Source organism: Mesorhizobium sp. AD1-1 (assembly GCF_020164655.1).
Taxonomy (GTDB): Bacteria; Pseudomonadota; Alphaproteobacteria; order Rhizobiales; family Rhizobiaceae; genus Mesorhizobium; species Mesorhizobium ciceri.
Window position 1 is genome coordinate 112,249 of the sequence record NZ_JAIUGP010000011.1, and the last position, 57,174, is coordinate 169,422.

Consider the following 57,174-nt stretch of genomic DNA (forward strand, 5'->3'; position numbering starts at 1 on the left):
CGGGAAAGATGATCACCGCCGCCGGCATTTCGGCGGTTTGCTTTGCTCTGGTGTTTGGTGCCGTACGCGGCACGAAAGACAGTACCATGCCCATGGTTCGCGCATTCCTCTCGGTTTCCCCGGAGCACAACGCAACGCCTCCAAATGTCATTAAGGCCGGCAGAGGGTTAACGGAACGCTAACGGATCGTCGCTAACTTGATCTTTGTTCTTGGCGTTCGCGAAACCGACATAGTCCCGGTGGAGCGCGCCAAGCTTGTGTCGAGTACGGGCGTATCCTTCGTGTCATCTTCGGACTTCAGGCAAATCGCGGTACGAAAAGACTCGGGAAAGGCCGAAAGGCTGTTCCGCGCCGCGGTGTCGGCGTTCTGCTCGCTCACCCGCCCTTCACGCCGCGAGATCGGCCAGCTCGAAGACCTGACGCTGCCGCTGTTCAATGACGTGTCCGTCGAATCCCGCCGTTACGTGGCAGCCGCCCTTTCCGAATGCGAATACGCACCCGCCGCCCTGGTGCGCCGTCTTTGCGAGGAACCGGTCGACATTGCCGCGCCGTTGCTCATCCGCTCACGCGCCGTCAGCGACATCGATCTCATCGCCCTGATCGGGCGACATGGCCTGCCGCATGCGCGTGCCATTGCGCGCCGCAAGGGCTTGAACCCGACCATTGCTGACCTGATCAGGGCCCTCGAGAGGCCAACCCTGGTGCGCGCGCCGGACCCGGATGCGAACGCCGCTGGGGCAGACAAGATCGCGCCAGCGAGCGCGGATACCGCCTCCGGCGAGCCAGCCCGGGAACAGACACTCGGCATCGCGGCCGAGAATGCACGGCGCAGGCTGCGCTCGATGATGCGCACCGGCGACGAGAAGACAGCGACCGCCGAGCCTTTCAAGGGCGCCGACACCTATATGAAATTGCGCGAGACAGCGCTGACGGGAAACGCCGCGTTCTTCCAGACCGCGCTCGCCGATGCGCTCGACATCGATTTCGAGATCGCGCGATCGCTCACCGCCAACCAGAATTATGCCTCGCTGCTTGTCGCCTTGCGCTCGCTCGACCTCAGCGAAGACAGGGCCTTCCTGGTCACGGTTGCCGTCTATCCCAGCCAGTTCCCGCACCCGCAGGCTATCCGGACTTTCCTCGACCGCTACCGGCTGCTGCATCGCGAGGCGGCCCAGGACAAGATGCGGTCGTGGAGAGCGGAAATCCTTTCAAGGGTGGTTCGCGGCGCAGCACCTGCCAACAGCGATACACGCACCGCTTCGAACAGCGACGATGCGGCGGCTTCTTCCGGCCTCAGGGCGTCTTCACGGAAATAAGCTCCTCGACGGGCACGGCACCGGCCTCGATTTCGACCACCCAGATGTCGGGATCGAATTTTTTCTCCCGTTCCAGCCTGGCTTCGAGCACCGCGGGATCGTCACCAGCTCCGAGCAGAGTGAAAAACCGGTCGTCGGGCTTGGCCGAATCATAGCTTGTCTGCGGCGCCGGCCCGAACAGGGCAACCTCACCCAGCCTGCCCCGCGCCAGCACGAACACAGCGCCGGCCTCGGTCGCGCCACGCTTGACCACGGCGGCAAATCCACCGGCGCCGAAAATCCGGCGCAACAGGGCCGAAACCCACAGATCCGATGTGACGCGCATGAGAGAGCTCCCGAAACTGCCGGTTCTCTATCGATATTTCCGCCGCTCGGCGAGCCGTCGTTTCGGCCGTCAGTTGGTCAGGCCGATCTCGCGCATCTTGACGTAGACGATCTCATCGGGCTCGCCGGTCTGCGGCAGCCCGAACAGCGACTGGAATTCCTTGATCGCCGCCTTCGTGCGCGCGCCGACGACACCATCCAGCTGCATGTCGTCATTGCCGAACGCCTTGAGCCCGGCCTGGATCTTGACGATGCGGGCATCGGGCGCTTGCGTCGCGGCATCCGCCTGCCCGGAATTTGTCTGTCCCGAACCTGTCTGCAAAGACACCGGAACGGCGGCCGGCATATCCGGGCGCGGCTGCGGTCTGGGCACGACGGAAGCTGTCTTCGGCGTCGCGCCCAGTTGATCGAGCAGAAGCGCGTCGATCTCGCCGGACGTATTGAGCCCGACCTTCTGCTGATAGTCCTGGATGGCCTTGCGGGTGTTGGGTCCGGAAATGCCGTCGACCGTCCCGGAATAGAAATCGAGATCCTTCAATATGCCTTGCACCTGCTCGACAACCGGATCGCCCTTGATCGGTGCCGGCGCGCCGGATGGCCGCACGATGTTGAATGTCGTCTCCGGTTCGTCGGGCGTCGCGTGCGGAAAGCCCGCAATGCTGCGGGTCGCAAAAAATGCGCCGGCATGCGGGAAAGGTTGGTACCACAAGGCATTTGCGGAGACATAGAACAGCGTCACCAGGAACGCCGTCGAGCCGCCCACCAGGACAGGATTGCGCGAGATCATGCCGCCGACGGCGACAGCGCCGTCCTGAAAGGCATTGCTGCGGCGCTTGACCGCCTTAGCCGGTTTTGCGGAGCGAGCCATCTCTGTCCCCTTTCGCCATCGCCACAGGCATGGTCAGCACGCCGGTCTTCTCCGCCTGATGTCCCTTCGGTCCGTTCACCGGCAGGCTGATGGTCACCGTGGTGCCCTCGCCTGGCATGCTTTCGATGGACATCGTGCCCTCGTGCAGCGCCACCAGGCCCTTGACCAGTGAAAGGCCAAGACCAGTCCCCTCGAAACGGCGCGTATAGTCGTTCTGGATCTGCATGAAGGGCTTGCCGAGATTGGCGAAATCCTCCTCGGCGATGCCGATGCCGGTGTCCCTGACCCAGAAATGCAGGCGCGAACCGATCCGCTTGGCGCCGACGACGACGTCGCCGCCGTCGGGAGTGAACTTGATCGCGTTGGAGACCAGGTTGATGAGCATCTGCTGCACGGCGCGCTGATCGGCATTGATGTCGCCGGCGTCCGGCGCGATCTGCGCCTGCAGATCGATGTTCTTGGCGTGCGCCTGCAGTTGCATCATCGACTGGCACATGTCGACCGCTTCCGCGAACCGGAACGGCTCGGGTTCGGTCGCATAGACGCCCGATTCAATCCTGGACACGTCGAGTATCGAGGTTACGACGGCGAGCAGATGCTGGCCCGAATCCCGTACCAAGCCGACATATTCTTTCTGGCGCGGATCCTTGAAGGCGCCGAACATCTCATGCAGCAGCATATCCGAGAAGCCGATAATGGCATTTAACGGCGTGCGCAGTTCGTGGCTGACCACCGCCAAGAAGCGTCCCTTCGCCACCTCGGCGGACGCGGCCGCCTCATTGGCTGCCGCCAGATCCTCGCGCAACCGGGCGATCTCGTCATTCTGCCTCAGGACGAACGTAAAGACATCACCCTGTTCCTCACCACGCACGAGATCAAGCGAGAACGGCCGGTAATTGTCGGCCGTCAGGCCATTGCCATTCTGAGGCAGCCGGATGCGCAATTCGAGCCGGCGCGACAGTGCGCCGTCGCGCATGTCGGCCATTGCGCTGAGATAGGAAACGCGATCCGACAGATGGACGCGATCGAAGAGGCCGTTTCCGGACAGCAGTTCGGGCGGCAGTTTCAAAAGCGTGCGCGCTTTTGGCGACGCGTCCAGGACCTCGCCATGACGGGCGACGCGCAAGACCACCGCATCGATGATGTCTTCGAGCCGGTCGGCAGTGTCGAGCACATCAGCCGCATCGGCCGTGTTTTGAAATGCCGATGCGCGCGGGATCAGTGTGAGCGTCCAGGCCAACGGCACCAACCAGTGCCACGCCGCGATCTGCGCTCCTGCGAACGGGAATACGGTTCCAGCCAAAGGCTGAGCCAAGATGGCTACAGCGGCCGACACGGCTCCCCACAGTGCCGCGCGCCGCGAAGCGCCGATCCACCAGGCTTCAAAAGGCAGCGCCACGACAAGCATGGCGACAGGCGAACTCAGCCCGCCCGCGGCGGCAATGAGACTGCCGAGAGAAATGCCGGCCAGCACCAGGGCGACCCAACTCGCTATCGCCATCTTGCCGGTCGCCGCTACCAGCAAGGCGACGAACCAGCACAGGCCAAAGGCGGCGAAGATGGCGGCCATGGTGACGGCGACGCCCATGCCTGAAGTAACCAGCGTGACCGCGGCACCGGCGACAAAGAAAGGAGCGGCGAGCATGACGCCGATAAAGCGGCGCTGGCGCTCGCGGTCGCTCCGCCCAAGGATGGACGGATGGACCATACGTTCGCAACCGGCCGAAATCGCGCCAGGCAATTCAACGTATCTGGCCTTGATTGAACTCAACTCAACGCACTCGCACTTGTCGTGGACAGCTCTGCTTTGCAGATGGTTCTGGTTGGCTTTGAAACTCGCATCCAGCGTTTAAGGAATGGATAAGGCAGGGCCGACCAGGGCCCGGCCTGCGGCAAATATCGGGATGCCGGCGGCCGAAAGCACGGACAAATGCAGCCATAGTAAACGGAGAGTTATCCGCCGACTGCACCCATCGGCCGGGCGCACTCGGCACCTGGACTTCCCTATTTCAAGAAAAACACAGGGAAATCATGGGGATATATGGTTATTTGTTGTTAAGGAAAATTGCTCGGATTTGAGACAAGTCGATTGCAGAACGGTTCGTTTCGAATTTGCCTAAAATTTGAGGAAAATTCTCTCTTTGCCCGCAAGCCGTCCTTTGCGCCTGTGTGCCAAAATCCTGCCTACAAAAGAGGTCATGCCATATGGATGCATGATCCGGTCACGACGAGAGGGCAAGGGCATGGTCTTCCTCATAAGAATGGCTTTCTGGTTTTCGCTGGTGCTGCTGGCGCTGCCATTGAGTGTCGGCCCCGATGAAGCGGGGCATGAAAGCGTCGGACCGATCCAGGCCTTGTTTGCGGCACGCGAAGCGGTTGGCGATATCGCCGGCATTTGCGAACGCAAACCCGATGTCTGCGAGACCGGCAAGTCGGCGATGCACACCATTACCGCCCGCGCCAAGGAGACCGCCAAGATCGCGGCAGCGATGATGGACGACAAGTCCGCCGCCGGCCCCGACACGTCGACGATGACCGGCAGCCTGCCCGAAGGAATCGTCTTGCCCGAGACCGTCAACCTGCCGCCTCAGAATTAAGCCGTTTCGACGGCGCACCGCGGACTGTCTGCCCTCTCGACGCCCGCGGTGTCCTTGTTTTTTCCGTGACGCGGAGCCGCCGCGTGACTATATCCCAGACATGACCACCACGATCCAGACGATCCGCGACGACTTCTCGTTCCTCGAGGAATGGGAAGACCGCTATCGCTATGTCATCGAACTCGGCGAGGCGTTGCCGCCGTTTCCGGACGAGCAGCGCAGCCCCGCCAACAAGGTGCCGGGATGCGTCAGCCAGGTCTGGCTGACCACTGAACGCGGAGCTGGAGCCGATCCTGTCATCACCTTCACCGGCGATTCGGACGCTCATATCGTGCGTGGGCTGGTCGCGATCATGCTGGCGCTGTTTTCCGGCAGGACCGCCAGCGAAATCCAGAAGACCGATGCGGAAGCGACATTGAAAGAACTCGGCCTCGACGAACATCTGTCGCCGCAGCGCGCCAACGGCCTTCGCTCGATGGTCAAGCGCATCAAGCGCGACGCCGAGGCAGCGCTGAAGCAGACCGCCTGACGCTTCCCGACCCGATCCGCGCGTCGCGGCTCGCAAAAATCAAACGGCGCCTGAAGGCGCCGTTGATGTCGATCCGATCTGGCTGGCAGCGATTACCGCGCTTTGCGCTTGCGGCCGAGACCCATCTTCTTGGCGAGCTGGGACCGGGCAGCTGCATAGTTGGGTGCAACCATCGGATAGGTCGGGTCGAGGTTCCACTTTTCGCGATACTGGTCCGGCGTCAGGTCATAGTGGGTCATCAGGTGGCGCTTCAGCGACTTGAACTTCTTGCCGTCTTCAAGGCAGACGATGTAGTCGTCATGAACCGACCGCTTCGGGTTGACCGCCGGCTTCTGCTTGTCGGCAGGCGGCTGTTCGGCGGTTCCGCCCACACGCCCGAGTGCGGCATGGACATCGGATATCAGGTTCGGCAGTTCGCCGACCGGCACGGGATTGTTGCTGACATAGGCGGCCACCACATCGGCGGTCAATTCGATCAGCGCATCGCTGTTTCTGGAAGGTGTTTCGACAATATCCATGGTCTTCGGTCCCCAACAAGAGTTACATCGATCTGCGCCCTTTTTTACAAGCAGGGCATCGCACGAATTTTGTGCAGGTAGAGTTTCTACGATTCGTGTCGCGGGCACATCAATGAGCGTGCAGACCAAGTAAGTCAATTCACCCCTCGCGCTATATTGAACGATATTGATCAAATGTTCCGCGATCAGCTTCAATCTTTCGTGCATTGTGTAATTTATCGATATTTCGCGTTCCCGTCGGCGGCAGCTGACGCAACGTCAGATCGCCGTTACATTCGTGGCAACTCACGAAACGGGTTTTAATGTTTGATCTTGCTTGGCTATCGCTCGAGAAATATTGGTTGTTCGCATTTGCCCACAAAACCACAGGTTGCCGTGGTCATACACAAGCAATCAGGCGACATGCCAGTCATCCGACCGATCGGCTGATTGCTGCCGCGTCAATCAATGCGGGATGATGTATTTGCCATAGGCCCAGCCGGTGACGAAATTGCCGTTCTGGACCGGATCATGCCAGACTTCGCACCAGCGATAGCGAATCTTTTGTGCCTGCTTCCATGCCGGCTGGTTGGCGATGTCGAGCAGGTTTATTCCGCCGGTGCATCGCCCGGTCATCTGCAGAACGGTACCGTTCGGATATCCCGCCTGCTTTTGGGATGTGCCCGAAGGGTATTTGCGTACATTGAGCGTGTCGCCGAACGGGACATTGGCCACTTGCCAAGCCGCGAATACGGTCGCATGAGACTGGCCGGCAAAGCCCAGAGTTAGCGAAGCAACGGCGAAAGCCGCAGCAGTCCGAGACCAAATAGTCATCATCTCTCCTCCCGGCTCATCTCCTGGAGCCGACACAACCCATACGCTCCGGCTCTTGAACCTGCCCTGATCGGCGTGTTCATTTGCCATTCAAGATATTTCTCCATTCGAGATGGCCCTTCAAGATACTGGCCCATTGAAGATACTGGCCCATTGAAGATACTGGCAAAGCGAGACGCAATGACAAAGACATCCATATTTCCGATCGTCAGCCCGCCAACGCCCGAGAAGCGGCCGGTTTCCGACACGCATCACGGCATCACGCGAACCGACGACTATGCCTGGCTGCGGGCCGATAACTGGCAGGAGATGTTCCGCGACCCGTCATTGCTCGATGCGGGGATCCGCGCAGAACTCGAGGCGGAGAATGCCTACCAGTCGAAGCTGATGGCCGATACGGTCGAACTGCAAAAGCAGCTTTTCAAGGAGATGAAGGGCCGTATCAAGGAAGACGATTCTTCCGTGCCGATGAAGGATGGGCCCTATGCCTACGGCTCGTCCTTTAAACTTGGTGGCGAGCAGCCGCGCTATTTCCGCATGTCGCGCGACGGCGGCGCCGAGCATATCCTGCTCGATGGCGATGCGGAGGCCGCGGGCAAGGCCTATTTCCGTCTTGGCGGTGTGGACCATTCGGCCGACCACGCCAAGCTGCTATGGGCATTCGACGACAAGGGCTCCGAATTCTACACGCTTCGCGTGCGTGACCTTGCCGATGGCAAAGAGCTTGCCGACCAGATCCCCGACACCGGCGGTTCAGGCGTCTGGAACGCAGGCAATGACGGCTTCTTCTACACGCGTCTCGATCCCAACCATCGCCCGTCCAAGGTACTGTTCCATGCGCTGGGCGACAGCCCGGACAGCGACCGGCTGATCTATGAGGAAACCGATCCCGGCTTCTTCATGAATGTCGACGGCACCCGCAACAACGAATGGATCATGATCGGCATCAACGATCACGAGACTTCGGAATACCGCCTGATGCGCGCCGACGATCCGTCTGCCGAACCGAAACTGGTGTCGCCGCGCGAGGTTGGCCTTCAATACGAGCTGGAAGAAGGCGGCGATATCTTCTTCATCCTGACCAATGCCGACGGCGCCAAGGACTTCAAGATCATGACGGCGCCGGCGAGCGATCCCGTGCGCGCCAACTGGCAGGAACTGGTGCCGCACGAGCCCGGCCGGCTGATCCTGTCGGTGATCGGCTTCAGGGACCACATGGTCCGGCTCGAACGCAAGGAAGGCCTGCCGCGCATTGTGGTGCGCGACCGTATCAGCGGCGAGGAGCATCTTCTGTCCCTCGATGAGGAGGCCTTCTCGCTCGGCCTGTCGGGTTCCTATGAGTACGACACCGAGATCATGCGCTTTTCCTACTCGTCGATGACGACGCCCGCGCAGGTGTTCGACTATAACATGCGCACCCGCGAGCGGGTGCTGCTGAAGGCCCAGGAAGTGCCGTCCGGCCATGATGCGGACCATTATGTCACGCGGCGGCTGATGGCGCCGGCCAGCGATGGCGAACTGGTGCCGATCTCGCTTTTGCATCATCGCGACACGCCGCTGGACGGATCCGCACCTTGCCTGCTTTACGGCTACGGCTCCTATGGCATCACCGTGCCGGCCGCCTTCAACACCAACTGGTTCTCGCTGGTCGACCGCGGCTTTGTCTTCGCCATTGCTCACGTTCGCGGCGGCAAGGACAAGGGCTATGGCTGGTACGATGACGGCAAGCGGGAGAACAAGATGAACACGTTCACCGATTTCATCGCCGTCGCGCGCCATCTGGTCACGGAGCGTTACACGGCGCATGACCGTATCGTCGCGCAAGGCGGTTCGGCCGGCGGCATGCTGATGGGTGCCGTCGCCAACATGGCGCCGGATTGTTTTGGCGGCGTCGTCGCCGAGGTTCCTTTCGTCGATGTGCTCACCACCATGCTCGATGCGACCCTGCCACTGACGCCGCCGGAATGGCCCGAATGGGGCAACCCGATCGCGTCCGCCGACGACTATCGGACGATCGCTGCCTATTCGCCCTATGACAATGTCTCTGATCACGACTATCCGCCGATCCTGGCGCTGGCCGGTCTCACCGATCCGCGCGTCACCTATTGGGAACCGGCCAAATGGGTGGCCCGGCTGCGCGACCGCAAGAGCGGCGACAATCCGGTTCTGTTCAAGATCAACATGGATTCCGGCCATGCCGGCGCTTCCGGCCGGTTTTCGCGGCTGGAAGAGATCGCCTACACCTATTCCTTCGCGCTGAAAGTGATGGGCAAGGCGCAGCTTACGGGAGCAACCAACCAATGATCGACCTGACCACCCTGATCGCCTACATCGCGGTCGTGCTCGGCTTCGTCTTCATTCCAGGCCCCGCCACCCTGCTGACGATCGCCCGGGCAACGAGTTCCGGAACCAAGGTCGGCATCGCGACGGGCGCCGGGATCGCTGCCGGCGACGTCTTTCATACCGTCATGGCCATGATCGGCATCTCGGCGATCATCGCCGCGTCGGCGACGCTGTTCAGCGTCATCAAGTACATCGGCGCGGCCTACCTGGTTTATCTCGGCATTCGCGCGATCATCGAGAAAACACCGGCCAACCCGGCGGCCGGTGCGCTCGCGATCTCCGCCGGCAAGGCGTTTCGACAGGCTGTCCTGACCGAAGTGCTCAACCCCAAGACCGCTCTGTTCTTCCTCGCTTTTCTGCCTCAGTTCGTGCGGCCTGAAAACGGATCGGTGATGCTTCAGATGACCGTGTTGGGGGTCATCTTCGTCATACTGGGCCTTTTCAGCACGGTCGTCTTTGCCGTGAGCGCTGGCCGGCTCGGCACGTTCCTGCGCCGAAATCCGTCGGTGTTGCGATTGCAGGGCAAAGTTGTCGGCGGCATCTACTGCGCTTTGGGCGTCCGTCTGGCGCTGCAGCAACGCTGACTCTGGACGATAATCGACGCACCCTTTCCAGAGGGCTGGGTGTCAGGACTTTTTGAAGCTCCCGTCGCTCATTTTCACTCGCAATTGCGACGACCGCGCGCTACCCAGTGCGCGGCTTTTCCGGCCTGACAGCCTCCAATCGCGTAAAGGTTCATTATGCTGCTCGTCGACGTCTATCTCGACAAATCACCCATCCAGGGAATCGGCGTCTTTGCCAAGAACCACATTCCTCGCGGTACTCTGATCTGGAAGTTAGACCCAAGGTTCGATCGGCTCATCGAGGTCGAGACTTATGAGCGGGCGGCCGGCCCGGTGAAGAGCTATCTCGACCGCTACTCCTATCCTGACCGCCGCGATCCGAACTACATCGTCTTCGAAGCCGACGACGCGCGCTACATGAACCATGCCGACGAGCCTAATTGCGACGTCTCCTCACCCGAGGAGAGTTTTGCGCTGCGCGACATCGCGCCTGGCGAAGAGTTGACCTGCAACTACAACCATTTCTTCGAAACGGGCTTCGATTTTCTCGGTGACCGCCACCTGTCATCCGCAGACTCGGTCTAGACTAGTTCGCCCTCTTGCGGGCCGGATAGCCGTTTGGATGCGCGGGTATCGCCTTGAGATAGGCGGCGATGGCAGCACGGTCCTGCGGCGCCAGCTCGGCCATGTTTCGCTGCACGTCGACCATGGCGCCGCCGACGGAATCAAAATCGGGCGTGAAGCCGGTTTCGAGGTAGTTGACGATGTCGGCTTCCGACCAATCGCCTATACCGCCCTCGCCCGATGTGATGTTCGGCACGACGCCGCTGCCTTCGGCAGCCACCGCACCGGCCAGCCACACGTTCTTTTTCGTACCACCTGCGAGGTCGCGCGGCGTGTGGCATTCGCCGCAATGGCCCGGCCCCTCGACCAGATAGCGGCCGGCCATGACCGGATCGGGCGTGCCAGCGGGAAATGGAACGACCGGCTGGTCGCTAAGATAGAGCAATTTCCACAGGCCGATGCCGCGACGAATGTTGAAGGGAAAACCGAGCGAATTTGCAGGCGCCTTGCCGGCGACGGCCGGCAGCGTCTTGAGGAAGGCATAGAGATCGCCAATATCGGCCGGATTCATGCGCGCGTAGGACGCATAGGGAAACGCCGGATAGAAGTGTCGGCCCGAAGGCGACACGCCCTTCAGCATGGCATTGGCGAGGTCCTCGACCGACCATGCGCCGATGCCGTCCTTGGCGTCTTGCGAAATGTTGGGCGGCACGAAGGTTCCGAACGGCGTCTTGAGCTCGAGACCGCCCACGAGTTGAAGCCGCGCATCGCCCTGTGAGCCCGGCTTTGCATGGCAGGATGTACAACCGCCGGCATAAAAAATGCGCTTGCCCCTGGCTGCGTCGCCAGGACCGAGCTTGGCCAGGGTCTCCCTGTCGAGCCTCACCGGCGCCGACCCGACCCACCCGGCAACCGCGCCGACGCCGCCGAGGATGACGATGGCGCCGACGAGTTTCTTTAGCCAGGACATCGCCCGCTATCAGCCTTTTTTCACCCGGTAGGTCTGGTGGCAGGTGCCACAATCGGAGCCGATGGCGCCGAATTGCGCCTTCAACGCATCAACGTCGGCAGGAGCGGCAGCGGCCGCGGCCTTGACGTCGGCGACATATTTGGCGTTGGTGGCCTTGAAGCCGGCCATGTCTTCCCAGATCTTCGGCGACGCAGTGGTATCGCCGCCCGTGTCGCTGCCCGCCGGAAACAGCGCGTCTACGTCGACTTTCTCGGCATTCGCATGCAGCGCCTGCAGCGCCGTCAGCACCGCGGCGGCATCAAACGGCTCCTCGCCCTTGACCACTTTCGACAGGCCGCCGACGATCTTTCCACGTTCCTTCATCAGTGCCTGCCGGTCGAGGATCGGGTCGGCAAAGGCCGCCGAAGCCGCGAGTGCGAGCACAGAGATGGCGATAACAAGCTTTCTCATTCAATTGGCTCCATGATGAAGGCATTTCGGGACAGGACGTCAACGGATGCTACAGAGGGAAAATTCCCTTCCCCCTGATGATTTTTGCCGGACCTTTGCTCTTGCGGGACGCAGAAAAGAAAAGCCCCGGGTGATACCGGGGCTTCTGGAAATCGATCACTTCGCCTTTTCGTACAATTCCAGGACATGGTCCCAGTTGATCAGGCTGTCGACGAACGCCTCGAGATATTTCGGCCGGGCGTTGCGGTAGTCGATGTAGTAGGAGTGCTCCCAGACATCGACGCCGAGGATCGGCGACGCGCCATGGACGAGCGGGTTTTCGCCGTTCGGTGTCTTGGAGATCGCCAGCTTGCCATCCTTGACCGAGACCCAGGCCCAGCCGGAGCCGAACTGTGTCGTGCCAGCGGCAATGAAGTCGGCCTTGAACTTGTCGTAGCCGCCGAGATCGCTATCGACTGCCTTCTGCAAGGCGCCCGGCAGCTTGTTGCCGCCGCCGCCTTTCTTCATCCACTTCCAGAAATGGATGTGGTTGTAATGCTGGGCGGCATTGTTGAAGAGGCCGGCATTCTTGCCGAACGACTGCTTGACCACCTCTTCGACCGACAGATCGCCCAAGCCGGCCTCGGCGGCGAGTTTGTTGCCGTTATCGACATACGCCTTGTGGTGCTTGTCGTGGTGATATTCCAGCGTCTCTTTCGACATGTAAGGCTGCAAGGCCTCATAGTCGTAAGGCAGAGCGGGCAATTCAAAGGCCATGGATAGTACTCCCTCGTGGAAAAATCCGGTGTCGATACCGGAGTAAGATAGGTCTGGAATGGGTTGGGACAACTCCGGATGAAGCGTCGATCGCCTTTTTATCCGCTCAAACAGCAGAAGTCGAATGCGCCCAATCCCAATAGAGTTCGCGCGCTTTTTTGGCCACCGGCCCGGGTTGCAGATTGCGATCCTCGATGCGCGTGATCGGCACCACCTTGGAATGGTTCCCGGTCGAAAAAATTTCGTCTGCTTCGAGGAAATCGCGCACCGACAGCGTCTTTTCCGTGGTCCTGAAGCCATATTCGCCGAGCAGCGCTATCGTGCGCGAGCGGGTGATGCCGGACAGGAAGGTGCCGTTCGGCGCAGGCGTAAAGACGTGGCCGTCCTTGACCAGGAAGATGTTCGAGGTTCCGGTCTCGGCGACGTTGCCCAGCATATCGAGCACCATTGCGTTGTCGAATCCGCGCATCTTGGCTTCGAGAATGGCCCTACCGTTGTTGGGGTAAAGGCAGCCGGCCTTGGCGTTGGTCGGCATGGTTTCAATGGTCGGACGCCGGAACGGCGACACGGTCACCGAAAAGCCAGTCGCCGGAATCATCGGTGATTCATAGAGGCAAAGGCAAAAGCGCGTCGAGGCGGGATCGGCCGGCACGCCCATATAGCCGCCATGCTCGGCCCAGTACATCGGCCTGATATAGACCGCCGTCTTGCCGTCGAACTTCTTCAACCCATCCCATGTCAGCCCGACGATCTTGTCGGCGCTCATGTTCGGCTTCAAGCCGAGCGCAATCGCCGAGGAATTCACCCTGGCTGCGTGGAAGTCGAGATCCGGCGCCACGCCTTCGAACCAGCGGCCGCCGTCAAAGACGCTGGTGCCGAGCCACATGGCGTGGCTGCGCGGCCCCAGAATGGCGACGTTGCCTTCGTGCCAATCACCGTCGACGAAAGTCCATGTCGTGGATTGCGCCGCAGCCGCCAGTGTCATCATCTCGTCCCGTCTCAATCGGTCTCGTGTGACAGCCATTGGAAGATGCTTTGGCGGGCGCCGTCAACCGGCATCATGGAGTTTTGTTGAGGCCAGTGCCGGGGCGCAATGCAATCAAAGCTTGCACCTTGTCGCGCCTGCCCTCAAAACTGCTGTCATGCAATACGCCGCCTATGTCTTCGACGCCTATGGCACGCTGTTCGACGTGCATGCCGCCGTACGCCGTCATGCCGACCGGATCGGGCCGGACGGCCAATTGCTGTCCGAGATCTGGCGCGCCAAACAGCTCGAATATTCCTGGGTGCGCACGCTGATGGGCGCCTATGCCGATTTCTGGCAACTGACCGAACAGGCGCTCGATTTCGCCTTGCGCAAGGTTCCCTCGGCCGACGCCGGTCTCAAGGCGATATTGCTGGATGCCTATTGGCGGCTCGATTGCTATCCGGAAGTGCCGGCCGTGCTCAAGGCGCTCAAGGCTTCGGGAGCGAGGCTGGCGATCCTGTCCAACGGCTCGCCCGAAATGCTGCAGGCGGCGGTCAAATCCGCCGCGCTTGACCAGGTTCTGGACGATATCTATTCCGTCGATACGGTGCGGCGCTTCAAGACCGATCCGGCGGTCTACGACATGGTCGCCACCGGCTGGCGCCTCTACCCCGGCGCGGTTTCCTTCCAGTCGTCCAATCGCTGGGACATTGCAGGCGCCACCAAATTCGGCTTTCGCACGGTGTGGATCAACCGCTCCAACCAGCCCGAAGAATACCGGGACTTCCCACCGGCCCTGATCCTGCCGTCGCTCGAAGCCCTTGTGCCCGGCAGCTAAGAGACCTGTGTCTCTGGCGCCACAGTAGCAGCCTGGTCACAGCTTCGCCTTTCTTTGCCCACGTTCGGGCCAGAATCGGAACCGCCTATCGCCCCAGGTGTTGTCAGGCACCCGCGTAACTGTCGGCGAATTCACGCTTTGTTGCGATTTGAGACTTAAAGAAGGCAACCATGTCCATAACCGAAATCGAATCTTTTCGCCTGAGCCGTCGCGGCTTTCTCAATGCCGCAGCCCTGGGCGCCGCTTCGATCGCGGTTTCCGCATGCGCCACCACCGGGCCGGGTCCGGTCGAGCCGCCGCCACCAACCTATGTCGAGCCGCCTCTGGCGGACTATGTGACGATGTATGCAGCAGTCAGCGACGGCGGCTTCGATTTGCCGGCCATCCCAGTCGACAAGATCGATCCGCAATTCCTGCGTCAGATCGTTCCCGACCCGACGGGACAGAAGCCGGGAACCATAGTCGTCGATACGACCGGCCACTTCCTTTATCTGGTTCGTCCAGGCGGTCAGGCGATACGCTACGGTGTCGGCCTTGGCCGCGCCGGCTTCGAATGGTCCGGCGACGCCGTCGTTCAGTGGAAGCAGAAATGGCCAAAATGGACGCCGCCGGACGAAATGATAGCCCGCCAGCCGGAACTGAAACCCTACAGCGCCGACAATGGCGGCATGCCCGGCGGCCTGAAGAACCCGCTCGGTGCACGCGCGCTCTATCTGTTCCAGGGCAATGTCGACACGCTCTACCGTCTGCACGGCTCGCCGGAGTGGCGCTCGATCGGCAAGTCGGTGTCGTCAGGCTGCGTGCGTCTGATGAACCAGGACATTATCGACCTCTATGATCGCGTGCCCTCGAAGACGCCGGTCATCGTGACCAGCGACGCCAGCCAACCCATGGTGGCGACGGCCAACCGACAGGCGATCCCGATCGATGCCGGCGTGCCGGACGGTTCGGTGCTGCTTGGACCGGTCAAGGCGATCACGAATTCGATTTTCTGAGCTGACTAGGCAGCGGCGCCCGCTGCCTCCAGTCACCGCCCGCGCGACAAGCTCCCCAGAATGCCGCGCACGATTGCCCGACCGACCGAGGAGCCGACCGAGCGCACCACCGACTTGATCGCCGCCTCTGCGACCGTCTGGCGGTTGGACGGGCGCGGTGCAGATGTGCGCCTGCCACCGGATTGCGGCGCGGGATCGTCATTGCCGAAGCCCGGAATGGTCCAGCGCGAGCCGCCGCTGCCGGCCTGCTGGGCCTGCTCTTCGGCATCCTGCGCGTCCTTGGCCTTTTTCTGCAGCATTTCGAAAGCCGATTCGCGATCGACGGCCTGATCGTACTGGCCGGCGACCGGGCTTTCTTGGATCAGCTTTTGCCGCTCAGCGGCCGTTATGGGCCCAAGCCGCGAGGATGGCGGGCGGATCAGTGTCCGCTGCACCATGGACGGAACACCCTTGGCTTCCAACGTCGAGACCAGCGCCTCGCCAGTGGCAAGCTGTGTAATGGCGGTCATGCAGTCGAAATCGGGATTTGGCCGGAACGTTTCGGCCGCCGTCCGGACTGCCTGCTGCTCGCGCGGTGTATAGGCGCGCAGCGCGTGCTGGACGCGATTGCCGAGCTGGGCCAGGACTTTTTCAGGGATATCCAAAGGGTTCTGGGTGACGAAATAGACGCCGACGCCTTTCGAGCGGATCAGTCGGACGACCTGTTCGACGCGATCGATGAGCACCTTGGGTGCTTCGTCGAACAGAAGATGGGCCTCGTCGAAGAAGAACACCAGCTTCGGCTTGTCGGGGTCGCCGACTTCCGGCAGCACCTCGAACAGCTCCGACATCAGCCATAGCAGGAAGGTCGCGTAGAGCCGCGGATTCATCATCAGCTTGTCGGCGGCAAGCACGCTGATGGCGCCGCGTCCATCGCGGGTGGTGCGCATGATATCGGCGATACGCAGTGCCGGTTCGCCGAAGAAGTTTGCGGCCCCCTGCTGTTCGAGGACCAGCAGCGTGCGCTGGATAGCCCCGACCGATGGCTTCGTCACGTTGCCATAGCGCGAGCCGATCTCGTCGGCGCGCTCGGCGATGTTGGCGAGCAGCGCCTGCAGGTCCTTCATGTCGAGCAGCAGCAGACCTTCCTCGTCCGCCAGGCGGAAGGCGATGTTCATGATGCCTTCCTGCGCCTCGGTCAGGTTCATCAGGCGCGACAGCAACAACGGCCCCATTTCCGAGACCGTGGCGCGGATCGGATGACCCTGCTCGCCGAACAAGTCCCAGAAGATAACGGGAAATTCCTGGAAGTCATACGGATCGAGCTTGACCTGTTCGGCCCGCTTGACGAGGAAATCCTGTGCCGTGCCCATCATCGCGATGCCCGACAGATCACCCTTGATGTCGGCGCAGAACACCGGCACGCCGGCGTTGGAAAATCCTTCGGCCAGGATCTGCAAGGTGACGGTCTTGCCGGTGCCGGTGGCGCCGGTCACCAGGCCGTGACGATTCCCATATCGCAGCAACAACTGCTCGGCACGCTGATAGCTGTCGTCGGGCTTGCGGCTGGCGCCGATGAAAATACTGGTCTCGTCAGCCATATGTCCGGTCTCCGCAAACTGATGTGTCTAAAGCCAGTGGCCTTGCCGCAGGTATAGTGAGGCCATTGCACAGCGACAATGCCATTCGTCCAAATCCGGGCCATTCGCCCAAATCGGCCCCATTCGTTCAGATCGGGTTTTTGGAGCTTGCGGATTTTGCCGCTGTTTGGCAATCGTCGTCCACGCGGACTGACCTATATCTGATGGATCGAGTCCGGTCTCTGAAAGCGCATTGCATTGCGATATCGGACCGGGGACCGTAGACTGAACCGCTCCCGGCTGGTGCGGCCGCATGAAACGAGGAGGACGGATGGGCGCCGGAGCCTTGATCCAGGATGTGGAACCCGAGAACGCCGAGCGTCAGCGATGGCTCGCCTTGGCGGAAAAGGCATTGGCAGGCGCTTCCTTCGAGGAAAAGCTGGTCTCGCACAGCGATGACAACATCCGTATCGAACCGCTCTACGACCGCAGCACCGCGGCGGAACCGATCGTGCGTACAAACCCGAAATCGCCATGGATCGTCAGCCAGCGCATCGACGATCCGGACATCGACCGTGCCAGAAGCCAAGCGCTGGAGGATGTTGCACAGGGTGCCACGGGATTGTCGCTGGTCTTCGAAGGGGCACCCAACGCGTTCGGCTACGGCTTGCCGAGAACGGCGGAGGCGCTGGAGGCAGTGCTGGACGGCATACCGCTCAACCGCATCCAGGTTCGCATCGACGCCCATCCCTGGAGCCGCGCCGTGGCCGACTGGTTGGTCGCGTTCCTGAGCAAGCGGCGATCGGACCCGGCAAAGCTCAACCTCTCCTTCGGCATCGATCCAGCGGCGATCTTCGCGGGAACCGGTCGGCTGCGCATGTCGATCGAGGCGCTGCAGGCCTCTATGCCACAGTCGCTGGCGCACTTCTTCGCGATGGGCGTTCCGGGCGTGCTGCTGGAAGCTGACGGGCGCGTGTTCCACAATGCCGGCGCCACGGAAGCGCAGGAACTTGGCATCATGCTGGCTTCGGCTGTCTCCTATCTCAGAATGTTCGAGACGGCGCGGCAGCCGCTTGTCTATGCCGCACCCCATATCGGTTTTGCGCTCAGCGTCGACCAGGACCAGTTGCTGTCGACGGCCAAGATGCGAGCACTGCGCAGGCTATGGGCGCGGGTGCAGGAGGCTTGTTCGATCCCGACATCCACCGCCAATATCCATGCCGAGACGTCGTTTCGCATGATGACGGCGATGGATCCGGAGACCAACATCCTGCGCACCACCATTGCATGCTTTGCCGCGGCGTGCGGCGGCGCCGATTCGATCTCCATCCTGCCGCACACGATCGCGCATGGTCTGCCGGCGGGTTTTGCCCGTCGTGTTGCCCGCAACACGCAGCTGATCATGGCCAATGAAAGCCATATCGATCATGTCACCGATCCCGCCTATGGTTCCGGCGCCGTCGAGGCGTTGACCGCTGAGTTGTGCGAGTTGGCCTGGGCGGAATTGCAGACGATCGAAGCCGAGGGCGGTGTCCTGTCCAGCCTTCAGGACGGACGCATCCAGAAGCGCGTCCACGCAGCTGCGGAGCAGCGCAATGCAGCCTACCGCACAGGCCAACGGGCCATCATCGGCACCACGCTCTATCCATCGAAAGACGAACGTCCGGTCGAGACGCTGGCGGCGGAACGGCGGCCGGCCTTCACCGAAGGCGTTGCCGTCTGCGAGGCGCTGTTTCCAGTCCGCATCGACCAATCGATCGGAGCCGGCTCTTGATCCCGGACTTCGGCCAAATCGGCTGGGTCCCGCCACGCCGCGCTCCCGTCGAGGTCAAAGGCCAGCGGACCACGCCGGAAGGGCTCGTCGCCAAGCATCTGTACAATCAAAGCGACCTCAAGGGGTTGCCGCATCTCGACACCTATCCCGGCCTGCCGCCCTTCGTGCGCGGCCCCTACCCGACCATGTATGTCCAGCAGCCCTGGACGATCCGGCAATATGCCGGCTTCTCGACCGCCGAAGAATCCAACGCATTTTACCGACGCAACCTTGCCGCTGGTCAAAAGGGCCTGTCGGTCGCCTTCGATCTCGCCACGCATCGCGGCTATGACAGCGATCATCCGCGCGTTGCCGGCGATGTCGGCATGGCTGGCGTCGCCATCGATTCCATTCTCGACATGCGGCAGCTCTTCGACGGCATTCCGCTCGGCGAGATGACGGTATCGATGACGATGAACGGCGCGGTGCTGCCGATCATGGCGCTCTATATTGTAGCGGCGGAAGAACAGGGCGTTGCGCAGAAAGATCTCGCCGGCACCATTCAGAACGACATTCTAAAGGAGTTCATGGTCCGCAACACCTACATCTATCCGCCAAAGCCCTCGATGCGGATCGTGTCGGACATCTTCTCGTACACATCGAAGAACATGCCGAAGTTCAATTCGATATCGATCTCCGGCTATCACATGCAGGAGGCCGGCGCGACGGCCGACCTTGAACTCGCCTATACGATCGCCGATGGCATCGAGTATGCCCGCGCCGGCGTCGCGGCCGGCCTCGACATCGACCGCTTCGCGCCGCGCCTGTCCTTCTTCTGGGCCATCGGCATGAATTTCTTCATGGAAGTCGCCAAGCTGCGGGCCGCGCGCCTGTTGTGGGCGACCCTGATGCAGAAGAATTTTTCGCCCAAGGACGAGCGCTCGTTGTCGCTGCGCACCCATTGCCAGACTTCTGGCTGGTCGCTGACGGCGCAGGATCCCTACAACAACATTGTCCGCACCATGATCGAGGCAATGGCTGCAACGCAGGGCCACACCCAATCGCTGCACACCAATTCATTCGACGAGGCGATGGCGCTGCCGACCGACCATTCGGCGCGGATCGCCCGCAACACCCAGCTCATCCTGCAAAAGGAATCCGGCACCACGCGCATCATCGACCCGTGGGGCGGTTCGGCCTATCTTGAACGGCTGACGCATGATCTGGCGGCGCGCGCTCTTGCCCATATCGAGGAGGTCGAGGCGCTCGGCGGCATGGCGGCGGCGACCGAACAGGGCATTCCCAAGCTGCGCATCGAGGAAGCTGCCGCGCGCACGCAGGCGCGGATCGATTCCGGCGAGCAGATGCTGGTCGGCGTCAACGCCCATCGGCCCGAGACCGACATCGAGGTCGACGTGCTGAAGATCGACAATGCCGAGGTCAGGGCCCGGCAATTGTCGAAGCTGCAACGGCTGAAGGGCACGCGCGACGTCGCCGCCGTCGAAAACGCACTCGATGCGCTGACCCGTGCCGCGCAAGGCAATGAAAACCTGCTGGAATTCGCCCTCCGAGCCGCGCGCGCCAATGCCACGGTCGGCGAGATTTCATTCGCGTTGGAAAGAGCCTTTGGGCGCCACGTCGCTACGGTGCAGACCATTTCCGGCATCTATCGCAAGGCGCTCGGCGATCATCCCGTGGTCGACGGGCTGCAGGACAAGCTTGACGCCTTCGAGAAGAAGACCGGCGGCAAGCCGCGCATTCTCGTCGCCAAGATGGGCCAGGACGGCCACGACCGTGGCCAGAAGGTCATCGCTACGGCCTTCGCCGATCTCGGCTTCGACGTCACCGTCGGCGCGATGTTCCAGACACCGGATGAGATCGCCAGGCTGGCGGTCGCACAGGACGTCCACATCGTCGGCGCCTCGTCGCTGGCGGCGGGACATCTGACGCTGATCCCCGAACTGCGCGACGCGCTTAAAAAGCTCGGCCGCGGCGACATGCTGATCGTCGCCGGCGGCGTCATCCCACCGCAGGACTATGACGCGGTGCGGCAAGCCGGCGCTGCCGAGATCTTCCCGCCGGGCACAGTCATTCCAGAGGCAGCGGATCGCCTGCTGGACCGCCTCCTGGCCACGGACTAGGACTGCTGTATCTCTGAAAAGGTTGTGCTAGACTGACACTGCAACCAAGGTGCGGTAACCGTGAAGACGACCATCCACAAGCTCGACGACGGATCAGATGCCCTGATCTTGCCACGGGAAATGCTGGACAGCTTGAATCTGCAATCGGGCGATCAGCTCCAGATCATCGAAACTGATCACGGCATCATTTAAGACGGTGGCCGACAGGTTCGAACGGCAGATGAAGGCCGCGCGCGAGGTCATGGACAAATATCAGGTCGGGCTTCAGAAACTCGCCAAATGACCCGCCAATCAGTGCGGCGGATTTGAGACGTCCTAGCTCTCGGAGAGCTTGACGATTTCCCATTCCTTGCCGTTGACGCTGGCCACGTCGCCGATCTTCTTGCCGAACAGGGCGACAGCCATTGGCGAAACATGCGAAATGCTGCCCTTGGTGGGATCAGCCTCGTCCTCGCCGACGATCTTCCAATGCACCTTCTTGCCATCATCGCTCTCGATCGTGACGCCCATGCCGAAGCGCACAACGTCACTGCCCGGCTCCGGCACCGAGAGTTCGGCGCTTTCGCGCCGGGCGGTCCAGTATCGCAGATCGCGCGACACGACCGCTATGCGCTCGCGGTCGGCTTTGCGTTCGGCCTTCGCCAGTATGTCGCGCAGATCGGCCAGATTTTCCTCGATCTGCGCCAGGCCGCGTTCCGTCACCAGATTGCGATGCTGGCTGACCGGCCGCTCACCGACACCGGCGATGGCATTTTCGCTGTCTTCCTCGCGGGTGAAAGCTCTGCTCATTTCCTGAACTTAGGCCCGCAGAGGCTGCTCGACAAGCCATTGTCGTTTCCGTCCAGAGGAGAGGCAAACCGTCTGGCACGATTCCTGCGACGCCAAGGTTGAACGCTGGGATTCTGTGCCGATGTTGAACAGACGAACGCTGCTGACTGGAACCGCCGGCTTTGCCGTCATGGGCCTTGCGCTCGGCAAGGCGGTAGCCGCAAGCTTGAGCGGCATCGAGAAAGCCTCGATGCGCGGCTCGATCAATGCCACCGAACTCGGCGTGCAGCCCGGCACATCAGACGATCAGAGCAAGGCCTTCGCCAAACTGCTGCGTGACGCAAACAGCCGCGACATGCCGGTGTTCCTGCCGCCCGGCACCTATGTCGTCTCCAATCTTTCGCTGCCCGGCCGCGTGCGTCTTTCCGGCGTGCCGGGCGCGACGCGCATCGTTTACGGCGGTGACGGCCACCTGTTCATGGCCGAACAGGCCGACCATATCGAACTGAGCGGGCTGGTCTTCGATGGTGCGAACCGCGCGATGGGCGATTACACGCAAGGGCTGCTCGATCTGCGCCGTGTCGCGCACCTCGCCATCGACAATTGCCAGATCACCGGCAGCGGCAAGAACGGGCTGGCGCTGGAACACGCGATCGGCCGGATCGAGCGCTGTGAGATATCGGGCGCCGCCGATGCCGGCATCTATTCGGTCGAAGCCGGCGGGCTGGCCATCACGGGCAACACCGTTTCCGACTGCGCCAATGGCGGCATCCTCGTACACCGCTGGCAGGTGGCCGAAGACGGCACCATGGTCACCGGCAACCGCGTCCAAGGGATCCAGGCACGCAGCGGCGGAACCGGGCAGAACGGCAACGGCATCAATGCCTTTCGCGCCGGCAATGTCGTCATCTCGGGCAACATCGTCTCGGACTGCGCCTTCTCGGCCATCCGCGCCAACAGCGCCAGCAACCTGCAGATATCGGGCAACACCTGCTCGCGCTCTGGCGAAACGGCGATCTATTCCGAGTTCTCGTTCGAAGGCGCCATCATCAGCAACAACATCGTCGACGGCGCCGCCAACGGCATCTCGATCGTCAATTTCAACGAAGGCGGCCGCATGGGCGTCTGTTCCGGCAACATCGTGCGCAATCTGTCGACCAGCGGCCCCTACCCCGCCGACTCGCCGGGATTTGGCGTCGGCATCGGCGTTGAGGCCGACACCACCGTTTCCAACAATGTCGTCGAGAACGCGCCACTCTATGGCATGCAGATCGGCTGGGGCCCGTACCTGCGCAATGTCGTCGCCACCGGCAACATCATCCGCAAGGCAGGAACCGGGATCGTCGTATCCGTGGTCGAGGGCGCCGGTACGGCCGTCATTTCAGACAATGTCATCGACGGCGCCCTGAACGGTGCGGTTGTCGGCCAGCGCTGGGCGGAGCCCGCGACAGGCGATCTCGCCTCGTCAAACGGTAGCGGCTACGCGCATCTGACCGTCGAGCGCAATCACGTCACTTGAGAGTTGCCGTCGGCCTCAGCGCTCCGACTTTGGCACCGTTGCGATTTTCGATGGGCGTGTTTGCCAATTCGAGCAGCTTCGCCGCCAAGGCCTCGTCGGCACGCAACAGTTTGGCAAGGACGGCGGCAACCATGGCTTCGCCGGCGCGGCCGGCGCCATCATCGCATTTGAGTGCGATGCCGAGGCCGAGTTCCGGAATTGCGGCACAATGGACGCCTTCGGCGCCGCCCTTCGTGAAAATCCGCCCTGGTGCGGCCTCCATCAACGCGACGTCTTCGCGGCCGCTGCCGGAAACGAAGAAGGGTTCGGCCATGCAGGCGGAAAGCAGCCGCTTTGCAGCCTTGGCTCGCTCTGGGCCAAAACCTGATGTCGTGGCCATGCGGGCAAAGCCGAGCGCGAAGCTCCTGAGCGGCACCGCGTAGGTCGGGATCGAACAGCCGTCGATGGCACGCTGGTCCTCATCATGGACAGCGCCCGTCACCGACTGCATGGCGTCGCGCACCATGTCCTGCAGGCCGTGTCCCGGCTTGACATAGCCGCGATGCGCAATGCCGGCGTGGACGCAGGTGCAGAGGAAGCCGGAATGTTTGCCGGAACAATTGTTGTGCAAGGCGTTCGGCGAGCCGCCGGCGCGGGCGAGCGCAATCTCGGCGTCATGATTGGACGGCCAATGCGTGCCGCATTCGAGCGCCGATCCGTCCAGCCCAGCCTTGGCCAGCATGGATCGCGCAAGGTCGACATGTGCCGGCTCGCCCGAGTGGGAGGCGCAGGCGAGCGCCAGTTCGCGGTTGCCGAAACCATAGGCATCCGCCGCCCCGCTTTCGACCAACGGCAAGGCCTGGATCGCCTTGACCGCCGAGCGCGGAAACACCGGCTTGGCCGTATCGCCGATCTCCCACACGGGCTTGCCGTCGCCATCGAAGACCGCGACTGAGCCGCGATGCGCGCTCTCGACGATCGCGCCGCGCAAGACTTCGATCAGAACCGGATTTGTCATGTCACCTCCCGCAAATGCGGGCGGTTTATCTGATCCGGTCGAGAATGGAAACGTAGTTGGCGACCGCCGCACCGCCCATATTGAAGATGCCGCCCAGTTTTGCGCCCGGCACCTGGATGCCGCCGGCCTCACCGACAAGCTGCATGGCGGTCAAGACATGCATGGACACGCCAGTGGCGCCGATCGGATGGCCCTTGGCCTTCAGCCCGCCGGATGGATTGACCGGCAGGCGACCATCCTTGGCCGTTGTGCCCTCCAACGCCAGCTTCGCCCCCTCTCCCGGCTTGGCAAGGCCCATCGCCTCGTACTCGATCAGTTCGGCAATGGTGAAGCAGTCATGCGTTTCGACGAAGGACAGATCGTCGAGCGTCACGCCGGCCGATTTCAGCGCCCGGTTCCAGGCCTGCTCGCAGCCTTCGAAGGTCAGAATGTCGCGCTTCGACATCGGCAGGAAATCCTGCACATGTTCGTTGGCGCGGAAGGCAACGGCACGGCGCATCTTCAGTGCCGTGGCGGTGTCGGCAAGGATAAGGGCGGCGGCGCCGTCGGAGACCAGCGAGCAGTCGGTGCGCTTCAGAGGACCGGCAACGAAGGGGTTCTTCTCGCTCTCCTGGCGGCAGAACTCATAGCCGAAATCCTTGCGCATCTGCGCATAGGGATTGTCGACGCCGTTCTTGTGGTTCTTGGCGGCAATCATGGCCAGCGCATCCGACTGATCGCCATAACGCTGGAAATAGGCCTGCGCGATCTTGCCGAAGACGCCGGCGAAACCCGCGGGTGTCTCGCCGTCCTCGGGCAGATAGGACGCCTTGAGCAGGTTTTTGCCGATCTCCGGCCCCGGCGTCGTCGTCATCTGCTCCGCGCCGACCACCAGCACGATGCGAGCGGCATTCGCGTCGATGGCGCGGATGCCCTGGCGGACCGCCGCCGATCCGGTGGCGCAAGCGTTCTCGACACGCGTCACCGGCTTGAAGCGCAGCCGGTCGTCGGCCTGAAGCACCAGACTGGCGGTGAAATCCTGCGCCGAAAAACCGGCGTTGAAGTGGCCGAGCACGATCTCGTCGACCTCGTCGGGACCGATGCCGGCATGGTCGAGCGCGTCCGTTGCCACCTTGACGATGAGGTTTTCGAGCGTTTCGCCCTCAAGCTTGCCGAAGCGCGAATGCGCCCATCCGACGATGCATGCGGTCATGGCGGTCTCCATCCTTGGCGCCGGCCTGGCATGTCGGCTCACGGCGCATTTCGCATCTATTGTTCAAAGATAAACAATCGTGCCGGTTTCGTGAAGGGCTGGAGGCGTACAATCGCTTGGTACAGCCGAGATCGCGGCCGATTTTTTTGTTGATTGACGCGTCAATAAAAAATAATCCTGTTCTCTCAAAGGATCATGGCGAGATGCCGAAAATCGGAATGGAACCGCTGCGCCGCAAGGCGCTGATCGACGCGACGATCTCGGCGATCGGCGAGCGCGGTTCGCTCGACGTGACCATGTCCGAGATCGCCGGACGCGCCGGCGTGTCGTCAGCCCTTGCCCATCATTATTTTGGCGCCAAGGACGAGCTGCTCTTGGCGACGATGCGGCACATACTGGCGGAGCTTACAGCCGATACGTTGCGCGCCCTTGGCTCGGCCAATAGCGCGCGCGAAAGGGTCTCGGCGGTGGTCGCTGTCAACTTCTCCGACATCCAGTTCCAGCCGGAAACCATCGCCGCCTGGCTCGCCTTCTATGTCGAGGCGCAGAAATCATCGGCCTTGCGCCGGCTGCTCAAGGTCTACGCGCGGCGGCTGCACTCGAACCTGATGAGCGGGCTGACCGGGATCTTGCCCAGAGCCGAAGCCGACCGCGCCGCCGAAGCGACCGCGGCGATGATCGACGGGCTCTACATCAGGCGGGCGCTGAAAGACGGCGTGCCCGATGCCGCGACCGCGATCGCGCTGGTCGAGGACTATCTCGAAACCAAACTTGGCGAGCGGCGCAAACAGTGACAATGAAGCGAACCAATTTCCTGATCGTCATGGTCGACCAGCTCAACGGAACCCTGTTTCCGGACGGACCGGCGGAGTTTCTGCATACACCGCATCTGAAAGCGTTGGCCGCGCGTTCGGCGCGCTTTGCCAACAACTACACGGCCTCGCCGCTCTGCGCGCCGGGCCGTGCCTCGTTCATGAGCGGGCAATTGCCGTCGCGCACCGGCGTCTATGACAATGCCGCCGAATTCGCCTCGTCGATCCCGACCTTTGCCCATCATTTGCGCGCCGCCGGCTACTACACCTGCCTGTCGGGCAAGATGCATTTCGTTGGGCCGGACCAGTTGCATGGTTTCGAGGAGCGGCTGACGACCGACATTTATCCAGCCGATTTCGGCTGGACGCCGGATTACCGCAAGCCCGGCGAGCGTATCGACTGGTGGTATCACAATCTGGGCTCGGTGACCGGTGCAGGCGTCGCCGAGATCACCAACCAGATGGAGTATGACGACGAGGTCGTGTTCCTGGCCACGCAGAAGCTCTATCAGCTTTCGCGCGAACAGGACGATGCGAACCATCGGCCTTGGTGCCTCACTGTCTCGCTGTCGCATCCGCACGATCCCTATGTCGCGCGCAAGCAGTATTGGGATCTCTATGAGCATTGCCAGGCGCTGGACCCGGAAACCGGGTTCATCGCGTATGACCAGCAGGATACGCATTCCCGGCGGCTGTACCACGCCAGTGACTACCCCTCTTTCGAGATCACACCGGAGCAGGTGCGTCGTTCGCGGCAGGGCTATTTCGCCAACATCTCCTATGTCGACGACAAGCTTGGCGAGATCCTGGACGTTCTCAAGCGCACACGCATGGCCGACGACACAATCATCCTGTTCTGCTCGGATCACGGCGACATGCTCGGCGAGCGCGGCCTGTGGTTCAAGATGAGCTTCTTCGAGGGTTCGGCGCGGGTACCGCTGATGATTGCCGGCAAGGGCGTTCGCGCCGGGCTGATCGAGACGCCGGTCTCCAATCTCGACGTGGCGCCGACGCTTTGCGATCTCGCCGGCATCGACATCGCTGCGATCGCGCCGTGGACCGACGGCCAGTCGCTGCTGCCGCTCACCGAGGGCATCGAGCGCACCGCGCCGGTGTTGATGGAGTATGCGGCCGAAGGGTCCAATGCGCCTTTGGTGGCGATCCGCGACGGCAGATACAAATTCGTCCATTGCGAGCTCGATCCGCCGCAACTGTTCGATCTCGAAGCCGATCCGCTCGAACGGGACAATCTGGCCGACGACGCGGCCAATGCGGGCCTGGTGGCGGCATTCATGGACAAGGTCCAGACACGCTGGGACATGGCCGGCTTCGACGCCGCTGTCCGCGAAAGCCAGGCGCGCCGCTGGGTCGTCTATCCGGCGCTGCGCAACGGCGCCTATTACCCCTGGGATTTCCAACCCCTGCAAAAGGCGTCCGAGCGTTACATGCGCAATCACATGAACCTCGACAATCTCGAAGAGAGCAAACGGTATCCGCGAGGCGAATGATGTCAGACCTTCTCGTCCCCTCCCTTGACCATCTCAAGCAGGCCTATGCCGTCACCTCCAGGGCGACGCAGATCACGCCGCTGCTGGAATCGACGGCACTAGCCCGCGAGACCGGCGCCGCCCGCGTCTTCATCAAGCCGGAATCGCTGCAATGGGCCGGCTCATTCAAGGTGCGCGGCGCCTATTGGCGCCTGAAGCAGCTTTCAGTTGACGAAGCGAAGAAGGGCGTCGTCGCCTACTCCTCCGGCAATTTCGCGCAAGGGCTGGCGGCTGCCGGCCAGGCGCTTGGCATTCCCGTCACCATCGTCATGCCGATCGACGCACCGGCCGCCAAGCGTGATGCCACGGCGGGCTATGGCGCCCGCGTCGTGCTGACCGACCATGGCGAGCGCGCGCGAGAGGAAGTCGCCGCCGCCAAGGCGCGCGAGATCGCCGAGACAGAGGGCCTGGCGCTGCTGCATCCATTCGACGATCCGGAGATCGTCGCCGGCCAGGCGGGCGCCGGCCTCGAAGCGCTTGACCAACTCGAAGCCAAAGGTGCCAGGGCCGACCTCTTGTTCTGCTCGGTCGGTGGCGGCGGGTTGATCGGCGGCGTTTCGCTTGCCTTCCATTATCTGTCGCCAGCGACAGAGATCATCGGCGTCGAGCCGGAAGGTTTCAATGGCATGGGCTCGTCGCTGGCGCATGGCGCTATCGAGACGATGCCGATCGGGCCGAAATCGATCTGCGACGGTTTGATGTCGCGACGGCCGGGCGATGCTCCGTTTGCCGCGGTCAAGACGGCGGGTGTTCACGGCATCACCGTCGACGACCAATCGGTGCGGCGCGCGATGCGGATCGCCTTCGAGCGCATGAAGCTGGTGCTCGAACCGTCGGGGGCGGCGTCGATCGCGGCATTGCTCGGCGGCAAGGTGGATGTGAAGGACAAGACCGTCCTTGTTGTGGCTACCGGCGGCAATGTCTCGCTCGCCGATTTCATGGCGCATATGAACCATGCTTGAAGCGGATTTCGTCATCATCGGCTCCGGCTCGGCCGGCTCGGCCATGGCCTATCGCCTGTCGGAAGACGGCAAGCATTCGGTCATCGTCATCGAATTCGGCGGCGGCGATATCGGGCCGCTGATCCAGATGCCGTCGGCGCTGTCGATCCCTCTCAACATGAGCCTCTACGACTGGGGCTTTGCCAGCGAGCCGGAGCCGCATCTCGGCGGCCGTGTGCTGGCGACACCGCGCGGCAAGGTTATCGGCGGCTCGTCCTCGATCAACGGCATGGTCTATGTGCGCGGCCACGCCCGCGACTTCGACCATTGGGCCGAAGAGGGTGCGGCCGGCTGGGGCTTCGCCGACGTGCTCCCCTATTTCAAGCGCATGGAGGATTCGGATGGCGGCGAAGATGGCTGGCGCGGGCACGGCGGCCCGCTGCATGTGCAGCGCGGCTCGCGTAAAAATCCGCTCTATGGTGCCTTTGTCGAGGCTGGCCGCCAGGCCGGGTTCGAACTGACGGAGGACTATAACGGTTCCAAGCAGGAAGGTTTTGGGCCGATGGAGCAGACCATCAGCGGCGGCCGCCGCTGGTCGGCGGCATCGGCCTATCTGAAGCCGGCGCTGAAGCGCAAAAACGTCAGTCTGGTCAAGGGCTTTGCGCGGCGGGTGATCATCGAGAATCAGCGCGCCATCGGCGTCGAGATCGAAGCTCACAAACAGATTCAGGTCGTTAAGGCGCGACGTGAGGTAATCGTCGCCGCATCGTCGATCAATTCGCCCAAGATCCTGATGCTGTCCGGCATCGGTCCGGCCGAGCATCTGCGCGAAAACGGCATTCCGGTGGTGGCCGACAGGCCCGGCGTCGGCCGCAACCTGCAGGACCATATGGAGCTCTACATCCAGCAGGAATCATTGCTGCCGATCACGCTCAATTCGGTGCTGAATCCGTTCTCGAAAGCGCTCATCGGGGCGCAGTGGCTGTTCCTCAAGAACGGGCTAGGCGCCACCAACCATTTCGAAGCGGCGGCCTTCGTGCGATCGCGTGCCGGCGTCGACTACCCCGACATCCAGTACCATTTCATCCCCGCGGCAGTCCGCTATGACGGCAAGGCGGCGGCCAAGTCGCACGGCTTCCAGGCGCATGTCGGACCGATGCGCTCGAAGTCGCGGGGGTCGGTGACGCTGCGCTCGCCGGACCCGAAATCGAAACCGATGATCCACTTCAACTACATGTCGCATCCAGACGACTGGGCGGAGTTCCGCCACTGCATCCGGCTGACGCGCGAGATCTTCGGCCAGTCGGCGTTCGATCCCTATCGGGGCAAGGAGATATCGCCGGGCAGCCACGTGCAGTCGGACGACGATCTCGACATCTTCATCCGGGATCACGCCGAGAGCGCCTACCATCCTTGCGGCACCTGCAAGATGGGCCGCGCCGACGACGTGATGAGTGTCGTCGATCCGGAGTGCCGGGTCATCGGCGTCGAAGGATTGCGGGTCGCCGATTCCTCGATCTTCCCGCGCGTCACCAACGGCAATCTCAATGCGCCGTCGATCATGACCGGCGAGAAGGCATCCGATCACATCCTTGGCCGCACGCCGCTGGCGCCGTCCAACCAGGAACCATGGATCAATCCGCGCTGGCAGGCGTCGGACAGATAGAGCATGATCGTGTGACTGCACGATCCGCATGCCGCGAAAGACAATCTGGAGACTTCCATGCGCGCTCAGCCCACGGCATCGCACTATGTCAACGGACGCTACATCGAGGACGAAGGCGGCGCCCCGCTGCCGGTCATCTATCCGGCAACCGGCGAGACCATCGCCATGCTACGTTCGGCAACGCCGAACGTGCTGGAACTCGCCGTCGAGGCAGCACGAGCGGCGCAGCCCGCCTGGGCGCGGCTGAAGCCGGTCGAGCGCGGGCGCATCCTGCGCCGCGCCGCCGACATATTGCGCGCCCGCAACGCCGACCTCGCTCGCATCGAGACGCTGGACACCGGCAAGGCGATCCAGGAAACGTTGGTGGCGGATGCGCCCTCGGCTGCGGACTGCCTTGAATATTTCGGCGGTGCCGTTGCCGCCTACAACGGCGAGTCGGTCGATCTCGGCGGACCCTTCGCCTACACAAGGCGCGAAGCGCTCGGCGTCTGTGTCGGCATCGGCGCATGGAACTACCCGATCCAGATCGCCGGCTGGAAATCGGCACCGGCGCTCGCCATGGGCAATGCCATGGTGTTCAAGCCGTCGGAAAACACGCCGCTGTCGGCGCTGGCACTGGCCGAGATCTACAGCGAAGCGGGGCTACCCGACGGCTTGTTCAACGTTGTGCAGGGCTATGGCGATGTCGGCGCCGGGCTTGTCGGCCACGATGTCGTCGCCAAGGTCTCGGTGACCGGTTCGGTGCCGACCGGCCGCAAGGTGCTGTCGCTTGCCGGCTCGAAGATGAAGCACGCGACGATGGAACTCGGGGGCAAGTCGCCGCTGATCGTGTTCGACGATGCCGACATCGAGAACGCCATTGGCGGCGCCATGCTCGGCAATTTCTATTCGACCGGACAGATCTGCTCCAACGGCACGCGCGTCTTCGTGCAGAGCGGCATCCACGACCGCTTTGTCGACCGTCTGATAGAGCGGACCAAGAAAATCCGCATCGGCGACCCGCTCGATCCCGAAACCCAGATGGGACCGCTGGTCTCCAAGGCGCAGCACGACAAGGTGGCCGGCTATATCGAGATCGGCAAGCAGGATGGAGCGACGCTTGCTTGCGGCGGCAATGTGCCTTCGCTGCAGGGCTTTCAGGGCGGCTTCTTCGTCGAGCCGACGGTGTTCACCGGCGTGACCGATGGCATGCGCATCGCCCGTGAAGAAATTTTCGGACCAGTGATGAGCGTGTTGAAATTCGACGGTGAGGACGAGGTGATCGACCGCGCCAACGACACCGAATTCGGCCTCGCTGCCGGCGTCTTCACGCGCGACCTGCCGCGCGCCCACCGCGTCATCGCCGAACTGCAGGCCGGCACCTGCTGGATCAACGCGTATAATCTGACGCCGGTGGAAATCCCGTTCGGCGGCTTCAAACAGTCAGGCATCGGGCGTGAGAATTCACTGGCCGCACTGGCGCTCTATTCGCAGCTGAAGTCGATCTATGTCGAGACGGGTGACGTGGCGAGCCCGTACTGATCCAGCCCTCTACGCCTTCAGGTCGGCCGTGCTGTCCAGATATTGCGTCAGCGCACAGACCAGATGATAGAAGATGCTGGCTGGCACATCGGTCGCCAGCGAGCGGCCGCGTTCGTCGATGCGGTCGATCCACAGTCCGAGCGGCGCCGGGTCGATGTGCCAGCGGAACAACCGGCCGACGCGCGCTTCGATCTCGGGCTTGAGATCGGGCCCGCCCGAACCATCCAGCGCGATCGCCGCCTTCACCGCTTCGGCCTGCGGCCAGCTGCGCGATATCAGGTCGAGCGGCAGGCCCTGTCGCGAGACGGCGCCATAGGCAAGGCCGGTGGCGCGGTTGAGGCCATTGGCGATGGCCGAGGCGTAGAGTTTCCTGGCAAAGCCGCTCAACTCGGCCTGGCCGCTGCGCCCAGCGAAATCGACCAGCAAAGAGGCCCATTCGAAATGGTGGCCAGGCTCGGTCCACGAGCCTTTCTCGCCGGCGGATGGTTTCCATTCGGCATCGAAATACTCGCCAAGCGTCCAGCTTTCCGGATCGAAGAAATGACTGCGGAAGAGGTCGATGATGCGCGCTGCGCGGCGCAGATGGGCGCGCTCGCCGGTTGCCTGGTGCCAGGCGAGGAAGGCCTCGAGCAGGTGCATATGCGGGTTGGAGCGGCGCTCGCCTTTGCCGTCCGATGTCTCAAGGAAGCCGGTCATGCGGCTGTCTTCGAGATGCGCATCGAGAAAGGCGAAGGTTTCCTCGCCGAGGCGCAAGGCGTCGGGATTGCCAGACATATGCGCATGCGCCAGTGCCAGGAGCACGCAGGAATGATCGTAGGCATCCTCGGTGGCGTCGGCGACCGAACCGTCGACATTCAGCGTCCGAACCCAGCCGCCCTTGTCGGTGCGGCCCTTGCCGGCCATGAAGGCGATGCCGTGGCTGATCAGCCGGTCGGCCGGACCGTCCCAGCCGCGCGCCCGGGCGACGGCGAAGGCATAGACCTGCCTTGCCATGGTGCGCATGCGCTTGGACTTCATCAACGGCGAAGCGTCCAGGCCAAGCGCTTCGTGAAAGCCACCATGGCGTTCGTCGACGCCCGATGTCGACCACAGCGGCAAGGTCTCCTGAAACAGCCAGTGATGCACGCGCCGCCGCCAGGCGCCGCTTTCGATGACGCGGTCATGCGCCGGCGTGAACCTGGTTTCCAGGCGACCCGATTTTTCGAGCTGCTCGACGATCTTCTTGACGTGTTGGCTGTGGCTGACCGGAGCGACGAAGGTGGCATCCGATGTCGAAACGATGGCGATGTCCTTCATGCCGATCGCCGACAGCAGGCGGCCGTCACTGCGAATGTAGGAATTCTCGCAATCGATGGCGACGACGTCGCCGATGATGACATTGCCCCGGTCGTCGGCGGGGCCGACATCGAGCAGCGACTGCCATGAGCCGAGATCGTTCCAGCGGAAGCCGGCCGGCACCATCGCGATGTCTTTTGCCCGCTCCATGATGGCGTAGTCGATCGAGTTCGACGGAATGGCGGCGTAGAGTTCTAGCGGCATGTAAAGGCCGGACAAATCCGATGTCGCTGCCTTGTAGGCTGCTTCGGTGGCCTGCCAGATATCCGGCTGGAACGCTATGAAGGCATCACGCATGGCGCTGGCGCGAAAAAGGAAGATACCGGTGTTCCAGTAGAAATTTCCGGCCTTGAGATAGCTTTGCGCAGTCGCAAGATCCGGCTTTTCGACGAAGCGCGACACGTCGAAGATGCCGCCGCTTTCGGCCGCAACCTCGATATAGCCGTAGCCGGTCTCGGGCTGTATCGGCCTGATGCCGAACACCACCAGCCGGCCGCTACGCGCTGCTTCGGTGCCGGCTTCGACGCTCTGCCAGAACTGGCGCGGGGTCGATATCTCATGGTCCGACGGCACCACCAGCACCAGGCTGTCGCTGAACTCGGACAGTGTGCGCAGCGTCGCCAGTGCGACGGCGGCGGCTGTGTTGCGCCCGGTCGGCTCGAACAGCGGCCCGCCGCCGGCGAGGTCGAGGCCGGCAAGATCGGCGTGAACGCGGTCGGCATGGCGCTCCGCGGCAATCAGGAAGATCGGCGTTTCGCCTTCCGGCCGGGCCGTCAGCCGGCGCAAGGTCTTGGCCAGCATCGAGCCGTCGCCGGACAAATCGTGGAACTGCTTGGGATTGTCCTCGCGCGACAGCGGCCACAACCGCGAGCCGACGCCGCCGCTCATGACAAAACTGACAATCCGCTCGGTCATTCAACCACCATTCAAAAGGTCTGGTTGTAGGCGCCCACCTCGGGGCTGCGGCGCAGCACGGTGTCGACAGCCTCGAACATCTCCCGTCGACGCTGCGACGACACCGGGCTTTCGACGACCACGACCAGTTCCGGCTTGTTCGACGAGGCGCGCACCAGTCCCCAGGTGCCGTCTTCGGCGACAACGCGCGCACCGTTGACGGTGATGAGGTCGGCGATCTTCTGGCCCGCAAAAACCGTTCCATCCCGCTTCATGGCCTGAAAGTCGGCAACCACCCGCTCGACAACGCCATACTTCACATCGTCCGCGCAGTGCGACGACATGGTCGGCGTGCCGAAGGTCAGCGGCAGCGCGCGGTAGAGATCGGCTATCGAACTGCCGGGGCTGCGGTCCAGCATCTGGCAGATGGCGATGGCGGTGACCAGCCCATCGTCATAACCCCGCCCGACTGGCGGGTTGAAGAAGAAATGGCCCGACTTTTCGAAACCGGCGACGGCGCCAAGCTCGGCGACGCGGCGCTTGATGTAGGAGTGGCCGGTCTTCCAGTAGTCAGTGACGGCGCTGTTGGCGCGCAGCACGCTGTCTGTGTTGAACAGGCCGGTCGACTTGACGTCGACGACGAAGGTCGAGCCCGGATGCTGGCTGGAGATATCGCGCGCCAGCATCACACCGACCTTGTCGGCAAAAATCTCATTGCCCTCATTGTCGACGACGCCGCAGCGGTCTCCGTCACCGTCGAAGCCAAGGCCGACATCGGCTCCAGTCTCAAGCACCTTGTCCCTGATGGCATGCAGCATCTGCATATCCTCGGGATTGGGATTGTAGCGCGGAAAGGTGTGGTCGAGTTCGACATCGAGCGGGATGACCTCGCAGCCGATGCGATGCAGCGCCTGCGGCGCGAAGGCGCCGGCGGTGCCGTTGCCGCAGGCGGCGACCACTTTCAGCTTTCGGGTGATGCGCTTGTCCTTGGTCAGATCGTCGAGATAAGTAGCGCGAAAATCGCGAACGAAATCGTAGGAGCCGCCGCCGACGAGATCGAAATCGCCGACCAGTACAATCTGCTTCAGCGCGCTCATCTCTTCCGGCCCGAAAGTCAGCGGCCGCGCCGCACCCATCTTGACGCCGGTCCAGCCATTCTCGTTATGCGAGGCGGTGACCATAGCGACCGAAGGCACGTCCAGTGCGAACTGGGCGAAATAGGCCATCGGCGACAACGCCAGTCCGATGTCCCTCACCCGAGCGCCTGCAGCCATCAAACCGGACACCAGCGCCAGCTTGATGCCAAGCGAATAGGAGCGGAAATCGTGCCCGGTGACGATATCGGGACCGGCACCGACACGGCGGATCAGCGTGCCAAGCCCCATTCCGAGCGCCTGGACGCCAATCAGATTGAGCTCCGGCAGTTGCGCGGAGCCGGGATGGCCAAACCACCAGCGCGCATCATATTCTCGAAAGCCGGATGGCTTGATCAGCGCTTCGGTTTCGAACTCGAAACTGTTGGGCCGGGCGTCGCCAACGATGCTGAAGGACAAGACTGGAAAACTCCGAGTGGCGGAAATTACGAGTTGTCGAGGACTGCGGCTTAGCACAGAAGGCTTTAAGCCACGTTTATCCCAGGAGGGAATCCGAGCCTTTCGGGCTATGCTCGACGAAAGCCGATGAAATGCGACAGAAGTGCTGCCATGCCGCTTGCAGGAACGAAGTGTGGCGGCTATAAGCCCGCGGTCTGGTCACGGAGTGTAGCGCAGCCTGGTAGCGCACCTCGTTCGGGACGAGGGGGTCGCAGGTTCAAATCCTGCCACTCCGACCAGAAAAAACAAAGAGTTAGCGCATCCCGACTTCGGCGCTCCACCTGCCCCTCAAGCGAGATTACTCGCGTCTCCCCGCCGGCCGACAGCGATGCCTGTTGCACTGGACAGCAACCAGACGGTCTCAACCGGCCGCCTGATGCCTTCGTGCGTGCGCTCGCGGACAGATTCCGGAAAACATCTCAACTGGTACGCGCGTCCGGCTAGCGGAGGCCAAAAAAGCTCAAGATCGCTATCACGATGACCACAGCTCCAACGAGCCAAATGATATTGTTCATGATCTCTCTCCTGTTGCCTGGGGGGAAGCCCGCGCCTCTTGCGGAGAACGCGGGCCGACCAGTCTTTGCCGACTGATCCGCAGCAGACACCAAATCGTGATCCCGGCTGCGAGAAATAAAACCATCAGGCACGTCTAATGTTCCGTCGTTGACGAGATCCCGCGGTGACAGTGAACGTTCGGGCCGATGCCGGACCACCGGAACCAAAGCGATCAGGGGCAGTTAATCCAATGAAGGGCTAATTAAGAAAACGGAGGAATTGCAATGAAAACAATGATCATGTGCGCGTTGGCGCTTTCCATTGGACTGCCCGTCGTGGCTTCGGCAGCCGAAGCCGATGTGGTTGTTAGAACCCATCATCGACATCACGGCAGCGTCAAGATCATCAACGAAGACGGTCAGCGCTTGCACCACCGCCGCCATGGTACTGTGGCGTTCTACGACCATGGGCGCCGGCATCATCACCGCGATACCGTTGTCGTGACAGGTTCCGTCTCCACCCATCGCCACCACCATCGGCACCATCCCGTGGTGATCGAGAACGACGGGTACTGACCACAGATCTCCGGCCCGATTCTTGAAGGAATCGGGCCACGAGAGGCCCTTTGATCATGCTTTTGGCAGCATCGTCGGCAAGACAATTGCCCCTAGCCAGACTTAGGTCTGACCCCTGCCCGACCGAAGTCCAGGTTGGAAACGCATGCGCTTGCCCCAAATTCGGGGGGGCGGGCAAAAATGATCGATGAAACCAAGAGCAGCAGCATGTCGAACCGGGAGACCAAACGATCCGATGCCCTGAGCACGCGAGTAACAGAGATCAAGGCCAGGATGCAGCAAGCCCAGATTACCGAAGACGAGATAAAGATCTTCCAGAAGGTCGCGGCCATCATGGAGGGCGGCGAGGGCCGAATCGAGGTTGACGACCTGATTGCCGCGTCATTCCTCACCGACACGCTGCTGAACAGCCCGAAGCGTTAAGCGACCATGCCGACGATTAGCAGACTTTTTGATTCCCACGCCGATGCGACGAGGGTCGCTAGCGACTTGGTGGCGGCCGGAATTCCTCGCGTACAGATCGCGATCATCGGGCCTTACAATGACGAGACAGGATCTGTTTGGGTTTCCGCTTTGGGGTCGGTACTGGGCGCTGCCGCCGGCGGGTTGGCATGTCTGAGCGCCGTTGCGGCAGTTGGCATCAATCCTGTTGCTGCGAGCGTATTGCCAACAGCGGTGGCTGGCGCGGTCTGTGGCGGCGTTGCCGGCGGTCTGTTTGGAACATTCGCCCTGCGCGCCATGAAGGCGGATGATCAGGACGTGGCCGAGGGCGTCGTCCTGGTGACGGCGCATGTCGATGAAAATGACGCTGAGATCGCTCAGACAGTGCTCGGCGGTCCCCCGTCGACGTTGGTGGCCGAAGCAGCTTAGGAAAGCCGCCTCGACGTCGCCGGAACCGGCACTCTCCGTTTGCCAGCGATTGAACTCCACACCCGGCAAATAGCAATTCAGACTGGGGAGGTTCCTGCTGTCGACCGCATGGCCGAGCCCTGTGGCAGGTTCCTTCGCGGCCGCATATTTTGACGAAAAGGCCCGTCGGCTCTAGGGTCGATTAACCTGATGGAATGAGTGAAACGGCGGGCCGAGTGCGACATGAATTTGAATTCAACCACAGCCCCGCCCTTGATTCTTGTGATGACGCTGGTTCTCGTCGCTGGCTGTTCATCGCTCGGCAGAACCGTCGATCCAGCGAAATACGATTCAATGACGTGCACCGACCTCAACAGTGCGATGGGAGACGTCGCCCGTGACATCTCGCAAACGGCAATCACGCGCGGCAAGGTCGCCAACACCAATGTTCCACGCTGGCTGCTCGGCGGCTCACGCGTGAAGACCGCGGTAGCCAACCGTGAAACAGCCAGGATCGACCGGCTTAAGCAGCAACAGGATGCCATTGCCGCCGTGCGAGCGCGCAAGTGCCAGAGGTCCGCGAATTGAGCGGACAGCCAACGCCTCGGTGCAGAGCCCGGTTCAGGCGCTCAGGCGAAATCGCGTCACGTCGATCGCGGCGGCCATCAGCGTCTGTGTGTAGGCGTGCTGCGGATTGCTGAAGATCGCCTCGGTCGGCCCTTCCTCGACGATCTTGCCCTGTTTCATGACGATGATGTAGTCGGCCATGGCGCGCACGATCGACAGATCGTGGCTGATGAAGAGATAGGACAATTCGTGGTCCGCCTGCAGCTTGCGCAGCAGTTCGACGATCTGTTTCTGCACAGAGCGATCGAGCGCCGAAGTCGGCTCATCCAATACCACCAGCCTGGGCTTCAGGATCATGGCGCGGGCAATGGCGATGCGCTGCCGCTGACCGCCGGAGAATTCGTGCGGGTAGCGGTTGCGGGCGTTGGGGTCGAGGCCGACCTCGCGCAATGCCTCGACCGCGCGTTGATCACGCTGCTTGCCCGAAAGGTCAGGCTCATGCACCAGAAGTCCTTCGGTGATGACCTGGCCGACAGTCATGCGCGGCGACAACGAGCCGAACGGGTCCTGGAAGACGAGCTGCATCTGGCGCCGCAGCGGCCGCATCGCCTGCCGGTCGGCTTGGGAAATGTCGCGATCGCCGAAACGGATGAGCCCGTCACTCGGCAACAGCCGCAGCAAGGCGCGGCCAAGAGTCGATTTGCCCGAGCCGGATTCACCAACGATGCCGATGGTCTGGTTGCGCTGCAGCCGGATCGAGATGTGATCGACTGCACGCAGCATCAGCGGTTCGCCAGCAAGAAACCCGCCGCCGATCCTGAACGTCACTTCGACATTCCTGCCTTCGAGCAGCACTGGGGCGTTGGCGAGCGGCGGCGCCTTGCTGCCGGTCGGCTCGGCCGCCAGCAGCATTTTCGTGTAGGCATGCTGTGGGTTGACGAAGATGGCCTCCGCCTCCCCCTCCTCGACAACCTCGCCCTGGCGCATGACATAGACCCGATCGGCAAAGCGGCGGACGATGCCAAGATCGTGGGTGATGAAGACGATCGCCATGCCGAGCTTGCGCTGCAATTCGGCCAGAAGCATCAGGATCTGCGCCTGTATGGTCACGTCGAGCGCCGTCGTCGGCTCGTCGGCGATCAATATGTCAGGGTCGTTGGCGAGCGCCATCGCGATCATCACACGCTGGCGCTGGCCACCCGACATTTCGTGCGGATAGGATTTCATCCGCCGCTCGGGATCGGGAATATGCACCAGCCGCAGCAGTTTGAGCGCTTCTTCACGCGCCTCCGCGACATTCAGGCCCCGATGCCGGCGGATCGGTTCGATCAACTGGTTGCCGATTGAATAGAGCGGATCGAGCGAAGTCATCGGCTCCTGGAAGATCATGCTGATCTTGCGGCCACGGACCTTGTTGAGCTCGGATTTGCTGAGTGTTAGAAGATTGCGGCCACGATAGTCGACGCTGCCTGTCGCTTCGCCATTCGACGCCAGCAGGCTCATCGCCGCCATCATCGTCTGGCTTTTGCCGGAGCCGGATTCGCCGACCACGGCAACGGTCTCGCCCGATTTGACATGGATGTTTATGCCCTTGACCGCCTCGACGGCGCCGTCGAGCGTGCGGAAGCGGACACGCAAATCCTTGACGCTGAGGATCGTTTCGGAAGCAGCCATCTCAGCGGTCCCCCTCTTTATCGATCCGCATCTTAGCGATCCCCATCTTAGCGATCCCTCGGGTCGAGTGCGTCGCGCAGGCCGTCGCCGACGAAGTTCAGCGCAAACAGCGTCGAGACGAGGAAGAAGGCGGGGAACAGGAGCAGCCAGTTGGCGGTGCCGATGTTCTTGGCGCCGACCGAGATCAGAACGCCCCAGCTGGTCATCGGCTCCTGCACGCCGAGGCCGAGAAACGATAGGAAGCTTTCCAGGATGATCACCTGCGGCACCAGCAGCGTCATGTAGATGACCACCGGGCCGAGCAGGTTGGGGATGACGTGGCGCAGCAGGATGCCGCGCTGGCCGACGCCCATGGCTTCCGCCGCCTGGACATATTCCTGGCGGCGGATCGACAGTGCCTGGCCACGCACGATGCGCGCCATGTCGAGCCACAGCACGGCGCCGACGGCCAGGAACATCAGCACGAAGTTGCGGCCGAAGAACACCACCAGCATGATGACGAAGAAGATGAAGGGCAAGGAATAGAGCACGTCGACGATGCGCATCATCACCTCGTCGACCTTGCCTCCGGCAAAACCGGCAGCGGCCCCGTAGACCACGCCGATGACCACCGCCACGACGCCCGCGAGCAGGCCGATGGCCAGCGATATACGCCCGGCCATCAGCGTGCGCGACAACAGGTCCCGTCCGGTGTTGTCGGTGCCGAACAGGAAATATTGCTGCTTGATCGAGGCGCTCATCGTCACTTCCAGACCGTCCGGCGACTTGCTCTCGGTCTTGGTGTCGTCAAAGGCATCGGATCGGTCAAGATAGCGGATGTTGCGATCGTCGATCGGCCTGGTCGACTTGACGGTGACGAAGACCTGGTTGCCTTCCTGCCGCCATTCCTTGATGTCGACCCGCATGCGCTTGATCGCTTCGGTGAGCGCCGTCTCGATCATGTCGGCCTTCGGATAGGCTGACAGGCTTGGCGGCATGCGCACATAGTCGGCATAGATGGTGGTGTATTGATGCGGCACGAACCACGGCCCGAACACGCTGACGACCCCGATCAGGGCAAGGTAATACAGGCTGAACATGGCGGCGCGATTGGCCTTGAGCCGCGCCCAGGCATCCCCCCAGAGCGAACGGCCGATGACGGTGGGGGCGACTGTGGCCGCGATGTCAGTCATAGCGCACCCTCGGATCGACGACCGCGTACATGACGTCGACGATCAGGTTGAAGACAATGGTAAAGATGGCGATCACCACCACCGTTCCCATCACCAGCGTATAGTCACGATTGAGCGCGGCATCGACGAAATAGCGGCCGACGCCTGGGATGGAGAAGATCGTCTCGACGATGACCGAGCCGGTCAGCAGTGCCGCCGCCGCCGGACCGGTGAAGGAGACGATCGGCAGGATGGCGCCGCGCAACGCATGCTTGACCACCACCGACCAGTCGGACAGGCCCAGCGCGCGCGCCGTGCGGATGTGGTGGGACCGCAAGGATTCGATCATCGAGCCACGCATCAGCCGGGCGACGATGGCGATCTGCGGCAGGGCGAGCGTCAGCACCGGACCGACCTTGTTGATGAAAGCGCCATCGCCCCACCCACCGATCGGCAGCAGCCTCCAGGTCAGCCCGAACAGGAGTTGGATCACCGGCGCGATGACGAAGGTTGGGATGGTGCTGCCGGCCGTCGCCAGCGCGATCACCGTATAGTCGCCAAGCTTGTTCTGATTGAGCGCCGCAATGGTGCCGAGCACGGAACCGAGCAGCAGCGCCAGGACGAGCGCCGAGGCGCCGAGCTGAACCGAAATCGGCAGCCCCTTGGCGAACAGTTCGGTGACGGTGAAATCCGGCATGTTGTAGCTCGGGCCGAAATTGCCGCGCAACAGATTGCCGAGATAGTGGACGAATTGCAGCCAGAGCGGGTCGTTGAGGCCGAACTGGGCTTCGAGATTGGCCCTGATCTCGGGACTGAGCCCCCGCTCCTGGTTGAAAGGACCGCCCGGCGCGACGCGCATCAGGAAAAACGCCATTGTCACGATGACGAACAGCGTTGGAATGGCGGTCAGAAGCCGCCGTAATACGTATCGCAGCATCGGTGCCCCGCTTGATCCAGAGCCGCGCGCGTCCAGTTGGACGGCCGCGCTCCAGCTTTCAAATCTTCGCACCGACATTTGCCGAAATCGAATTCCGGTACCCGGGCCGATGCGATGGCAAACCATCGCCACCGCGCCTGGAGGGCGCGGTGGCTTGGCCAGGGTTAGTCCTTGCTGACGAAGCGCGACGGATGCACGTCCATCACGTTGTCGACGAAGCCATGCAGCTTCGAGGAGACGATATCGTGGTAGCTGTAATAGAGGAGCGGTATCTGGCCGACGTCGTCGACCAGGATGCGTTCGGCGTCGGCCAGTTCCTTCATGCGCTGTTCGGGGTTGCCGCCGGCGGCGGCCGCCTTGTCCATGGCCGCTTCATAGGCCGGGCTGTTGTAGTCCGAATAATTGTTGCCGCTGGCTTTGCGCGAGATGCCGAGGAAGGTTTCCGGATCCTTGTAGTCGGCGATCCAGGCGGCACGTGCCAGATCATAGTTGCCCTTCTGCTCGAGGAAGGAGTAGTGGGTCTTGGTGTCGGTGTTGAGCAGCGTGACGTCGACGCCAAGCGGCTTCAGCTGTTCCTGGATCGCCACCGCAGTGTTCTTGTGGTTTTCCGACGTGTTATAGCGGATTTCCATCTTCAGCGGCTTTTCGGGCGTATAGCCGAGTTTCTCGAGGATCTTCTTGGCCGCATCCTCGCGGTCGATCTGCGGCATGTCCGCATATTTGGCCATTGCCGGCGTGTAGCCTTCGATGCCGGGAGGCACCATCGAATAGCCGGGCAGCATCGAGTTCTGCCAGACTTTTTCGGCGAGGAAGTCGCGGTCGATCGCCATCGAGATGGCATTGCGCAGCTCTACATTATCCCACGGCGCCTTGTCGGTCTTGATCGCATAATAATAGGTGCCGAGATACGGTCCAACGTGGATCTGGTCGCCAAACTTGGTCTTGAGATCGGCGAGCTGTTCAGTCGGAAGGTCGTCGTAGCTGTCCAGTTCGCCTGCCTCGAAGCGCTTCATCGCCGAAGAGCGGTCCTCGGTCGGGATGTAGTTGACGACGTCGAACTTGACGGTCGCCGCATCCCAGAATTTCGGGTTCTTGACCAGCTTCATATGATCGTTGGGAACCCATTCGGCCAGCGTATAGGCGCCGTTCGAAACGAGATTGCCGGGCTTGATCCAATCGGCGCCGAGCTTTTCGATGGAGGCCTTGCTCACCGGATAGGTCGCCTGGTGGGTCAGCATCTCCAGGAAGTAGGGCGTCGGCGCCTTCAGCGTGACCTCCAGGGTATTTGCGTCAATCGCCTTGACGCCCATGTCCTCAGGCTTGCCCTTCTTGGTGTTGACGTCCTCCGCACCCTTTACCGGATACAGCATCGAGGCATATTCGGCGCCGGTCGCCGGATCCTCCAGCCGGTGGAAGGCATAGACGAAATCGTCCGCCGTAACCGGGCTGCCATCCGACCACATGCCGTCCTTGCGCAGCTTGAACGTATAGACGGTTCCGTCGTCCGAAACCGTCCAGCTCTCGGCGGCACCAGGAATGAGATTGGCCTTCTGGTCCTGCATGACCAAGCCCTGGAACAGGTCGCGCAGGACATTGGCTTCGTAAACCGTCGAGGTCTTGTGCGGATCGACCGACTCCGATTCAGCGGCGGTGCCCCTGTTATAGACGGTCTCGGCAAAGGCCTGCGTGTAGAACGTCCCGGCGGCCAGCGTCATCGTCGTGGCGAACACAGTCGCCTTCAGCATGTTTTTCAGCATGAAGTTCTCCCTGTCGGCGCTGCCGTTGGCGCGCCTATTAAGTGTTGACGCCCTGGAGCCGATATCTGACCCCTTTGAGCGCGCCGCTGGTTCCCGTCCTGCGGCTCGTGTCCAGACACTAACGCGGAGAATTTTTATTTCAACAGACTCTCTGGGTCACCCAAAGTAAGGCGGACGAAAGCTATGGTGTGGCCGCTGAAACACCAGCCGAAACCAAAAGCTTGACTTGGTTTCTTCACCTCGACGCTATTTTTCACCGCGAATCGGGAGCCATGCCAGTTTGCCGGAATGTCTTAATGCGTTCTTAAGCAACCTGAGGTTACATTACGAGTACCTTCTATACGGTTCGAGCTTCAGACGCGCGGCGGCTATGAGTAACGGAGCAAGTAAATTGCCCAAAATCCGTCAACTAATGCGGACATTTCAAGAAGAGCGCGGTACCTCTGCGGTTGAGTTTGCCTTACTTTCACCGATTTTCATTCTTCTTCTACTCGGAATGGTTGCATACGGTATATACTTCGGCGCCGCCAACTCGATCCAGCAGATCGCAGCGGATGCCGCCCGCACGGCAATTGCCGGGTTGAACCAAACCGAACGTCAAACGCTCGTAGCCAGCTTCGTCACCAACAATGCCGGCGGATATCCCTTCGTGGATGTCAGCAAGTTGACCTACCAGGCCAACGACAGCTCGGCCGATGGAAGCCAGTTCGTGGTGTCCATACAATACGACGCCCGCAACCTGCCGATCTGGAACCTTTTCCCGGGCATAGCCATGCCCGGGACCACGATCAGGCGCCAGTCAACGATCAGGGTCGGGGGCATTTGAATGCTGCTGCATGCGTGCAATGGGATCGGTCGGCTTGCCCGGTTGATGCTGAGTGACAGGAAAGCGAACTTCACCGTCATGGCGGCATTGAGCGCGCCGGTGGCGCTGGCGCTGGCCGCAGTGGCCATCGACGAAGCCTCGATCTACACCGAGCGCCGCGAAGCGCAGGCAATGGTGGATCTGGCGGCGATCACCGCCGCCTCGAACATGACCAATGTCAATACAGCGGTCGTTACCACGCTGACCGACAACGGCATGCCAGGGGTTGTCGTTCAAAGCTCGGGACAGACGATCGAGCCGGCGGTCGGCAAAACCGTCGTGACGGTCACGCCCGGGCGATATGTGGCATCCGGGGCCAATGTGGGCCAGCGTTTCCAGGCCAGCATAACCCCCTACAATGCCGTCCGCGTCACCCTGAAGAAGATCCCCGCCCGCTATTTCGCGAGTTCGCTGATCCCCACTCCCGTCATCGGCACCCAAGCCACCGCCAGCATGACGCCACAGGCGACGTTCTCGGTCGGATCGAGGCTCGCCAGCCTCGATGGCGGTATCCTCAACGCGCTTCTCGGCGGACTGCTCGGCAGCAACATCTCGCTCAGTGTCATGGACTACAACGCGCTGATCTCCGCGGATGTGAGCGTGCTCTCCTTCGTGGACGGCCTTGCCACACAGCTGAACCTAACTGGCGTCTCGTATTCGGATGTGCTGGCATCGAAGGCGACCGTCGGCCAGATCGCCACGGCCATGGCCAATGTGCCTGGGCTTGGCAACACGGCCAAGGTCGCCCTGCAGACGATCGCGTCCAAGTCGACCAGCACGGTCCAGATCCCGCTCAGTCATCTGGTCGATCTCGGCTCCGTCGGCAAATTGGGCCTCGGGCAAAGGCCCGCCGGCCTCGGCGTCGACGCCAGCGCCTTGGGAATGCTGACGGCCGCCGCCGGACTGGCAAACGGTTCAAAACAGGTCGACGTCGCCCTCGGCGCCACCATTCCCGGGGTGCTGTCGACCACGCTCGCCATCGCCATCGGCGAACCGCCGCAATCCTCACCATGGCTGGCGGTTGGAGAAGCCGGCACCGTGGTGCGCACCGCGCAAACGCGCATCAAGCTGCTGTTCACCCTTGGGGTCGGCAGTAATCCGAACCTGAGCGGCGGCATCAGCCTGCTGTCGGTCAGGTTGCCACTGAATGTCGAAGTGGCCTATGCCGAGGCCAAGCTGACCGACATCAGCTGCCCGACCGGCCCCGACAGCCTGAAGGTTACCATTGCCGCGAAGCCCGGCATCGCGGCGGTGAACCTTGCCGCCAGCGATGCCGATAACAGCCCCACCGCCTTCGCCGATTTCAGCAACCCGCAGTCGTTCTCCGACGCCAATATCGCGGACCTCAGCCTCACTCTGCTGCTGCTCAAGATCGACCTGTTACAGGTGAAGGGTTCGGCAGCAGCCGAGGTCACCAACGTCAGCCCGACCAACCTGGTCTTCAATAAAACCGAGATTGCCGCCAAGACCATAAAGACCACCCCGACACGGGATCTGACCCAGACGCTGACCGCGTCATTGGTTGACAATTTGAGGCTCTACGTCGGCGCGCTTAGCATCGGGCTTGACCTAACCGCCATACTCGGCGTCGTGAAGCAGCCGGTCTTAGCGCTCTTGAAAACCGTGACCGCACCAGTCGACACATTGCTTTACAGCCTGCTCGATACGCTCGGCGTGCATCTCGGCGTGGCCGATGTCCGGGTCACCGGCGCGACATGCGGACGTGCCGTGCTGGTGCAGTAACGTCGGGATATCAGTCGAGCCTGCCCAAAAAGGCTCCGAGCGCTGGCAGCAAAAGCTCAGTCTCGACGACCGCGGCATTGCCATCCAGCTGCGCAACCGCTCGGATGTCCCCCGGCAACGGCCAATTGGCCGGTCCTCCGGCGAAATTGAAGACACAGAGCAGTCTTTCACCGCCGCCGTCGCGGATGAAAGCGAGCAGGTCACCCTCGGCGTCGAGAAAGCGGATCGAGCCGGATATCAGCGCCTCATGCTCCCCGCGCAAGGCCAGCGCAGCCCGGTAGGACGCGAGCACAGAGACCGTGTCGGCATTCTGGACGTCGACGGCGCGAGCGCGATGGCTGGCCGGTATCGGCAGCCAGGGCCTGGCCGTGGAGAAGCCTGCATTGTCGGCGCCGGCCTCCCACACCATCGGCGTGCGGCACCCATCCCTGCCCTTGACGCCTGGCCAGAAGCGGATGCCGACGGGATCGCGCAGATCTTCATAGGCCAGTTCCGCCTCCTCCAGCCCGAGTTCCTCGCCCTCATAGAGGCAGATCGAGCCGCGCAGGCAGGCGAGCAGCATGATCGAGAATCTTGCGACCGCGTCGGGCTCGCTGTCCGGCCTTGTCCAGCGGCTGACATGGCGCGCCACGTCATGGTTGGAGAAGGCCCAACAGACCCAGCCGTCGGAGACGGCCGCCTCGAAGGCTTCGACGCAGCCACGCACATGCGCAGCCGAGAACTGCGGACCGAGCAGGTCGAAGGTGTAACACATATGCAGCTTGTCGCCGCCTGAAGTGTAGGCCGCGAGCGTCTGCAGCGAGCGGCCTTCATCGCCGATCTCGCCGACGGCGGCGCGGTCGTCATATTCGTCGAGCAGCGCCCTGAAGCGGCGCAGGAACGCCAGGTTTTCCGGCTGCGTCTTGTCGAACAGGTGCTCCTGGTAAAGGTAGGTGTTGGTCTCGCTGTTGGTGCCGGCGACGCTTGATGCCAAGGGTGGATTGCTGCGCAACCAGCGGTCGTGGACATAGTAATTGACCGTATCGAGCCGAAAACCGTCGACGCCGCGCTCCAGCCAGAAGCGCACAGTTTCCAGAAGCGCGTCCTGAACCTCCGGATTGTGGAAATTCAGATCGGGCTGCGAGGGGAGGAAATTGTGCATGTAATACTGCCGGCGGGTAGAATCCCATTCCCAGGCCGGGCCACCGAAGACGGAGAGCCAGTTGTTTGGCGCGCTGCCATCTGGCTTGGTATCGGCCCAGACATACCAGTCGGCCTTGGGGTTATCGCGGCTGGCGCGGCTTTCGACAAACCAGTCGTGCTTGTCGGATGAATGCGACAGCACCTGGTCGATGATGATCTTCAGGCCGAGACGATGCGCCTCGGCGACCAGCGCATCGAAATCCTCGAGCGTGCCGAACATCGGATCGACATCGCAGTAGTCCGACACGTCGTAGCCCATATCGGCCATCGGCGACTTGAAGAAAGGCGACAGCCAGATGGCGTCGACACCGAGCGAGGCGACATGGGCGAGCCTCGATGTGATACCGGCGAGATCGCCGCTGCCATCGCCGGTCGTGTCCTGGAAGGAGCGCGGATAGATCTGGTAGATGACGCAACCGCGCCACCATCCCTTCTTGTCACTCGCCGCCATTGCGCTTCTCCCTTGTGCCGGCCTGCGCTCGTTCGATCATGAAGATCATCGTCCGCCCGGATATTGGCCGCGAGATATCCGCCGCATCCGGCGCTTCGATATCTGGGGCCCAGAAGAATCCGTCTCGTTCAGGCAAGGTGAACATGCAGGCCCGGCGATCGCCGTTGATAAGCACCGCAAGACGGCGGCCGTCATCGCTGGCGCCACTCAGGACCATGACAAGACGGTGCCGCTGCGGATCCTGCCAGCTCTGTTCATCGAGCGGCGCGCCCGTCTCAGCAAGCCATGCGACGTCCGGTATCTCCGAACCTGCCGGCGGCTGGCCAGTGAGGAAGCTTGTGTCGGAAAGCGCCGGCATCGATCGGCGCAGCCTCGAGAGTGCCGCTGTGTAGCGCTCCAGCGCCTGGTCGCGGCCGGCCCAGTCGAGCCAGGTGATCTCGTTGTCTTGGGCATAGGCGTTGTTGTTGCCTTGCTGGGTGCGGCCGAATTCGTCGCCCGCGGTCAGCATGATGATGCCGCGCGAGGCAAACAACGTGGCGAGCAGCGCGCGCTGATCGTTCTGGCGAGCCGCTGCCACGGCCGGGTTGTCCGCATCACCTTCCACGCCGTTGTTCCAGGACAGGTTTTCATTGTGGCCGTCGCGGTTCTGCTCGCCATTGGCTTCGTTGTGCTTGCGCTCGTAGCGCACGATGTCGGCGAGCGTCATGCCGTCATGGGCGGCGATGAAATTGACACTGCGGCTGGCGCCTTGCCCGTTCGCGGCAAACACATCTGACGAACCGGCGAGCCGGGTCGCCAGGGCGCCGACCATGCCGGCGTCGCCGCGCCAGAACCGTCTGACATCGTCGCGATACTTGTCGTTCCATTCGAGGAAGGGCGCTGGAAAATTGCCGAGCTGATAGCCGTCGGGGCCGATGTCCCACGGCTCGGCGATCAACACGCGATCGGCCAGCAGTGCGTCATCGCGCATCGCTCTCAGCAGCGGCGCCTCGGCATCGAATGTGCCCTCGACCCGCCCCAGAATGGGAGCGAGGTCGAAGCGGAAGCCATCGACACCGGCATCCCTGACGAAATGGCGAAGCGTGTCGAGGACCATCTCCTGGACCACAGGATGGTCGCAAGCGACTGTGTTGCCGGTACCGGTGTCGTTGGCCAGCCTGCCATCAGGTGTGTGCCGGTAGTAGGCCTGGTTGTCGAAGCCGCGCAGCGACAGCGTGGGACCAAGCCTGTCGCTCTCGCCGGTGTGGTTGAAGACGAGGTCGAGGATGACGCCGATACCAGCCTGGCGCAGCACAGCGACCGTGTTTCGCAGTTCCATGATGCCGCCCGGCGCAAGGCGCGGATCGAGGGCCATGAACGTCACGGGATTGTAGCCCCAGGCGTTGCGCAGCCCGAGCGGCGGCAGATGCCGTTCGTCGATCGACGCGGTCACCGGCATCAGTTCGACCGCGCCAACGCCGAGTTTTTTCAGGTGCTCGACGATCGCCGGTTGAGCAAGTGCGGCGACTGTTCCGCGCAATTTTTCGGGAACATCCGAATGCAGCATGGTGAAGGCGCGCACCGGAATTTCGTAGACCAGGCCGCCGGCGCGGAAGAGCGGCGGCGCAGCCTGCACAGGCTTCGGTAGCGCAGCCGCGATCGCCTTCGGCATCAGCGACGCGGTATCGCCCCCCTCGCCCCGGCGATCGGCCAGCCGCCAGTCGTAGGCATAAGGCCTGTCAATCTCGACGGCGTAGGGATCGGTCAGCAATTTGTCGGGGTCGAACCACAGTCCATGCTCCGGCGCATAGTCCCCGTCGGCGCGGAAACCGTAGCGGGTTCCGGAGCCAAGACCTGCAACGAACAGCGCATGGACGCCCTCGCCTTCCCGCTGCAGTTCGAGCCGTTCGATTTCCCGCATGCCCTGCTCCTCGAAGATCGAGACCCAAAGCCGACGGGCGGCCTGCGACCAGGCGGCAAAGCGGATGCCTTCGCGGGTGACTGTGGCGCCGAGCTGGGTCATGCCCGCGCCTCACCTTCTCCCCTCGCGGGAGAAGGTGGATCGGCGCGCAGCGCCGAGACGGATGAGGGGTGTTGGAAGGACCGCGGCGTTGGTGATCTGGACATCGGTTTGCGCCAAGCTGGAGCACCCCTCATCCGACCGAGCTTCGCTCGGCCACCTTCTCCCACAAGGGGAGAAGGTGAAACGCGCGCAGCCACTCTCAAGTGATCACGCTCGGCTTGGGGCGGCCGGTATGGCTGTGAATCCCGGCAATATCGTCAGCCGCGGCAATCAGATCGGCAAGGGCGGCCTGGGTGTCGAGATCGTGCCGAGACTTGTCCGGCTCGTAGCGCTCGATGTAGACGCGCAACGTCGCGCCCGACGTGCCGGTGCCGGACAGCCGAAAGACGACCCGCGAACCACCTTCGAACAGAACCCTGATGCCCTGATGCTCGCTGATCGAACCGTCGACCGGATCGTGATAGGCAAAATCGTCGGCGCTGGCGATTTTCAGGCCGCGCACGCTGGTGCCAGGCAGCGAGCCGAGCTTGGCACGCAGTTCGTCGACCAGCGCGTTGGCGCGGTCGCTCTCGACCTCTTCATAATCGTGCCGCGAATAGTAGTTGCGACCGTAGGTCGCCCAGTGCTCGGTGACGATCTGCTTGCAGCTTTCGCCACGCGCGGCAAGGATGTTGAGCCACAAAAGCACCGCCCACAGGCCGTCCTTTTCGCGGACATGGTTGGAGCCGGTGCCGGCACTCTCCTCGCCGCAGATCGTCGCCATGTCGGCATCGAGCAGATTGCCGAAGAATTTCCAGCCGGTCGGAGTCTCATAGATGCCGACGCCGAGTTTTTCAGCAACGCGATCGGCCGCGCCACTGGTCGGCATCGAGCGTGCAATGCCTTTCAAACCGGCCTTGTAGCCGGGCGCCAGACGCGCATTGGCGGCGAGCATGGCGACCGAATCCGACGGGGTGACGAAAATGCCCTTGCCGATGATCAGATTGCGGTCGCCATCCCCATCCGAGGCGGCACCGAAATCCGGCGCGTCCGGTCCCATCATCTCGTCATAGAGGTGTTTGGCGTGGACAAGGTTCGGGTCCGGATGGTGGCCGCCGAAATCCGGCAGCGGCTTGAAATTGCGGCAGGTGCCATTGGGCGCGCCGAGCCGGTTTTCCAGGATCTCCTTGGCGTAGGGGCCGGTCACCGCGTGCATGGCGTCGAAGCGCATGCGGAAGCCGGACTTGAAGAGTTTGCGCAGGGCGTCGAAATCGAACAGGCTTTCCATCAGCGCGGCATAGTCCACGACCGGATCGATGATCTCGACCGTCATGCCGGCGGCCTTGACCGTTCCTGTTGTGTCGATGTCGATCGGATCGATATCGGCGATCTTGAAGCTCGAAATCGCCTTGGTCTTTTCGAAGATCGCGTCGGTGAGCTTTTCCGGCGCCGGGCCGCCATTGCCGGCATTGTACTTGATGCCGAAATCCTCATGCGGGCCGCCCGGATTGTGACTGGCCGACAGGATGATGCCGCCAAAGGTCTTGTATTTGCGGATGACATGCGAAGCGGCTGGCGTCGACAGGATGCCGCCCTGCCCAACCATCACCTTGCCGAAGCCGTTGGCGGCTGCGATGGCGATGGCCTTCTGGATGACCTCGCGGTTGTAGAAGCGGCCATCGCCACCGATCACCAGGGTCTTGCCCTTGAAACCGTCGAGCGCGTCGAAGATCGACTGGATGAAATTCTCGGCATAGTGCTCCTGCTGAAAGACAGGCACCTTCTTGCGCAGGCCCGACGTGCCGGGCTTCTGGTCGGAATAAGGCTTGGTGGGAACGGTCCGTATCATGCTTCAGGCAACCCTTTTCGAAAGCAGCGAACGATAGAGTTCGACGTATTTTTCCGCGCTCTTGTCCCACGACACATCGGCTTTCATGCCCTGGCGCTGCAGCGATTCCCAGACCGTCGGACTGGCATGGGCGTCGACGAGGCGGCGGATAGCGTGCAGCAAGGCGCCGCCATTGTTGGGCGCGAACTGGAAGCCGGTGGCGACGCCGGCAGAGACGGCAGCCTCATTGGCGTCGATGACCGTGTCGGCGAGGCCGCCGGTGCGCGCGACCACCGGCACGCAGCCATAGCGCAGGCCGTAAAGCTGCGTCAGCCCGCACGGTTCGAAGCGCGAGGGAATGACGATGGCGTCGCAGCCGCCCTGCATGATGTGCGACAGCCCCTCGTCGTAGCCGACGACGACGCCGATGCGGCCGCGATGCCTGGCGGCGGCGGCAAGCAGCGCGCCTTCGAGACCGGCATCGCCCGATCCCAGGATGGCGAGCCGCGCACCCGTCGCGACAATGCCGTCGACCACCAGCGCCAATATGTCCATGCCCTTTTGCCAGGTCAGGCGGCTGACCACGCAGACGATCGGGCTGTCATCGCGCTCAAGGTTGAAGCGGTCCTCCACGGCAGCCCTGTTGGGTGCGCGCGCCTTCAGCGTGCTGGCCGTGTAGTTGGACACCAGATGCTTGTCGGTTTCCGGATCCCAGATGCCGGTGTCGATGCCGTTGACGATGCCATGGAGATCGCTGGAGCGCATGTTGATGAGGCCGTCGAGGCCCATGCCGAATTCGGGCGAGCGGATTTCCTGCGCGTAGGTCGGACTGACCGTGGTGATCGCCCAGGCGGCCTGCAGGCCCGCCTTGAGGAAGCCGACACCACCATAATATTCGACGCCGTCGAGCGCCATCGCCGCCGCCGGCAAGCCAAGCTCGCCGAAAATGCTGGCGCCGAACTGGCCCTGGAAGGCGAGGTTGTGGACGGTCATCATCGAAGGCACGCCGACCGCCTTGCCATAGCGCATATAGGCCAGCGTCATCGCCGACTGCCAGTCATGGGCGTGCACGATGTCGGGCTGGTAGCCCGAGATGGCGCCGCCGGCGATGTCGCCGCCGACCTGGCTCAACGCCGCGAAACGCCGCCAATTGTCTGGCCAGTCGACGCCGGTCGCATTGCCATAGGGGCCGCCGGGACGGTCGAACAGATGCGGCGCATCGAGCACGAACAGTTCGAGCCCGGCGAGTTGGACGGAATGGACAGAGGCCTTGCCGCCCTGCAGCAAGGGGTATTGCAGAACCGCCCGCTTTTTCTTGAAGGCAGCCATGACGGTCGGAAAGCCGGGCATGAGCGTGCGCACGGTCACGCCCTTGGCCGCCAAGGCAATGGGCAGCGCGCCGGTCACGTCGGCAAGCCCACCGGTCTTGATGAGCGGGAAAATTTCCGGCGTGACCGACAGAACCTGCATGCGTCAGAGCCCCAGCTTGTCGATCATGTCCTGGGTGACCAGGCAGATGCCCTTTTCGGAAACGCGGAAGCGCTTGGCGTCGAGAATAGGATCTTCGCCGACCACCAGCCCTTCCGGTATCCTAACACCATGGTCGATGACCACGCGCTTCAACTTTGCGTTCCGGCCGACATGAACGTCGGGCAGCATGACGACTTCTTCGAGCGTCGAATAGGAATTGATGCGCGCGCCGGTGAAGATCAGGCTTTTTTTCAGCGAAGCCCCCGAGACGATGCAATCGCCCGAAACCAGCGAAGACACAGCCGAACCGCGGCGGCCATCCTCGTCATGCACGAACTTTGCCGGCGGCTTCAATTCGGCATAGGTCCAGATCGGCCAGTCGCGGTCGTAGAGGTCGAGTTCCGGCGTGATATCGGTCAGGTCGATATTGGCTTCCCAATAGGCGTCGACCGTTCCGACGTCGCGCCAGTAGGCCTCGTTCTCGGCGGTCGAACGGACGCAGGACTTGGCGAAGCGGTGCGCGATCGCCTTACCGTGCTGGACGATATAGGGGATGATGTCCTTGCCGAAGTCGCGGCTCGAGCCCGGCTCGGCCGCATCGCGGCGCAACTGCTCCATCAGAAACTTGGTCTTGAAGACGTAAATGCCCATCGAGGCCAAGGCAAACTCCGGCTTATCGGGAATGCCGGGCGGATCGGCGGGCTTTTCGACGAAGGCGATGATGTTGTCCTTGCCATCGACATGCATGACGCCGAAGCCGGTGGCTTCCATGCGCGGCACTTCGAGGCAGCCAACGGTGACGTCGGCATTGGCGTCGACGTGCTGGCGAAGCATCATCTCGTAGTCCATCTTGTAGATGTGGTCGCCAGCCAGGATGACCATGTATTCGGGTCCGTAGGCCTCGATGATGTCGATGTTCTGATAGACGGCGTCAGCCGTGCCCTCATACCATTGCGTTTCCGAGACGCGCTGGCTGGCCGGCAGGATGTCGAAGCTTTCGTTTCGCTCGGGGCGCAGGAAGTTCCAGCCGCGCTGCAGATGACGGATCAGCGAATGCGCCTTGTACTGGGTGGCAACGCCGAGGCGTCGAATGCCGGAGTTAAGCGCGTTGGAGAGCGCGAAGTCGATGATGCGCGTCTTGCCGCCGAAATAGACGGCCGGCTTGGCACGCCGGTCGGTCAGTTCCTTGAGGCGGCTGCCACGGCCGCCGGCCAATACATAGGCCATGGCATCGCGCGCCAGCGGCTGGGTCCGTTTCAAGTCTGCCATTTCTACCCTCCCAAGTTACTCGATCTCGACATGTTACTCAGTGTCGATGGGTTCAGTCGGCGACGAGCTCGAGCATGATCGTGGACAGCGGCGGCAAGAGCATCGTCGCGGCGATGCTTCCTTCCTCCGCCCGCGCCTCGACCATGCCGCCATTGCCCTTGCCGGAACCGCCATATTCAGAAGCGTCGGTGTTGATGATCTCGCGCCATTTGCCTGATGTCGGCAACGGCACGCGATAATTATCGCGCGGCACCGGCGTGAAATTGGAAATGACGGCCACCGGGCTGCCGCCCGGCGCACTGCGCAGCCAGGCAAAAACCGAATTCTGGCTGTCGTCGACGATCAGCCAAGAAAACCCTTCCGGCTCACAATCACGGCCGTGCAGTGCCGGGCGCGAACGGTAGAGATAGTTGAGATCGCGCACCGTCTGCCAGACGCCGCGATGCGGCCGGAATTCAAGCAGGTTCCAGTCGAGCGCGCGCGCCTCGCTCCATTCGCGGCGCTGCCCGAACTCCTGCCCCATGAAAAGCAGCTTCTTGCCGGGATAGCCCCACATGAAAGCGTAGTAGGCGCGTAGCGTCGCAAACTTCTGCCAGTCGTCGCCGGCCATCTTGCCAAGCAACGTGCCTTTGCCGTGCACAACCTCGTCATGCGAGAGCGGCAGCACGAAATTCTCCGAGAAGGCGTAGGTCAGGCCGAAGGTGAGGTCGTTGTGGTGGTGCTTTCGGAAGATCGGCTCCTTGGAGAAATACTCCAGCGTGTCGTGCATGAAGCCCATATTCCACTTGAAGCCGAAGCCGAGGCCGCCTTCATGCACCGGTGCCGAGACCTTCGGCCATGAGGTCGATTCCTCGGCTATGGTCATGACGCCCGGATGATGGCCGTAGACCTCCTTGTTCATCTTCTGCAGGAAGCTGACCGCCTCGAGATTCTCGCGGCCGCCCTTCTCGTTGGGGATCCATTCGCCGGCCTTGCGTGAATAGTCGAGGTAGAGCATCGAGGCGACCGCGTCGACGCGCAAACCGTCGACATGGTATTTCTCGGCCCAGAACAGCGCATTGTTGACCAGGAACGACACCACCTCGCGGCGGCCGAAATTGTAGATCGCGGTGTTCCAGTCGGGATGAAAACCCTTGCGCGGATCGGCATGTTCATAGAGCGCGGTGCCATCGAAATTGGCCAGGCCATGCGCGTCGACCGGGAAATGTGCCGGCACCCAGTCGAGGATGACGCCGACGCCGGCGCGGTGGGCGCCATCGACGAAACGGGCAAAGCCGTCCGGGTCGCCAAAGCGGGCCGATGGCGCGTAAAGACCGGTCGTCTGGTAGCCCCAGGACGGGTCGTAGGGATGTTCAGAGATCGGCATGAATTCGATGTGGGTGAAACCGGTCTCGACCACATAGGGGATCAGCCGGTCGGCCAACTCGTCCCATGACAGGAACGTTCCGTCGTCGCGAAGCTGCCAGGAGCCGGCATGGACCTCGTAGATCGAGATGGCTTCTCGCCGGTGATCGGCATTGCGCCAGAAATTGCGATGCGCCTCGTCGCCCCACTCGTGCGCCGGCGGCACCGCCACGACCGAAGCAGTAGCCGGACGCAGTTCGGATTTGAAGGCGAACGGGTCGGCCTTCAGCGGCAGCCTCACACCATCGGGGCCGATGATCTCGTATTTGTAGGGTCGTCCGGCACCGATGTCGGGTACGAACAGTTCCCAGATACCGGTGTCGCGGCGGTCTCGCATGGTGTGCCGGCGGCCGTCCCACTCGTTGAAGTCGCCGACCACAGAGACGCGCCGCGCATTGGGAGCCCAGACGGCGAAATGCACTCCGGTGGCGCCTTCGTGATCGATGACATGGGCGCCGAGCTTGTCGAACAGCCTTAGATGCGAGCCTTGGGCGATGTAGTAATCGTCCATCGGGCCCAGCACCGGACCGAACGAATAGGGATCGGTCAGCCACCAGTCGCCGCCGGCGTTCCTGGCATGATAGCGCAGGGGTTGCCGCTTCTTGATCGAGAGCTTGCCTTCGAAAAAGCCGCCATCGTCGCGCCTGGACAATTCACCCGCGATGGTGCCGGTCAGCGTGTAGGCGGTGACGAATTCGGCATTCGGAACAAAGCACCGGGCATACAGGCTCTTGCCGACCTCATGGACACCAAGGACGGCGAAGGGATCTCCGTGCGTGCCGGCAACAATCGCCGCGACATCGCCGGCTGGCGCCAGTCCATCCGGCCCGCTTGTCGCAGCGGTCGCGCGCGGCTTCTTCATCAGGCAGTGTCCCTCCCCGGGCACCAAGTGTTTGTTTCTAGTGATGTGAATCCAACATTCAAATTCACATCACCGGGACCACATTGTTTGCGGCCTCATGCAATCACATCAGACAGGCACGTTCCAGATTTCTTTCGCATATTGGCGGATCGTGCGATCGGAGGAGAACCAGCCGACACGCGCAACGTTGCGGATTGCCCGGGCGTACCAGTCGGGACTGTTGCGCCAGACCGCATCGACCTCGCGCTGGGCGGCGGCATAGGCATCGAAATCGGCGGCAACCATGAACCAGTCGCTGTTGTAGAGACCGTTGATGAGATCGCGGTAACGCTCCGGATCGTCCGGCGAGAAGACGCCTGACGAAACAGCCGCAACCGCTTGCGCCAGCTCAGGCGAGCCTTCGATGACGGCGCGCGGATCGTAGCCGTTGTTGCGCCGCTCGGCGACCTCGGCGGTGGTCAGGCCG

50 protein-coding genes and 1 tRNA gene (2 of these 51 cut by a window edge) are annotated in these 57,174 nt (G+C 62.3%); 23 read left to right on the forward strand and 28 right to left on the reverse strand.

Going from position 1 to position 57,174, the window contains the following annotated elements:
- A protein-coding gene (locus tag LB519_RS20755) for a hypothetical protein (protein WP_013532653.1) crosses the window boundary here: on the reverse strand, positions 1–94 show its beginning. It extends 95 nt beyond the left edge of the window; 94 of the gene's 189 nt are visible here — the first part of the coding sequence; its start codon is at positions 92–94; its stop codon lies off the left edge, out of view.
- A 187-nt stretch (positions 95–281) separates the two neighbouring features.
- Here LB519_RS20755 and LB519_RS20760 point away from each other — a divergent pair, with 187 nt between their 5' ends.
- Positions 282–1,316, forward strand: coding sequence for a hypothetical protein (locus LB519_RS20760; protein WP_224621111.1), 1,035 nt, complete (start codon positions 282–284; stop codon positions 1,314–1,316).
- On the opposite strand, the gene LB519_RS20765 is transcribed toward LB519_RS20760, so the two are convergent.
- From LB519_RS20765 to LB519_RS20775, 3 genes are all read right to left on the reverse strand, one after another.
- Entirely contained in the window at positions 1,294–1,641 is a 348-nt protein-coding gene (locus LB519_RS20765) for a DUF1491 family protein (RefSeq protein ID WP_013532655.1), read from the reverse strand. The genes LB519_RS20760 and LB519_RS20765 overlap by 23 nt on opposite strands.
- Before the next feature lie 69 nt (positions 1,642–1,710).
- Positions 1,711–2,508 (reverse strand): peptidoglycan-binding protein, encoded by a 798-nt coding sequence (locus tag LB519_RS20770; protein WP_013532656.1) that lies wholly within the window; start codon positions 2,506–2,508, stop codon positions 1,711–1,713.
- Positions 2,483–4,216: an ATP-binding protein gene (locus LB519_RS20775; RefSeq protein WP_224621029.1), complete on the reverse strand. Its 1,734-nt coding sequence runs from the start codon at positions 4,214–4,216 to the stop codon at positions 2,483–2,485. Before LB519_RS20775 ends, LB519_RS20770 begins: the two co-directional genes overlap by 26 nt.
- Positions 4,217–4,751: 535 nt before the next feature.
- Between LB519_RS20775 and LB519_RS20780 the strand changes: the two genes are divergently transcribed.
- Positions 4,752–5,105 carry a DUF5330 domain-containing protein gene (locus tag LB519_RS20780; protein ID WP_024505540.1) on the forward strand — a complete coding sequence of 118 codons (354 nt, stop codon included), beginning with the start codon at positions 4,752–4,754 and terminating at the stop codon, positions 5,103–5,105.
- Between the two features lie 100 nt (positions 5,106–5,205).
- Entirely contained in the window at positions 5,206–5,634 is a 429-nt protein-coding gene (locus LB519_RS20785) for a SufE family protein (protein ID WP_027162984.1), read from the forward strand.
- Positions 5,635–5,726: 92 nt separating this feature from the next.
- Here the strand turns inward: LB519_RS20785 and LB519_RS20790 are convergent, their stop codons facing one another.
- Entirely contained in the window at positions 5,727–6,152 is a 426-nt protein-coding gene (locus tag LB519_RS20790; RefSeq protein ID WP_013532660.1) for a MucR family transcriptional regulator, read from the reverse strand.
- Between the two features lie 444 nt (positions 6,153–6,596).
- Positions 6,597–6,965: a hypothetical protein gene (locus tag LB519_RS20795; RefSeq protein WP_013532661.1), complete on the reverse strand. Its 369-nt coding sequence runs from the start codon at positions 6,963–6,965 to the stop codon at positions 6,597–6,599.
- A gap of 180 nt (positions 6,966–7,145) precedes the next feature.
- Here LB519_RS20795 and LB519_RS20800 point away from each other — a divergent pair, with 180 nt between their 5' ends.
- The 3 genes from LB519_RS20800 (at position 7,146) to LB519_RS20810 (ending at position 10,456) form a co-directional block, all read left to right on the forward strand.
- A complete protein-coding gene (locus LB519_RS20800) occupies positions 7,146–9,269 on the forward strand; it encodes a S9 family peptidase (protein WP_224621031.1) in 2,124 nt (707 codons plus the stop codon).
- Entirely contained in the window at positions 9,266–9,892 is a 627-nt protein-coding gene (locus tag LB519_RS20805) for a LysE family translocator (protein WP_224621033.1), read from the forward strand. Before LB519_RS20800 ends, LB519_RS20805 begins: the two co-directional genes overlap by 4 nt.
- A gap of 156 nt (positions 9,893–10,048) precedes the next feature.
- The gene (locus LB519_RS20810) at positions 10,049–10,456 is read left to right on the forward strand and encodes an SET domain-containing protein (RefSeq protein WP_224621034.1); all 408 of its coding nucleotides are present in this window, start codon (positions 10,049–10,051) and stop codon (positions 10,454–10,456) included.
- A 1-nt stretch (position 10,457) separates the two neighbouring features.
- On the opposite strand, the gene LB519_RS20815 is transcribed toward LB519_RS20810, so the two are convergent.
- The 4 genes from LB519_RS20815 to LB519_RS20830 all read right to left on the reverse strand — a co-directional run bounded on the left by LB519_RS20815 (position 10,458) and on the right by LB519_RS20830 (position 13,596).
- Positions 10,458–11,405, reverse strand: coding sequence for a cytochrome c (locus LB519_RS20815; protein ID WP_224621035.1), 948 nt, complete (start codon positions 11,403–11,405; stop codon positions 10,458–10,460).
- Positions 11,406–11,414: 9 nt separating this feature from the next.
- A complete protein-coding gene (locus LB519_RS20820) occupies positions 11,415–11,855 on the reverse strand; it encodes a c-type cytochrome (protein ID WP_027162990.1) in 441 nt (146 codons plus the stop codon).
- Between the two features lie 156 nt (positions 11,856–12,011).
- On the reverse strand, positions 12,012–12,611 hold the full coding sequence (locus tag LB519_RS20825; protein ID WP_013532667.1) for a superoxide dismutase: 600 nt from the start codon (positions 12,609–12,611) through the stop codon (positions 12,012–12,014).
- 106 nt (positions 12,612–12,717) lie between these two features.
- Positions 12,718–13,596: a branched-chain amino acid aminotransferase gene (locus LB519_RS20830; protein ID WP_024505546.1), complete on the reverse strand. Its 879-nt coding sequence runs from the start codon at positions 13,594–13,596 to the stop codon at positions 12,718–12,720.
- Between the two features lie 157 nt (positions 13,597–13,753).
- Between LB519_RS20830 and LB519_RS20835 the strand changes: the two genes are divergently transcribed.
- Positions 13,754–14,416 (forward strand): haloacid dehalogenase type II, encoded by a 663-nt coding sequence (locus LB519_RS20835; protein ID WP_224621036.1) that lies wholly within the window; start codon positions 13,754–13,756, stop codon positions 14,414–14,416.
- Positions 14,417–14,586: 170 nt separating this feature from the next.
- On the forward strand, positions 14,587–15,411 hold the full coding sequence (locus LB519_RS20840) for a L,D-transpeptidase (protein WP_013532670.1): 825 nt from the start codon (positions 14,587–14,589) through the stop codon (positions 15,409–15,411).
- A 32-nt stretch (positions 15,412–15,443) separates the two neighbouring features.
- Here the strand turns inward: LB519_RS20840 and LB519_RS20845 are convergent, their stop codons facing one another.
- Positions 15,444–16,991, reverse strand: coding sequence for a helicase HerA-like C-terminal domain-containing protein (locus LB519_RS20845; protein WP_013532671.1), 1,548 nt, complete (start codon positions 16,989–16,991; stop codon positions 15,444–15,446).
- Between the two features lie 310 nt (positions 16,992–17,301).
- Here LB519_RS20845 and LB519_RS20850 point away from each other — a divergent pair, with 310 nt between their 5' ends.
- Both LB519_RS20850 and scpA read left to right on the forward strand, forming a co-directional pair.
- Entirely contained in the window at positions 17,302–18,744 is a 1,443-nt protein-coding gene (locus LB519_RS20850; protein WP_024505548.1) for a methylmalonyl-CoA mutase subunit beta, read from the forward strand.
- Positions 18,741–20,864: a methylmalonyl-CoA mutase gene (gene scpA / locus LB519_RS20855; RefSeq protein WP_224621037.1), complete on the forward strand. Its 2,124-nt coding sequence runs from the start codon at positions 18,741–18,743 to the stop codon at positions 20,862–20,864. Before LB519_RS20850 ends, scpA begins: the two co-directional genes overlap by 4 nt.
- 93 nt (positions 20,865–20,957) lie before the next feature.
- On the opposite strand, the gene LB519_RS20860 is transcribed toward scpA, so the two are convergent.
- Complete coding sequence (locus tag LB519_RS20860; RefSeq protein WP_224621038.1) at positions 20,958–21,107, reverse strand: hypothetical protein; 150 nt, start codon at positions 21,105–21,107, stop codon at positions 20,958–20,960.
- Positions 21,108–21,179: 72 nt separating this feature from the next.
- Positions 21,180–21,653, reverse strand: coding sequence for a transcription elongation factor GreA (greA, locus tag LB519_RS20865; protein WP_224621039.1), 474 nt, complete (start codon positions 21,651–21,653; stop codon positions 21,180–21,182).
- 121 nt (positions 21,654–21,774) lie between these two features.
- On the opposite strand from greA, the gene LB519_RS20870 reads away from it, so the two are divergent.
- A complete protein-coding gene (locus tag LB519_RS20870) occupies positions 21,775–23,151 on the forward strand; it encodes a TIGR03808 family TAT-translocated repetitive protein (RefSeq protein WP_224621040.1) in 1,377 nt (458 codons plus the stop codon).
- Here the strand turns inward: LB519_RS20870 and LB519_RS20875 are convergent.
- Both LB519_RS20875 and LB519_RS20880 read right to left on the reverse strand, forming a co-directional pair.
- Positions 23,144–24,148 (reverse strand): asparaginase, encoded by a 1,005-nt coding sequence (locus LB519_RS20875; protein WP_224621041.1) that lies wholly within the window; start codon positions 24,146–24,148, stop codon positions 23,144–23,146. The two genes, LB519_RS20870 and LB519_RS20875, sit on opposite strands and share 8 nt — an antisense overlap.
- Positions 24,149–24,173: 25 nt before the next feature.
- Complete coding sequence (locus tag LB519_RS20880) at positions 24,174–25,340, reverse strand: acetyl-CoA acetyltransferase (protein WP_224621042.1); 1,167 nt, start codon at positions 25,338–25,340, stop codon at positions 24,174–24,176.
- Between the two features lie 203 nt (positions 25,341–25,543).
- On the opposite strand from LB519_RS20880, the gene betI reads away from it, so the two are divergent.
- The 5 genes from betI to betB are packed head-to-tail and all read left to right on the forward strand — an operon-like array spanning position 25,544 to position 31,827.
- Complete coding sequence (gene betI / locus LB519_RS20885; RefSeq protein WP_013532678.1) at positions 25,544–26,134, forward strand: choline-responsive transcriptional repressor BetI; 591 nt, start codon at positions 25,544–25,546, stop codon at positions 26,132–26,134.
- Between the two features lie 2 nt (positions 26,135–26,136).
- On the forward strand, positions 26,137–27,660 hold the full coding sequence (gene betC / locus LB519_RS20890; protein WP_224621044.1) for a choline-sulfatase: 1,524 nt from the start codon (positions 26,137–26,139) through the stop codon (positions 27,658–27,660).
- Complete coding sequence (locus tag LB519_RS20895) at positions 27,660–28,661, forward strand: threonine/serine dehydratase (protein ID WP_224621046.1); 1,002 nt, start codon at positions 27,660–27,662, stop codon at positions 28,659–28,661. Before betC ends, LB519_RS20895 begins: the two co-directional genes overlap by 1 nt.
- The gene (betA, locus tag LB519_RS20900; RefSeq protein WP_224621048.1) at positions 28,654–30,306 is read left to right on the forward strand and encodes a choline dehydrogenase; all 1,653 of its coding nucleotides are present in this window, start codon (positions 28,654–28,656) and stop codon (positions 30,304–30,306) included. Before LB519_RS20895 ends, betA begins: the two co-directional genes overlap by 8 nt.
- Before the next feature lie 57 nt (positions 30,307–30,363).
- Positions 30,364–31,827 (forward strand): betaine-aldehyde dehydrogenase, encoded by a 1,464-nt coding sequence (betB, locus tag LB519_RS20905; RefSeq protein WP_013532682.1) that lies wholly within the window; start codon positions 30,364–30,366, stop codon positions 31,825–31,827.
- A gap of 9 nt (positions 31,828–31,836) precedes the next feature.
- Here the strand turns inward: betB and LB519_RS20910 are convergent, their stop codons facing one another.
- Positions 31,837–34,077 (reverse strand): mannose-1-phosphate guanylyltransferase/mannose-6-phosphate isomerase, encoded by a 2,241-nt coding sequence (locus tag LB519_RS20910; protein WP_224621049.1) that lies wholly within the window; start codon positions 34,075–34,077, stop codon positions 31,837–31,839.
- 11 nt (positions 34,078–34,088) lie between these two features.
- Positions 34,089–35,609, reverse strand: coding sequence for a phosphomannomutase/phosphoglucomutase (locus LB519_RS20915; RefSeq protein ID WP_224621051.1), 1,521 nt, complete (start codon positions 35,607–35,609; stop codon positions 34,089–34,091).
- A gap of 201 nt (positions 35,610–35,810) precedes the next feature.
- On the opposite strand from LB519_RS20915, the gene LB519_RS20920 reads away from it, so the two are divergent.
- The 5 genes from LB519_RS20920 (at position 35,811) to LB519_RS20940 (ending at position 38,155) form a co-directional block, all read left to right on the forward strand.
- Positions 35,811–35,887: transfer RNA gene (locus tag LB519_RS20920), tRNA-Pro, on the forward strand.
- Between the two features lie 540 nt (positions 35,888–36,427).
- Positions 36,428–36,718, forward strand: coding sequence for a hypothetical protein (locus LB519_RS20925; RefSeq protein ID WP_024503706.1), 291 nt, complete (start codon positions 36,428–36,430; stop codon positions 36,716–36,718).
- A gap of 180 nt (positions 36,719–36,898) precedes the next feature.
- Positions 36,899–37,141: a hypothetical protein gene (locus tag LB519_RS20930; RefSeq protein WP_027164085.1), complete on the forward strand. Its 243-nt coding sequence runs from the start codon at positions 36,899–36,901 to the stop codon at positions 37,139–37,141.
- A 6-nt stretch (positions 37,142–37,147) separates the two neighbouring features.
- Positions 37,148–37,588 carry a hypothetical protein gene (locus LB519_RS20935; RefSeq protein ID WP_224621053.1) on the forward strand — a complete coding sequence of 147 codons (441 nt, stop codon included), beginning with the start codon at positions 37,148–37,150 and terminating at the stop codon, positions 37,586–37,588.
- 222 nt (positions 37,589–37,810) lie between these two features.
- A complete protein-coding gene (locus LB519_RS20940; protein ID WP_013532688.1) occupies positions 37,811–38,155 on the forward strand; it encodes a hypothetical protein in 345 nt (114 codons plus the stop codon).
- 33 nt (positions 38,156–38,188) lie between these two features.
- Here LB519_RS20940 and LB519_RS20945 read toward each other — a convergent pair whose 3' ends face one another.
- The 4 genes from LB519_RS20945 to LB519_RS20960 form a co-directional block, all read right to left on the reverse strand.
- Positions 38,189–39,808, reverse strand: coding sequence for an ABC transporter ATP-binding protein (locus LB519_RS20945; RefSeq protein ID WP_224621056.1), 1,620 nt, complete (start codon positions 39,806–39,808; stop codon positions 38,189–38,191).
- Positions 39,809–39,855: 47 nt separating this feature from the next.
- Positions 39,856–40,980 (reverse strand): ABC transporter permease, encoded by a 1,125-nt coding sequence (locus tag LB519_RS20950; RefSeq protein ID WP_224621058.1) that lies wholly within the window; start codon positions 40,978–40,980, stop codon positions 39,856–39,858.
- Complete coding sequence (locus tag LB519_RS20955) at positions 40,973–41,896, reverse strand: ABC transporter permease subunit (RefSeq protein WP_013532691.1); 924 nt, start codon at positions 41,894–41,896, stop codon at positions 40,973–40,975. Before LB519_RS20955 ends, LB519_RS20950 begins: the two co-directional genes overlap by 8 nt.
- Positions 41,897–42,060: 164 nt before the next feature.
- On the reverse strand, positions 42,061–43,653 hold the full coding sequence (locus LB519_RS20960) for a peptide ABC transporter substrate-binding protein (RefSeq protein ID WP_013532692.1): 1,593 nt from the start codon (positions 43,651–43,653) through the stop codon (positions 42,061–42,063).
- A 412-nt stretch (positions 43,654–44,065) separates the two neighbouring features.
- Here LB519_RS20960 and LB519_RS20965 point away from each other — a divergent pair, with 412 nt between their 5' ends.
- Both LB519_RS20965 and LB519_RS20970 read left to right on the forward strand, forming a co-directional pair.
- Positions 44,066–44,479 (forward strand): TadE family protein, encoded by a 414-nt coding sequence (locus tag LB519_RS20965; RefSeq protein ID WP_224621112.1) that lies wholly within the window; start codon positions 44,066–44,068, stop codon positions 44,477–44,479.
- Positions 44,480–46,261: a TadG family pilus assembly protein gene (locus LB519_RS20970; RefSeq protein WP_224621059.1), complete on the forward strand. Its 1,782-nt coding sequence runs from the start codon at positions 44,480–44,482 to the stop codon at positions 46,259–46,261.
- Positions 46,262–46,271: 10 nt separating this feature from the next.
- On the opposite strand, the gene LB519_RS20975 is transcribed toward LB519_RS20970, so the two are convergent.
- From LB519_RS20975 to LB519_RS21005, 7 genes are all read right to left on the reverse strand, one after another.
- Positions 46,272–47,894 carry an alpha-glucosidase family protein gene (locus tag LB519_RS20975; RefSeq protein WP_224621061.1) on the reverse strand — a complete coding sequence of 541 codons (1,623 nt, stop codon included), beginning with the start codon at positions 47,892–47,894 and terminating at the stop codon, positions 46,272–46,274.
- A complete protein-coding gene (gene glgX, locus LB519_RS20980) occupies positions 47,881–49,896 on the reverse strand; it encodes a glycogen debranching protein GlgX (RefSeq protein WP_224621063.1) in 2,016 nt (671 codons plus the stop codon). The genes LB519_RS20975 and glgX overlap by 14 nt, the downstream gene beginning before the upstream one ends.
- Before the next feature lie 199 nt (positions 49,897–50,095).
- Positions 50,096–51,724, reverse strand: coding sequence for an alpha-D-glucose phosphate-specific phosphoglucomutase (locus LB519_RS20985; RefSeq protein WP_013532697.1), 1,629 nt, complete (start codon positions 51,722–51,724; stop codon positions 50,096–50,098).
- Between the two features lie 3 nt (positions 51,725–51,727).
- Positions 51,728–53,173: a glycogen synthase GlgA gene (glgA, locus tag LB519_RS20990; protein ID WP_224621064.1), complete on the reverse strand. Its 1,446-nt coding sequence runs from the start codon at positions 53,171–53,173 to the stop codon at positions 51,728–51,730.
- A gap of 3 nt (positions 53,174–53,176) precedes the next feature.
- Entirely contained in the window at positions 53,177–54,442 is a 1,266-nt protein-coding gene (glgC, locus tag LB519_RS20995) for a glucose-1-phosphate adenylyltransferase (RefSeq protein WP_013532699.1), read from the reverse strand.
- A gap of 52 nt (positions 54,443–54,494) precedes the next feature.
- Entirely contained in the window at positions 54,495–56,708 is a 2,214-nt protein-coding gene (gene glgB, locus LB519_RS21000) for a 1,4-alpha-glucan branching protein GlgB (protein WP_127370874.1), read from the reverse strand.
- A gap of 108 nt (positions 56,709–56,816) precedes the next feature.
- Positions 56,817–57,174: the 3' end of a glycogen/starch/alpha-glucan phosphorylase gene (locus LB519_RS21005; RefSeq protein ID WP_024503694.1), read on the reverse strand. 2,111 nt of this gene lie beyond the right edge of the window; 358 of the gene's 2,469 nt are visible here — the last part of the coding sequence; the start codon falls outside the window, past its right edge — the gene reads right to left on this strand; it ends in the stop codon at positions 56,817–56,819.

What these genes read in the sequence shown, in the direction of transcription:
- LB519_RS20765 (WP_013532655.1), bottom strand. Translation starts at nt 1,641, where the DNA reads ATGCGCGTCACATCGGATCTGTGGGTTTCGGCCCTGTTGCGCCGGATT.
- LB519_RS20770 (WP_013532656.1), bottom strand. Translation starts at nt 2,508, where the DNA reads ATGGCTCGCTCCGCAAAACCGGCTAAGGCGGTCAAGCGCCGCAGCAAT.
- LB519_RS20775 (WP_224621029.1), bottom strand. Translation starts at nt 4,216, where the DNA reads ATGGTCCATCCGTCCATCCTTGGGCGGAGCGACCGCGAGCGCCAGCGC.
- LB519_RS20780 (WP_024505540.1), top strand. Translation starts at nt 4,752, where the DNA reads ATGGTCTTCCTCATAAGAATGGCTTTCTGGTTTTCGCTGGTGCTGCTG.
- LB519_RS20785 (WP_027162984.1), top strand. Translation starts at nt 5,206, where the DNA reads ATGACCACCACGATCCAGACGATCCGCGACGACTTCTCGTTCCTCGAG.
- LB519_RS20790 (WP_013532660.1), bottom strand. Translation starts at nt 6,152, where the DNA reads ATGGATATTGTCGAAACACCTTCCAGAAACAGCGATGCGCTGATCGAA.
- LB519_RS20795 (WP_013532661.1), bottom strand. Translation starts at nt 6,965, where the DNA reads ATGACTATTTGGTCTCGGACTGCTGCGGCTTTCGCCGTTGCTTCGCTA.
- LB519_RS20800 (WP_224621031.1), top strand. Translation starts at nt 7,146, where the DNA reads ATGACAAAGACATCCATATTTCCGATCGTCAGCCCGCCAACGCCCGAG.
- LB519_RS20805 (WP_224621033.1), top strand. Translation starts at nt 9,266, where the DNA reads ATGATCGACCTGACCACCCTGATCGCCTACATCGCGGTCGTGCTCGGC.
- LB519_RS20810 (WP_224621034.1), top strand. Translation starts at nt 10,049, where the DNA reads ATGCTGCTCGTCGACGTCTATCTCGACAAATCACCCATCCAGGGAATC.
- LB519_RS20815 (WP_224621035.1), bottom strand. Translation starts at nt 11,405, where the DNA reads ATGTCCTGGCTAAAGAAACTCGTCGGCGCCATCGTCATCCTCGGCGGC.
- LB519_RS20820 (WP_027162990.1), bottom strand. Translation starts at nt 11,855, where the DNA reads ATGAGAAAGCTTGTTATCGCCATCTCTGTGCTCGCACTCGCGGCTTCG.
- LB519_RS20825 (WP_013532667.1), bottom strand. Translation starts at nt 12,611, where the DNA reads ATGGCCTTTGAATTGCCCGCTCTGCCTTACGACTATGAGGCCTTGCAG.
- LB519_RS20830 (WP_024505546.1), bottom strand. Translation starts at nt 13,596, where the DNA reads ATGACACTGGCGGCTGCGGCGCAATCCACGACATGGACTTTCGTCGAC.
- LB519_RS20835 (WP_224621036.1), top strand. Translation starts at nt 13,754, where the DNA reads ATGCAATACGCCGCCTATGTCTTCGACGCCTATGGCACGCTGTTCGAC.
- LB519_RS20840 (WP_013532670.1), top strand. Translation starts at nt 14,587, where the DNA reads ATGTCCATAACCGAAATCGAATCTTTTCGCCTGAGCCGTCGCGGCTTT.
- LB519_RS20845 (WP_013532671.1), bottom strand. Translation starts at nt 16,991, where the DNA reads ATGGCTGACGAGACCAGTATTTTCATCGGCGCCAGCCGCAAGCCCGAC.
- LB519_RS20850 (WP_024505548.1), top strand. Translation starts at nt 17,302, where the DNA reads ATGGGCGCCGGAGCCTTGATCCAGGATGTGGAACCCGAGAACGCCGAG.
- LB519_RS20860 (WP_224621038.1), bottom strand. Translation starts at nt 21,107, where the DNA reads ATGACCTCGCGCGCGGCCTTCATCTGCCGTTCGAACCTGTCGGCCACC.
- greA (WP_224621039.1), bottom strand. Translation starts at nt 21,653, where the DNA reads ATGAGCAGAGCTTTCACCCGCGAGGAAGACAGCGAAAATGCCATCGCC.
- LB519_RS20870 (WP_224621040.1), top strand. Translation starts at nt 21,775, where the DNA reads ATGTTGAACAGACGAACGCTGCTGACTGGAACCGCCGGCTTTGCCGTC.
- LB519_RS20875 (WP_224621041.1), bottom strand. Translation starts at nt 24,148, where the DNA reads ATGACAAATCCGGTTCTGATCGAAGTCTTGCGCGGCGCGATCGTCGAG.
- LB519_RS20880 (WP_224621042.1), bottom strand. Translation starts at nt 25,340, where the DNA reads ATGACCGCATGCATCGTCGGATGGGCGCATTCGCGCTTCGGCAAGCTT.
- betI (WP_013532678.1), top strand. Translation starts at nt 25,544, where the DNA reads ATGCCGAAAATCGGAATGGAACCGCTGCGCCGCAAGGCGCTGATCGAC.
- betC (WP_224621044.1), top strand. Translation starts at nt 26,137, where the DNA reads ATGAAGCGAACCAATTTCCTGATCGTCATGGTCGACCAGCTCAACGGA.
- LB519_RS20895 (WP_224621046.1), top strand. Translation starts at nt 27,660, where the DNA reads ATGTCAGACCTTCTCGTCCCCTCCCTTGACCATCTCAAGCAGGCCTAT.
- betA (WP_224621048.1), top strand. Translation starts at nt 28,654, where the DNA reads ATGCTTGAAGCGGATTTCGTCATCATCGGCTCCGGCTCGGCCGGCTCG.
- betB (WP_013532682.1), top strand. Translation starts at nt 30,364, where the DNA reads ATGCGCGCTCAGCCCACGGCATCGCACTATGTCAACGGACGCTACATC.
- LB519_RS20910 (WP_224621049.1), bottom strand. Translation starts at nt 34,077, where the DNA reads ATGACCGAGCGGATTGTCAGTTTTGTCATGAGCGGCGGCGTCGGCTCG.
- LB519_RS20925 (WP_024503706.1), top strand. Translation starts at nt 36,428, where the DNA reads ATGAAAACAATGATCATGTGCGCGTTGGCGCTTTCCATTGGACTGCCC.
- LB519_RS20930 (WP_027164085.1), top strand. Translation starts at nt 36,899, where the DNA reads ATGATCGATGAAACCAAGAGCAGCAGCATGTCGAACCGGGAGACCAAA.
- LB519_RS20935 (WP_224621053.1), top strand. Translation starts at nt 37,148, where the DNA reads ATGCCGACGATTAGCAGACTTTTTGATTCCCACGCCGATGCGACGAGG.
- LB519_RS20940 (WP_013532688.1), top strand. Translation starts at nt 37,811, where the DNA reads ATGAATTTGAATTCAACCACAGCCCCGCCCTTGATTCTTGTGATGACG.
- LB519_RS20945 (WP_224621056.1), bottom strand. Translation starts at nt 39,808, where the DNA reads ATGGCTGCTTCCGAAACGATCCTCAGCGTCAAGGATTTGCGTGTCCGC.
- LB519_RS20950 (WP_224621058.1), bottom strand. Translation starts at nt 40,980, where the DNA reads ATGACTGACATCGCGGCCACAGTCGCCCCCACCGTCATCGGCCGTTCG.
- LB519_RS20955 (WP_013532691.1), bottom strand. Translation starts at nt 41,896, where the DNA reads ATGCTGCGATACGTATTACGGCGGCTTCTGACCGCCATTCCAACGCTG.
- LB519_RS20960 (WP_013532692.1), bottom strand. Translation starts at nt 43,653, where the DNA reads ATGCTGAAAAACATGCTGAAGGCGACTGTGTTCGCCACGACGATGACG.
- LB519_RS20965 (WP_224621112.1), top strand. Translation starts at nt 44,066, where the DNA reads ATGCGGACATTTCAAGAAGAGCGCGGTACCTCTGCGGTTGAGTTTGCC.
- LB519_RS20970 (WP_224621059.1), top strand. Translation starts at nt 44,480, where the DNA reads ATGCTGCTGCATGCGTGCAATGGGATCGGTCGGCTTGCCCGGTTGATG.
- LB519_RS20975 (WP_224621061.1), bottom strand. Translation starts at nt 47,894, where the DNA reads ATGGCGGCGAGTGACAAGAAGGGATGGTGGCGCGGTTGCGTCATCTAC.
- glgX (WP_224621063.1), bottom strand. Translation starts at nt 49,896, where the DNA reads ATGACCCAGCTCGGCGCCACAGTCACCCGCGAAGGCATCCGCTTTGCC.
- LB519_RS20985 (WP_013532697.1), bottom strand. Translation starts at nt 51,724, where the DNA reads ATGATACGGACCGTTCCCACCAAGCCTTATTCCGACCAGAAGCCCGGC.
- glgA (WP_224621064.1), bottom strand. Translation starts at nt 53,173, where the DNA reads ATGCAGGTTCTGTCGGTCACGCCGGAAATTTTCCCGCTCATCAAGACC.
- glgC (WP_013532699.1), bottom strand. Translation starts at nt 54,442, where the DNA reads ATGGCAGACTTGAAACGGACCCAGCCGCTGGCGCGCGATGCCATGGCC.
- glgB (WP_127370874.1), bottom strand. Translation starts at nt 56,708, where the DNA reads ATGAAGAAGCCGCGCGCGACCGCTGCGACAAGCGGGCCGGATGGACTG.